This is a genomic window from Shewanella sp. SG44-6 (assembly GCF_014164185.1).
In the GTDB taxonomy this organism is placed as follows: Bacteria; Pseudomonadota; Gammaproteobacteria; order Enterobacterales; family Shewanellaceae; genus Shewanella; species Shewanella vesiculosa.
The window spans coordinates 1-57,671 of the sequence record NZ_JACJER010000011.1; the positions used below are offsets into that span (position 1 = coordinate 1).

Below are 57,671 nucleotides of genomic sequence, written 5' to 3' on the forward strand. Positions count from 1 at the left end.
TGTAGCAACCATTGGTAGGCCTCTTGATGACGACCATGGCACACTACCACCACTTGTTTGGCAAGACTGCCAACATCAGAGCCAAACATCGGATGTAGACCGACTACAGGACCACTATGGGCTGCTAACATTGCTGCTACGGGCTCTTCTTTAATTGAAGTAAGATCAGCTAAAATACAATTGTCAGGTAACTGAGTTAATTTTTCGCGAATAACCTCGCAAGTCACATTTATAGGCACTGTAACAATCACCAGTCCAGCCCCAGAGAAAATAGCTGCGGCCTCTTGCCAATCATTTTTATCGATACTTTTAACTTCATAACCAGAAAGAACTAACATCTGGCTAAATAGCTGTCCAAGTTTGCCCTGACCACCGACTATCACCACATGACCCAGATCTTGTTTAACCTGCTTGAAACCAACATCTTTCTCATTTAAATAAGATTCACGCATAAGCCGGCGTAATATATCTTCAATTAACTGTGGTGAAATGTTCATGCTTTGCGCTTCATTTCGCCGCTTTGCTAACATGGAGGCTTCACGTTGTGGAGCATAAATAGGCACACCAGCGGCATGTTTTACTGCGCCAACTTGTGCAACTAAATCAAGGCGTTTACGTAATAAATGCAGTAATTGTTGATCAACGCCATCAATTAAATCACGAAGATGCTCTAGGCCTGCTGTGGTTTTTTCATTCATCTGTTTATCCATTAACCGTTGACGACCTGCAGCGAATCAAAACGTGTTGGTAACACTACAGACAACTGGTTAGCGCCTTGTCTTAAAATAGTTTCAGTGGTTTCCCAGTCAATGCAGGCGTCAGTAACAGAAACACCATATTTTAGCTCTGCTAAGGGTTTATCTGAACTCTGATTACCTTGATTGAGGTTACTTTCAAGCATAACACCGATGATAGATTTATTACCTGCTTCAATTTGATTAAATACATCTTCACAAACGTTTTTTTGACGTAAATGATCTTTTGATGAATTACCGTGACTACAGTCAATAACTAACCGAGCACTGAGCTTGGCTTTATGAATTTGAGCCTCACTTTCAGCAACACTGTGCGCGTCATAATTAGGTGATAAGCCACCACGTAAAATAATATGACCATCAGGGTTACCAGCAGTTTGTAGTAATGACACTTGGCCCTCTTGGTTAATCCCCATAAAGCGATGACTACTAGCAGCAGATTTAAGTGCATTAATAGCCACCTCCAATTTGCCATCGGTACCATTTTTAAAACCAACAGGCATTGATAGACCTGAAGCCATTTCACGATGAGTCTGAGATTCAGTGGTTCTTGCGCCAATAGCAGACCAAGTAACTAACTCAGACATATACTGCGGGCTTATTGGATCAAGTGCCTCAGTAGCAATGGGTAGTTCAAGCTCAGCAAGCCAAATCATCAGCTCACGAGCCATTCTAAGACCTTTCTCTACATCAAATGACTCATCCATGTCAGGATCGTTAATCAAGCCCTTCCAGCCCACTGTTGTACGAGGCTTTTCGAAATAAACTCGCATTAAAATGTAAAAGTCATCGCTGAGCTCATCATGTAACTTTTTAAGTTTTAATGCATACTCTTTTGCTGCTGCAATATCATGAATAGAACAAGGTCCAGTGACCACAAGCACGCGATTATCCCGTTTATGAACAATATCTGATACTTGCTTGCGTGCATTAAGGATATATTGATAAGCATGAGTTGATAATGGTAGTTCTTGCTTTAACTCGGCAGGAGTGACTAGCACTTGCTCTGAACTAATGTGCACATTATTAATGGTATCTTGTTGCATACTTATCACTCTCTTTTGACGACAGACCTAAGGTCACTAATAGATTAATATTCTAGATATCTGATGGCTAAACTCAGTAACACTGTAACGCTACACCATTACAAGTTAAAAGCAACTATGCCTGTGCCATGGCATTAGGGCAAGGGTTATTTATACAAAAAGTTAAAAATCATTTAATCGATGATTTTTTATACAAAACGATACATCTAAACGACATTAATTACGGGATCCGCTTATATCTTATTATGGTTAGGTCACTCTTATCGCTAACCCGGAACTGTTTTTGATCTTTACTTTTTTAAAGCGCTACAAACAAAAACCCGCCTTTCGGCGGGTTGTTGTGCGAACACTGCATCTTTATTCTGTATCGGTAACTATTACTTAGTTGCCAATTTTTCACGGATACGTGCAGACTTACCTGAACGCTCACGTAAATAGTACAGTTTAGCACGACGTACACGACCGCGACGCTTAACTTCGATGCTAGCAATTAACGGGCTATGCGTCTGGAAAGCACGCTCAACACCTTCACCATTAGAGATTTTACGTACTGTGAATGCTGAATGCAGACCACGGTTACGCTTAGCGATGACCAAACCTTCAAAAGCCTGAAGACGCTCTTTTTCACCTTCTTTAACACGTACTTGAACTACTACTGTATCACCAGCACCAAAATCAGGTACATCTGTTTTCATTTGCTCATCGTTGAGCATTTTAATGATGTTGTTCATAATTACTCCATCCTAGTAATAACTGAGCGTTGACTATGCGGACTTGTCCGTTTCATTCACGAACTGCGCTAATAAAGTCGATTGTTCGTCAGTCAGAGCTAGATTTTCAAATAATTCTGGCCGTCTCAAAAAAGTTCTTCCGATACTTTGTTGTAAACGCCAGAGTCTAATTTTTTCGTGGTCACCGCTTAACAGCACTGCGGGTACGTCAAGACCATCCAATTGTTCAGGGCGAGTATAATGAGGACAATCCAGTAGGCCATCAGAGAAAGAATCTTGCTCTGCTGACGCTTGCTTGCCAAGTACACCAGGTACTAAACGAGCCACTGAATCGATTAATGTCATTGCCGGTAACTCGCCACCCGAAAGTACGTAATCACCGATAGACCATTCTTCATCTACTTCAGTTTGAATAATGCGCTCATCAACACCTTCGTATCGACCACACACTAAAATCAAACTCTCTGATTTAGCTAACTCAGTAACGCCTTGCTGATCCAGCTTGCGTCCCTGAGGAGACAGATAAATCACTTTTGCCCTATCATCTGCAGCAGCTTTTGCCGCATGGATAGCATCACGCAAAGGTTGCACCATCATCAACATACCTGGTCCACCACCATAAGGGCGATCGTCTACAGTATTGTGTTTATCATGGGTGAAATCACGAGGATTCCACGTTTGCAACTCAAGCAGGCCGTTTTTCACGGCTCGACCCGTAACCCCAAAGTCTGTAACAGCACGAAACATCTCTGGAAACAGGGTTATTACCCCTAACCACATATGTTGTACCTCGACTTAGAAGTCAGGATCCCAATCCACTAAAATCTGTTTCCCTTGCAAATCCACCTGTTTGATGAACTGCTCAGGGACAAAGGGGATCATACGTTCCGCTTTGCCGAAGGCATCTTTGGCATTAGCTTTAACTAGTAGTACATCGTTTGATCCTGTTTCCACGATCTGTTCAACAATACCCATGTTATAGCCGTTTATATTGGTCACTTCGCAGCCGATAAGATCACGATGATAGAATTCACTGTCATCCAATTCTTTCATTTGCTCAGACTTGATAGCAATCTCACAATTTGTGAGCATTTGCGCATCTTCTCTGGTAGCAACACCCTCAAGTTCAGCCACAACAGCTTTACCTTGAAAACGCCACTGAGCAACCTTAACTTCACGCCAAACGCCTTGTTCTTTTATAAGCCAAGGCGAATAATCGAAAATACCTTCAACAGAATCGGTATAGGAAGTGATTTTTAGCCAACCTTTAATACCATGACTGGAGCCTAACTTTCCCAGTACAACTAGCTCTTGGTTACTACTCATCTATCTATACCTTATACGCAATTAAGCAACAGCTTTACGCGCGTCTTTGATCAGTTTTGCAACACGGTCAGATGTTGCAGCGCCAGTAGCAACCCAGTGCTCAACACGATCAAGATCTAAACGTAATGTTTCTTCTTGGCCACGAGCCAATGGATTGAAAAAACCTACACGTTCGATGAAACGACCGTCACGAGCATTGCGGCTATCAGCAACAACGATATTGTAAAATGGACGCTTTTTTGCGCCGCCACGAGCTAAACGAATGGTAACCATGCGTTTTATTCCTCTAATGATTTGCTAGAAGCAAAAATAAAAACTGGAACTCCGTGTTCGCAAAGAGTCCCAGAAAGAAAGCCGGAAGATTTTACCTGACTTTTGAACTAATGCAACCAAAACTGATGATTTTTAGCTCACCCGTTTTGTTGTAATAAAGTCAAAAATATAACCTAACCAACTGATTGAATTTAAAATTAACTAATTTAGCACTCGAAAGATGCTTATATTATCGGCCCGGAAACTTCATTCCAGGCGGTAACATTCCACCCATTCCACGCATCATCTTCTTCATTCCACCTTTTGCAGACATCTTTTTCATCATTTTCTGCATTTGGGTAAATTGCTTTAATAAGCGGTTTACATCTTGAATTTGAGTCCCCGAACCGCCAGCGATTCTACGTTTACGCGACCCTTTAATCAAATCTGGGTTTTTACGCTCTTTGGCGGTCATCGAATTTATGATGGCTTCCATTTGTCCAGTCATCTTACCGTCTTGAACCTGAGCTAATGCTTCTGGTGGCAATTGACCCACACCAGGAAGCTTCTCAAGCATGTTCATCATTCCCCCCATGTTTTTCATTTGCTGTAATTGCTCACGAAAATCTTCTAGGTCGAAACTGCCACCTGATTTTACTTTTGAAGCCAGTTTCATCGCTTTGTCTTTATCGACACCGCGTTCAACTTCTTCAATTAATGACAATACGTCACCCATACCGAGAATACGCGAAGCAATTCGGTCTGGGTGGAAAGGCTCTAATGCATCGGTTTTTTCACCAACACCTAAAAACTTAATCGGCTTACCGGTAATACTGCGGATAGATAAAGCAGCACCACCGCGAGCATCACCGTCAACTTTGGTTAAGATAACCCCCGTTAAAGGCAAAGCTTCATTAAATGCTTTAGCCGTGTTGGCCGCATCTTGCCCTGTCATGGCATCGACGACAAATAATGTCTCGATTGGGTTTACAGTAGCATGCAGCTGCTTGATTTCATCCATCATGGCTTCATCAACATGCAGACGACCTGCTGTATCGACAATGACCACATCAATGAATTTTAATTTTGCATAAGTGATTGCTGCTTTAGCAATATCAACTGGCTTTTGGCTCACATCAGACGGAAAGAATTCAACGTCGACTTCAGTCGCTAATGTTTCAAGTTGTTTGATTGCCGCAGGACGATAAACATCTGCACTGACCACAAGTACCGATTTTTTATGGCGTGTGCGTAAAAACTTACCTAATTTGGCAACCGAGGTCGTTTTACCTGCGCCTTGAAGACCCGCCATCATGATTACAGCTGGAGGAATGGCCGCGAGATCGAGGGCTTCATTCGCCTCGCCCATGGCTTTTTCAAGTTCGTTTTGAACAATTTTGATAAAAGCTTGCCCTGGGCTTAAGCTTTTTGACACCTCTTGACCCACAGCGCGTTCTTTTACGCTGTTAACGAAGTCTCTAACAACAGGTAAAGCGACATCCGCCTCAAGCAGCGCCATACGCACTTCACGCAGAGTTTCTTTAATGTTGTCTTCTGTTAAGCGACCACGGCCACTAATATTTTTTAGTGTGCGTGACAGTCTGTCAGATAAATTCTCAAACATTGAACGGCTCTTTTAAGCATAACAATAATTGCGCCCATTATACCCAAGCCACTCTAAATTACGATACTTGCAACGAGAAGAACTCAAACACTAGCCAATTTTGTACAAAATAATTATCGAAAACGCGATGAAACTGTTAAATTTTGGGTCTTAGGTCACTGCCATGTTAGGCCGTGATCATGTTAATCTAATACAAATAATGAAAAGGTCATGCTTTAATAGTATTGTTCATTACTCAGGCGCAGTTTTTTCAGCATTAACGACTAAGATAGGTTGATTCTAAATGGTTATTTTTTCCGCGGCAGCCATGCTTTTTTATTGTTTAGCATTGGTTTTAGTAACGAGCCGACTTTTTCATGTTGAAGGGCCTAATCGTAAGGCCGTTATGGTGGCTTCTGGTATTGCCGTCATCATGCACGGGTTTGCGCTTTCGAATGCAGTGTTTACCGTCGATGGACAAAACTTTAGTTTAACTAATGTGATCTCCTTGGTTAACTGGATTATTGCATTGACGTTCACTATCACAATGCCTCGGCTTAAAGTCATCATTGTTGTACCCGTTGTGTATGCCTGTTCAATTATCTCTGTAGCACTTCTATGGTTAGTGCCACCGCAGTTTATTACTCACTTTGAAATACACCCGGAGCTCCTAGCGCATGTAGTATTATCATTAATGGCCTACAGCGCATTGATGATAGCGGCTATGTACGCCATTCAACTGTTATTCATCCAGAATAAACTGAAGAAAAAACAGATGATGATGAGCCCTGCTATGCCGCCATTAATGACGGTAGAAAAACAGCTTTATCATCTAATCATTATTGGATTTATTTTACTGAGTTTATCGCTGGTAACCGGCTTTATCTTTTTAGAAGATATGTTCGGTGACGGTAAAGGGCACAAGGCCATATTATCAATAATCGCTTGGGTGGTTTACGCTGTTATGTTGTGGCAACAATATACTGTCGGCTGTAGGATCCGCACCGCAGTGATTTACAGCTTATCTGGCGCGAGTTTACTTTCACTTGCATATTTTGGTGCAAGGATTGTTAAGGAATTGATATTAAACTAATTTTAATTATTTTTAACGTGTATAGCCTAATCTATACAATTTAAAAATAACCGAGATAACTTGACTCTAACGGCCAATAATAAATAATGGCCGTTAAATTAATGACAATTTGGCCTTTAGGCCAATTTCACACTACTTCATGGGGCCCCTTTTTTGGACGCTATATCTACCAGCGCACTCCTTATTTTCCTTTTGGTTTTAATCGTGATTTCTGCTTATTTTTCGGGTTCAGAAACCGCAATGATGAGCCTCAACCGATACCGCTTACGACACCTTGCATCCAATGACCATAAAGGCGCTATACGAGCCTTAAAGTTACTCGATCGCCCTGATAGGCTTATTGGGCTTATCCTAATCGGTAATAACCTGGTCAACATCCTTGCCTCAGCCATTGCCACTATTATTGGTATGCGCTTGTTTGGTGATATGGGTGTTGCGATTGCTACAGGTGTACTCACCATTGTGGTGTTAGTGTTTGCTGAAGTTACTCCTAAAACATTTGCCGCCTTACATCCTGAGCGCATTGCCTTCCCATCTAGTATTTTATTAGGTTGGCTATTAATTTTATTGTCGCCTTTTGTTAAAGCAATCAATTTAATTACGTCACTGTTTTTACGCTTGATGGGCATCAAAACCGTCAAAACAAGTGATGCATTAAGCCAAGAAGAGCTGCGCACTGTTGTTCATGAAGCGGGAGCCTTAATCCCACAGCGTCACCAAGAGATGTTACTGTCAATTTTGGATTTAGAAAAAGTCACAGTCGAAGACATCATGATTTCACGTTCAGATATTTACGCAATTAACGTTAATGATGATTTCAGATTAATTAATAAGCTCGTGGTTCAAAGTCCTCATACTAGAGTATTGGTGTATCGCGATAATATTGATGATGCCGTTGGCTTCATTCATTTGCGTGATGCATTACGCTTGCAATCAAAACAGCAATTCAGTAAATCATCATTATTACGCGCAGTAAAAGAGTTGTACTTCATTCCAGAGGGCACCCCACTAAACGTCCAGTTGACTAATTTCCAACAAAATAAAGAGCGTATTGGCTTAGTTGTTGATGAGTATGGTGATATTCAGGGATTAGTGACATTAGAAGATATTCTGGAAGAGATTGTTGGCGATTTCACCACCTCAATGATGACCACTGCCAGTGAAGACATTAATATTCAGCAAGATGGTAGTTTCTTAATTGATGCCACGATTAACATTCGAGACCTGAATAAAGAAATGAAATGGAACCTACCCATAGATGGTCCTAAAACATTAAACGGTTTAATCATTGAGTTTCTTGAAGATATCCCTGCTGTAAACACCAGTTTGCGTATCGTTGATTACCAAATAGAAGTCATCGATGTGGCGGATAACATGATTAAGACTGTCAGAGTGTTACCGACTAATTTAGAGTTAATTGAAGATACTGAGTAAACTCCAATCGATAAAAAAGGCGCTATTAGCGCCTTTTTTATGACCATTAATTCATCCACATTAGTTGGAAAGTTTAGCTTCTAATGCTCGGCGCTTTTCACGTGCAATGGGAGTGATTTGTGCCGCTAAGTCTTTTTCTAAACCCATCATAAAATATAGCTCTGCCATTAAAAAAAATGGCCCTATCAGAAGTTGATTAAGATCATCCATAAAAGCAGGCTTAGCTTTTTCATAATGATGACCAATAAACTGCATCACCCAGCCGATAACAAAAATACTGATGGCAATAATAAACGGGTGTGAAGTATGAACAACCTGCTCACTGGTGTATAGCACAGGCAGAATAAATAACACTAAACCAAGCGCCAGTCGCATGTGAAGCGCCATGTAATAGCCCAACACCAACACTGTTAATATCATCGCTACACTGATTTGATAATCTTGCCAGTCAAAACGAATGGTCCCCAGCATTAAAAATGCTGACCAAATAATCATCGGAACGCCAATAAAGTGGGTTTTAATATTTTGCGGATTTAAATGCACACTTTTGTAAGTTGAAAGTTGTTCTACTGCAGATTTCATTTTAAGTCTCTTTAATTGTTGTTATCTTGTTAATTTACTCCAATTAGGCCGATTTTAAAAGACCACAAAAAAAGGCGCTAATGCGCCTTTGATAAATCATTTAATGTTGTGACATCAACTTTCTAATACCACAGTGGCTACTGCATAATGTTGTTCATCGGCAATACTGATAAACCCACAGCGACCGCTTAACTGTTCTAGTCTTGCTAATGCACCATCAGTAAAGCGGATTAGAGGCGCACCGTTAGCATCATTATCGATATGAATATGTTGAAACGACACTCCTCTGCCTATTCCGGTACCTAACGCTTTGGCAGCGGCTTCTTTGGCTGCAAAACGTTTAGCTAGAAATCGCTCAGGCTGCTTTGATTGCAAGTAAGTCGCAAGCTCAGACTCTGTAAGCACTCTTTTGGCTAATCTATCACCAAGGCGCTGTCGTTGCTCACCGATGCGGGCAATCTCAACAATATCTGTGCCGATACCAACAATTGCCATTACTCGCCTCTGCGGCCTGCAAGCATGAGTTGCTTCATATCTCTAACGGCAGTATCTAAACCATCAATAGCGGCTCTGGCAATCACAGCATGACCAATATTAAGCTCATAAAGCTCAGGAATAGCCGCGATGGCCTTAACATTGTGATAATGCAAACCGTGTCCCGCATTAACCACTAAACCTTTACTGTGAGCATATTGTGCCATTTCAGTAATACGCGCTAACTCGTCAGCCTGCTCAGCATCAGTGATCGCATCAGCATAACAACCGGTATGGATCTCAATGTAAGGTGCGCCGGATAAAACTGCTGCATCAATTTGCGTTTTGTCGGCATCAATAAACAATGACACTTTAATACCTTCTGCAGCCAAACGAGTGACGGCTGAGCGGATCTTCTCTAACTGACCAGCAACATCAAGGCCACCTTCAGTTGTGAGCTCTTCGCGTTTCTCTGGGACTAAACAGGCATAAGCTGGTTTTATATCACAAGCGATGGCAATCATTTCTTCAGTGACGGCAAACTCGAAGTTCATTCTGGTCTTCAATGTTTTTGCCAATAAATACACATCGCGGTCTTGAATATGGCGACGATCTTCACGTAAATGTATGGTGATCCCATCGGCGCCAGCATGTTCTGCTACTGCCGCTGCGTGAACAGGATCGGGGTAATGAGTACCGCGAGCTTGGCGCAATGTCGCGATATGATCGATGTTAATGCCTAATAGTATTCCGCTCACATCGAGCTCCTTAACGTAATAAATAACACAATAATGACTTATGCTTACCAAGCTTTATATACGGTTCAGACCGTGCTTGGTTCACGTATTAAATCTAAAAAAACATTATACTAATCCGTTTTTTTAGTGAATAACTGTCTGCTTAATAACGGTTTATTACCCAATAATGGCGTAAGTAAATAACGCATTAATCCTTTGGCTTGATTAAACTGTTCAGGTTGTAACTCTTGCGATGCCAATGCTAGCAACATGGCCCCCGATAAACTGCCTTTGCCATGAGTAAAATGACTCTCTTGGCTTGTTAAAATAGGTATAAAGCCACTCTGGGCAATAAATCGATAGTGACAATTATTATCGAGTAAATCACCTTGTGTATCATAGGCAAGAGAAGGCAGCGCACCTAACTCTAATAACAGTGCCATTTCGAAATAACGCAGGTGACTTGAGCAAAACTGTTTAGCTAATGCGAGTAATGCGCGGTGGTAATCTAAAAATATCCCTTCAGCTTGGTGCTCCACGGACAATAGACGAACTAATAATTCATTTAAATAGAAACCTGAATAAAGACTATTACCGCTTAAGGGCATCGCGGGAGCTGCAGACTCAATTTGGGTAATGTTTTTTAACCCTAAATTTTTGGACTCAGATTTGGTGCTAAACTGGATTATGAGTGGTTGAAAAGGTTGTAATATGCTTTTAATCGACCGTTTACCCGAGCCAACTCGAGTGATGGCATCAACGCGCCCTTCGCCCTCAATCAGCAAATTAACAATCACGCTCGATTCGCGAAATTGTCGATGATGAAGCACATAGCCACGTTTCATAGTGGCCATTTCTATACACTAATAATCAATAACGCTAAAGTCGATTTAGTTATCGCCATAGCCTAAACTTCTCAATGCACGTTCATCATCAGCCCAACCTGATTTGACTTTTACCCATACTTCAAGGAAAACTTTATTCTCAAATAGGGTTTCCATATCTAATCTGGCTTGAGTCGCAATCGTCCGAATACGTTCGACTTTATTACCAATAACCATGCGTTTTTGGCCTTCACGTTCGACTAAAATTAACGCATTAATTTGGTAAACACCATTCTCCATCATTTTAAACTGTTCAATTTCTACAGTCGCATCATATGGAAGCTCGTCGCCTAAAAAGCGCATCAGCTTTTCGCGAACAATTTCAGATGCCATAAAACGTTGTGAGCGATCTGTCACATAATCTTCAGGGAAGTAAAATGGTGCTTCAGGTAACGACTCGCGCGCCATATCCAAAATGCGTTGTACATTAGTACCTTTACTGGCCGATATTGGCAAAATCTCATCAAAATCAAATTTTTGTGCTAATTGATTGAGGTAAGGAAATAATGCTTCTTTATCTTTAATATTATCGACTTTATTGATAGCCAAGATGATTTTACGAGCATCATTACGATGTTGTAGCTTTTGTAATACCATCTCATCATCAGCAGTCCATGTCATACCATCAACCACAAAAATAACCATAGCAACATCAGCTAAAGAACTGGCAGCTGCACGATTCATTAGGCGGTTAATCGCACGTTTTTCTTCAATGTGCAGACCTGGGGTATCAATAAATATAATTTGGCTTGGGCCATCGGTATGAATACCCATGATCCGGTGACGAGTCGTTTGCGGTTTCTTTGAGGTAATACTCACCTTTTGACCAAGTAACTTGTTCAAAAGTGTTGATTTACCCACATTTGGGCGACCAACAATAGCCACCATGCCACAATAAGTCACATCGTATTTGGCAGTGGCGACAGGCGCTGCTTGGTTCATCCTTGCTAGCAGTTCATCTAAGCTAGGTTCTTGATTATCACCTGCTGGCAAGTCTGTTTTCTTGGTCATTTATTCAGTAACTCCAATACCTGAGCAGCGGCAAGCTGTTCAGCTTTTCTTCTTGAACTTGCCACACCGGTGACAACTTTATCTAATTCACTAATGCTACATTCTACAGTAAAGGTTTGATCATGCGCTTCGCCTTCTACCGCGACAACTTGGTAATCGGGCAATGGCTTTTTAAAACCTTGCAAATATTCTTGTAAAATAGTCTTGGGATCTTTTTGATTAATGCCCGGCTTTATCTCAGCTAAACGCTCTCGATACCATGATAATAATAGCTTACGGCACACTTCAATGTCGGCATCGAGGTAGACAGCACCAATAATAGCTTCTACTGCATCGGCTAAAATCGATTCGCGTCTAAATCCACCGCTTTTAAGTTCTCCAGGGCCGAGATATAAATAATCCCCTAATTTGAATTCTTTGGCGATGATAGTCAGCGTATCGCCTTTGACTAAGGTCGCACGCATACGACTTAAATCGCCTTCAGTTGCCTTTGGAAACTGATGATATAAGGCATCTGAAATGACTATCGATAAAATCGAATCACCTAAAAACTCTAAACGCTCATTATGTTTATTTGCTGCGCTACGATGAGTTAATGCCTGGATAAGTAATTCAATATTATTAAATTCATAACCTAAAGTACGGCACAAACGCGGCAAATTTTTAATGGGTTCCATCAATGTATTCCACCTACTCTATCAAAACGTACACCGGTTGGTACCCATGTAGGTAACATATCACTCGGCTGACGATCAAATTCAAAACTAATCCAAATTGCTACGGCTTTACCTACAAGATTCTCTTCCGGTACAAAGCCCCAAAAACGGCTGTCGGTACTGTTATCACGATTATCGCCCATGGCAAAATACATTCCCTTAGGCACAACAAACTCACCGGCAGGAAGGCCTGCTTGAGGATAAAAGTGCTGTCTAAAATCAGGTCGTGACGGATCGATTAATATATCGTGTTTAACATCGCCAAGTTGTTCAGTCGAACGAATTAATGGCACGCCATTATGGCTAAACTCTCCACGATTAATTTCGACATGTTCAATCGTTTTAGCCGCAGGACAGTCAACTTGGCTATCACATGCCTCTTGGATCATAAGCTGCTTATTTCGATAGAAAATTTTGTCTCCTGGCAGGCCAACTACACGCTTTATGTAGTCAATCTTTGGATTTTCAGGATATTTGAATACAAATACATCACCACGTTCAGGCTCACCAGTTTCAACCAACTTACTGCGCCATACCGGATCACGTAATCCGTAACTAAACTTTTCAACCAAAATAAAGTCACCGACCAAGAGTGTCGGCATCATAGAGCCAGAAGGAATTTGAAATGGCTCATAAATAAATGAGCGCAGAATCATGACAAAGGCGATGACAGGAAAAATAGAATGCGCCGTTTCAACTAGCACAGGCTCACGAATGATTTTATCGATAGCGTCTGCGCTTAACTGGGTTGAGTTAGCTTGTGCTGCTAATAAGTTTTCACGGCGTTTAGGCGCGAAAAAAACCACATCAATTAACCAAATAAGACCGCTGACCAAGGTTACGAGCACTAAAATAAGCGAAAAATAGGCTGCCATTACTGATTTATCTCCTGCTGGGTGTGTTGGATCCATATGGCTTGAGCAAAGCTCAGAATAACTCAATCCAGTATGGTGATTAACGAATAAACATTCACCCAGTTGAGTGTTACAAAATATATAGTAAAAATAACGATAACGCCGCAATATGCGGCGTTATTCTGCACATAAACTCGATTAATTATTATTAATCGTTTAGCTTCAGTACCGCTAAAAATGCCTCTTGTGGCACCTCAACGTTACCCACTTGCTTCATGCGTTTTTTACCTTCTTTCTGCTTGTTAAGCAGTTTCTTCTTACGTGAAACGTCACCACCATAACACTTAGCGGTCACATCTTTACGTAATGCTTTAATGCTTGAACGAGCAATAATCTGACTGCCAACAGCAGCCTGAATCGCAATATCGAACATCTGGCGAGGGATTAATTCTTTCATCTTCTCAACCAAAGCCAAGCCGCGATGACGAATGTTACTGCGGTGAATAATCATCGCAAGTGCATCAACTCTGTCGCCATTGATTAATATGTCTAGGCGTACCATGTCCGCTGGATCGAAGCGAATAAAGTTATACTCTAATGAAGCATAACCCCGGCTCGTAGACTTAAGACGGTCAAAGAAGTCCATTACCACTTCAGCCATAGGCAAATGATAGGTCACGGCCACTTGATTACCGTGATACACCATGTTGGTTTGCGAACCACGCTTTTCAATACACAAGGTAATCACGTTACCTAGGTATTCTTTAGGCACTAAAATATTGGCTTCAACAATCGGTTCACGAATTTCCTGGATGTTATTCAGCGCAGGTAATCCTGATGGATTATCAACATAAATAGTATCACCGTTATTCATGATAACTTCGTAAACCACTGTCGGCGCTGTAGTGATCAAATCGAGATTATATTCACGCTCTAAGCGCTCCTGAACAATCTCCATGTGCAGTAAACCGAGGTAACCAATGCGGAAACCAAAGCCTAACGCTGAAGATGTTTCAGGTTCAAAAAACAGTGATGCATCATTTAAGCTAAGCTTGTTCAATGCATCGCGGAAGCTTTCATACTCATCAGTCGAAATCGGGAATACACCAGCATAAACCTGGGGCTTAACTCGCTTAAAACCGGGTAATGGTTTGTCTGCGCCATGCTTTGCATGAGTTAACGTATCGCCAACTGGTGCACCATGAATTTCTTTAATACCAGAAATAACATAACCCACTTCACCGGCTCGAAGCTCTGCTTTGTCTTTTTCTTTTGGAGTAAAAATACCAACACGATCAGCGTTATAGTTTTGTCCGGTGGACATCACTTTGAATTTTTCGCCTTTTTTAAGAATGCCATTCTTAATACGAACTAACGACACCACACCAAGGTAAGCGTCAAACCATGAGTCAATAATCAAGGCTTGTAAAGGCGCAGATTCATCACCCACTGGAGGAGGAATTTTTGCAATAATTTCTTCAAGGACTAAATCAACACCGATACCTGTCTTTGCAGAACAGCGCACCGCATCCATGGCATCAATACCAACGATGTCTTCAATCTCTGCAGCGACACGATCGGGCTCAGCCTGAGGCAAGTCAATTTTGTTGAGTACTGGGACAACGTCCAAATTCATTTCTAGTGCAGTATAACAGTTTGCTAATGTCTGAGCTTCTACGCCTTGACCTGCATCAACCACTAATAATGCACCTTCACATGCTGCCAAAGAACGTGAAACTTCATAAGAAAAGTCTACGTGTCCTGGGGTATCAATGAAGTTGAGTAAATAAGTGTTACCATCTTTTGCATGGTAATCTAAGGTGACACTTTGGGCTTTAATCGTAATGCCACGCTCACGTTCTAGATCCATTGAATCTAAAACCTGTGCAGCCATTTCACGGTCAGTTAAGCCGCCACATACCTGGATCAGGCGATCGGATAAAGTTGATTTACCATGGTCGATATGGGCAATAATCGAGAAGTTTCTAATGTGTTTCATTATGCTGCAATGACTACTACTAAATATGATGAAAATCGAGGTGGCAAATTGTACCTGATTAGGGGGTTAATACCAATCAGATTAAACAATAGTATCTATTTTGGTGTAATTGTTGGCCATAAGATGCTGTTTTCAAGCATTGGCTAATGAGTTTACGGACTCAATCAGTCAGTACAAGATGCACCACAGGCTAATAAGTTATCCTTAATAATAACTAGTGGCTCGCACTAATAATGCCCACTTCTTGCCCCAAATAGGCAATGATAACGGGTGTAGCTTGTGCTTCAAGTTGCGCGGCGAAGTGTTTACCAATAAACCAAGCAACCAATGCTCCTAATGCACCAAAAACCATAGCAAAACCATTAGTACTCAATCCTAGGCCAGCGGCTAACATTTGCCCCACTAATGCAGATAGAAACAATCCTAGTAACGGCAATAAATACACTAATGCAGCCGCTTTAATGATAACGCTTTCAGGTAAGCCTATTTTAAGTAAATCACCCTTATGGCAAGGTTTATCACTTGGCAATGAAAAACGTTGCGTTTGAACAGAAAAAGCTTTTGCAATGGTTGATGTGCCACAATTCTCACTGCTAGCGCAATGATTACAGGCACTTTTCAACTCAACTTCAACTGTTGCCCAACCTTGTTGATAATCAACCACTCGGGCAATTTCTTCCATCATAGTCGGTGCCGTTGATTCGGATATTTTACTCGTCATTTTACACACTCAACCGATAAATAATGGAGTAATTTTAGCACAATGCGGCGCAATGACTAAGCAAGTTTACCACTAAGCTATATCATTGATAACGCTCTGCTGGCCCTGAAAACACATAAGCCGTGATACAAGAAGCTCTTGTCACGGCTTATGGTTCAATAAAGCATAAGGGTTACTTTAATACTAAACTATTAGCAATTTTATCTAAGGTTTCTGAAGGCACCTTACCAATAGCCACGACCTCAAGAGTACCTACTTTTACCACTACCATTGATAAGCCATTACGAATAAGTAATTCATTAGGCATAGGGTTTTCTCCTGCACGGGCAACATACACTGAAATATTAGCTAAACCATCAGTTAATGCAATATATTCAACAGGTTCATGAATACCAATTAAACGATGATGATCGCGAACAACCACGTCAAAACCTTCAGGTAACCAAGTAAATTGCCAATTTTTGCCATCAGTGCGTTCAGCTTGATTCATCACTGCTGGCCACTCTTGCTTGGCGGCTTCAATTAAAATATTTGCTGGTTCAGTTAACTCAATAAGTTCAATAACCATGGTTTGTTCAAGCAATTGTTTGTCTTTATTGAGGGTGTCAAAACGTAATGGCAGGTAGGTATCCATATCGATCCACACTTGCGCATCATAACGGTTATCGTCATTAGCCAATAAACGGATCATCTGCCCTGGACGTCCAGCTATACGAGCGCGACCGCCAATAACAAATTGATAGCCTTTTTCGAGTTGATTTAAATCTCCCGCCAACGCCGCAGGCCAAATACCCTGTATGCGAGGAGCCAAAACACTGTAAGCCGGCTGGTCATGTTCTATAAACGTAACTCGATTATCAACTCGTACAGCATTTTTAGGTGAGCCATTGAGGTACTCAAGTAAAGCAACTTCTTTGTTGTCGACAATGCCATGAATATAGACGAGCGGACGAATATGGTCAGCTTGTAGCTGAATAATTGAGGTTTTATATTGTTTATCGTGCATCGCTTGGCTCATGTTATTAAGCCAAGCTTTAGCAGATAAATCTTCTTCAGCGTGTGTTGGAAAGGTTAACGCTAATAGTGCTAGCAGGATAAGGCGCAAGCTAACTCCTAACAAAGTAAGACGTAAGATAAGGTTTATTCCAATTTATTATGGATTTACCGTAGCATCTTGCACGCTATTGTTATCAACAGCAACACCTGGATTTAAGCGTTGTTGCAACATGTGATCTTGAATATAAGCATTAATCCGGCGACGCTGTTCAATCACTTGCTCGTTGGAATAGCTTTGCTGATTTTGTGCTGCACCAGTCTGATAACTTACCGGAGATACACTACCCACTAAAGGACGTGTCATTAACACTGGTAATGGCGATTCTGCATCATTGCTTTGGTTATAATTTTGCACACCAACAATCGCCACCATAGCGACAGTTGCAGCAATAGCATATTGGCCAAACTGCTTGAAAAATGGCACTACATTGGAAGCAGTAGTTCGCTGTTGGTCAACTTCAGTTGATTTGGCTTGAGGCGCGATAATTGTTGGCTCAAGCTCAATCGCTGCAGTGATGCTGGCAAAAAGGTCTAAGTCAATGGTCGCAGGCAGTTCGCCGCGCATTGCATCGCCTATCATATGATAGCGTTGCCATTCATCATGTGAATCAACATCAGCAGAAAGCTGTGCCAATGTTTTATCATCGACTTCACCATCAACTGCTGCAGATACCCATTCTTGACTTGATTTAAGCATTATTCACCTATCTAAGGTTAAGGCTGTTACTTTTCCAGCAAAGGCTGGAGCTGTTTGTCGATTGCTTCTCGAGCACGAAAGATACGCGATCTAACTGTGCCTACTGGGCAATCCATTATATTGGCAATATCTTCATAACTCATGCCGTCTAGCTCTCTGAGCGATATGGCCATTTTTAATTCTTCAGGCAGAGTGTCGAGCGTGTTAAAGATCACTTTACTCATTTGATCTTTCATTAATAATTGCTCTGGTGATGCAAACTCTTTAAGTGCATCACTGCCTTCATAATATTCTGCATCTTCTATATCAACATCGTTTGCAGGTGCTCTGCGCCCTTGCGATGTAAGATGGTTTTTTGCGGTGTTTACCGCAATACGGTACAACCAAGTATAAAATGCACTTTCACCACGAAAGTTTGCTAAAGCTCTGTAAGCTTTAATAAAGGCTTCTTGTGTCACGTCCGCCACGTCCGCTTGATTGCGAACATACCTGGAAATCAAACTCATCACTTTATTTTGATACTTTAGCACTAACAGGTTAAATGCGTTTTTATCGCCTTGCTGTACTCGTTCAACTAATTGTTGATCACTATATTGTCCACTCATCCGAGCCGACTACTCCTAATCTGTAATACTGATTTCTCAGTCGCTCGAATCCTGTTCATATAAGTAGACCTACCAATATGAAGAAAGTTCGATTTTGAATTAAAAAAAGTTAATTTATTTCACTTATCAATAAAATATCTAAGCAAAATCACAATAAAACCCGCTGTAAAAGTACCCTACTTAGGTTATTTGATTTACTATAATAAAACCACTAAGCCACACCATGATACCTGATGAAACAAGCAGTTGAACACCAATGTGACATTTTGATCATCGGCAGCGGAGCTGCTGGACTAACTTTAGCGCTACATCTTGCTGAAAAATCAAAAGTAATTCTTCTTTCTAAAGGCCCGTTATCAGAAGGGTCCACGCTATATGCTCAAGGTGGAATAGCCTCCGTTTTTGATGAAGGCGACACAATTGAGTCACATGTCAACGATACGTTAATCGCTGGTGCCGGATTATGCGATAAATCGGTTGTGACATACACCGCAGAAAACGCCAAAAGCGCAATGCAATGGTTAATAAATTGTGGGGTGGCATTTGATAAAGAAGAAACTTTAGCAGGAGTCGATAATAGCGCGGCACCTTATCACCTTACCCGTGAGGGCGGGCATAGCCATAGACGAATTCTACACTCAGCTGATGCAACCGGTAAAGCAGTACAAACCACATTACAAGAACGAGCCATGGCTCACCCAAACATACAAGTATTAGAACGTTACAATGCGATCGACTTAATCACCACTCGTAAATTACATCGACCGGGTAACCGTGTACTTGGCGCTTATGTGTGGAATCGAGATGAGGAGCATGTTGAAACCGTTAAGGCAAAATTTGTGGCCTTAGCAACCGGCGGCAGTTCTAAAGTTTATCAATACACTTCCAACCCTGATATTGCCAGTGGCGATGGTATTGCTATGGCTTGGCGTGCGGGTTGCCGCATCGCAAACATGGAATTTAATCAATTTCACCCAACGTGTTTATTTCACCCTAACGCGCGAAATTTCTTATTAACCGAAGCATTACGTGGTGAAGGGGCATATTTACGCCGCCCAGACGGTAGCCGCTTTATGCCTGACTTCGATGAACGCGGAGAGCTTGCCCCTCGTGATATTGTCGCCCGCGCAATCGATTATGAAATGAAACGCTTAGGCGCAGACTGTGTTTATCTAGACATCAGCCATAAACCTGCTGATTTTATCATTAAGCATTTCCCCACCATTTATCAACGTTGCCTAGAATTAGGTATTGATATTACTCAAGATCCGATCCCTGCAGTGCCTGCAGCACATTATACCTGCGGTGGTGTGATGACGGATCTTCATGGTCAAACTGACATTAATGGCTTATACGCTATTGGCGAAGTGGCTTACACTGGCTTACACGGCGCTAACCGATTGGCGAGTAATTCGTTACTTGAGTGTTTAGTCTTTGCGCGGGCAGCATCACAGGATATAGAGGGACTGTTACATAAAATTCCAATGCCTTGTCCATTGCCTGTGTGGGATGAAAGTCAAGTCAGTAACTCAGATGAAGAAGTGGTCATTGCCCACAACTGGCATGAACTGCGGTTATTTATGTGGGATTACGTCGGTATTGTGAGAACTGATAAACGATTGGAGCGAGCGCTCAGAAGATGTTTAATGCTGCAACAAGAAATTGAAGAGTATTATTCAAATTTCCGTGTCAGCAACAATTTGTTAGAGTTGCGTAACTTAGTCCAGGTTGCAGAGTTGATTATTCGATGCGCGATGGAGCGAAAAGAGAGTCGAGGACTTCACTATAATATTGATTATCCTGAACAAGTCGACAATCCTAAACCTACTATCTTACAACCTAATCGTTAATCATTATCGGACGATTTACGCTTAAATAAGCTCATTGATGGCTCAATAATAGACGGCACAGATCACGATACGCTGTGTCGTCTAACATATCACTCCACACCAGTAATAACCGCTGCTCTCCAGATTTACTCACCTGTAAAAAAATAATGCACACTAGTGGGCAAATGAACGCTTTTTTGCTTAGGTTGATATTACTCGCTTGTACACCAGTACCGTATAATAGAGTACCAGCCCTCTTATTTCCCAAAGAAAATAAACAACGCCAATGAGACAATCTGCGCCATTCAACAACAAAAATAAGCATTACTACAATAAAAAGTAATGTTTGGATAATGTGGTATATCAGGGAGGAATAACTGGGCCAAGCCAAAAAGCTACTTAAAATAACGGCAAAAAATACTGTTAACCCAGCACGCTGTAAAAACGAAGCACTCAACGCAAATTGCTGCATATGAGTGCTAGTATTAGACGACGAAACGGCTATTGAATTAAGGTGCTGGTCTTCCACGGACTTTTATTATCATATCGGCTAACAATGGATCTTGGCATTGTTCATGCCCCATAAACCAAGCAAATAACTCTGGGTCTTCACACTCTAATAGACGAATAAAGGTATTTTTATCATCATCGGTCATTGCTTCATATTGAGTTTCGACAAAAGGTTGAAACAAGATATCTAATTCTAACATTCCGCGACGACATGCCCAGCGGACACGAGCTATATTCATTAATTCCAACACAAATCTCCTGATGTCTGTATCACAAGTTAGCTTATACGGTTCTCAAAATCTTGTACTTGTTTATCTCGTCCAGCAAATAATTCTCCAAAATCCGTTGCTAATAATGATTTTACCGCGGGATGTTGGATCATTCGCTCAGCGAACATCACATGGTATTCTTCTTTGATGTCAGTTGTTTCACCAAGCAATACCATACCTTGTGACAGTATATCATGACGATAAATAGACGGTGCGACAAAAATACCGCGATTAAAGTAACCAAATGCTTTCATCATTTCGGCATCGTCAAATTCTCCCAAAATACTGACATTAAGATTTTTTTCTGCAAACCAACCGTGTAACTGTTGTCCTAATGAGGTTCGTTTACCTGGGATTAATAATTTACTCTGCTCAAGACAAGCAGGAAAAGGCGTAGAGATAGACTCCGCAGAAAAAAAGCTCACACCACACTCGCCTAACTTTTTCGACAAAATCTCAGGATACTTCAACGAGCCTCCGGCACAATCCGATACAATGATATCCAGCTTATGCTCACGTAAACGTTCAATAAGGCTATCGTGAGTTGACTCATAACAGGCTAAATGTACAGACCCATCGGCAGGAATAACGGTTAATAACACACGGCTCACGAGGGCTTTAGATAATGCATCCGCCACTCCGACCTCGAACAACAAGGAGTCATCTTTTTGATAATTTAAGATATCAAGCATTTCATAGCTAAGACTAAACATCTTATCAGCATAACGAAAGACCAGTTCTCCTAACTCAGTAGCCTCTAAATTGCGCCCTACACGTTTAAACACAGCGCCCTTTAACCTTTCCTCCAATGAACGGATCTGCCCGGTAATGGTTTGAGGTGCAAGACATAATACTTGAGCGGCTTTGGTTACAGAGCCTTTCTTTTGTACCATCCAAAAATAATATAAATGATTATAATTTAAATGCTGCATATCAATTACTAACCCTACAAAAATCACTACAGCTACTATAGCAAATAAACACTTAACTGCGCTGTTGATTAATTGATAGTAGCTGGGCTGTATATCTTAGGTGGTTAACGTGGGTTAGAGAAAACGCGTTAGTGGTTTATTTAACTTAAACTAAGGATAAGATATGACAATACAATAATAAAAATCATAGTCTTAGCTACCATCAAACTTGTCACTCGTTTTCCTACAAGCGAATTGATGCTTCCAATAGCAAATTTATTACTCGTTAATTCAACGCAATGAGCAAGGCAAAGGGCTATTTTAGCGTGGTTTGCCATCTCAAATTCAGGTGATTTAACCCTGCAGTCTAAATCTTAAAAACACAGGATCTAAAAAGCTAATCCGCCATAACAAACGGTTGCTACATTCATCATCAAAAATCAACAGTTCCTGAACCACTAGATTAATTCATCTGAATGATTAGCCAAAAATCAAGCATAAAAAACGCAGCCCAAGGGCTGCGTTAATCTATTGACCAAATTACTGACTGCGGCGACAATCCATTAAACTCGTGATCACTGATTCCAGCTCATCACTGTTACTGACATTGTTTAACGACACCTGCTCAGTAAGTGCTGAGACAACTTCAGATTTTACGATTATGTGGCTAGAGCAATAATTCACATTCGCTGTTTGATAACGTTTCCCCGCTCGGTATTTCAATGCTCTTGATTCATAATCATTGGGATCAATTCGTTTCTTAGCCAGTTCATCTTGAAACATTAATGCTCCATCCACAACGCCTTCCAAATAACTTTGGCAAGTGGGTGAGTCAGATGATTCAAGACAAACATTAAATGATTCCGCCGATACAGGAATAGCTAGACTGCTCACGAGTATTCCCAAGGTTAATGTATTGAATTTCATGATTTCCCTCCATTTTTAGGCAGTACCTTGGCTAACCAAAAATAACCAATCACAGCCGCAAATAACGATCCAGTTAAAATACCGAGCCTTGCATAATCACCAAACGCAGCGGGTGAATTCTCAAATGCCAGTGAAGCAATAAACACCGACATGGTAAATCCAATACCACACATAACCGCAACAGGGATGATATGCCTCCAGCCAATGCCTGGTGGTAACTCAGCTAATTTAAGTTTTACTGCTAAATAACTAAATAGCAGCACTCCAATAGGCTTACCTAACAACAGACCCATGATGATACCTAGGGTGATAGGTTCAGCAAATGTATCCAATGACATATTGGTTAATGATAAACCAGCATTAGCAAAAGCAAACACCGGCAAAATCATAAAGGTGCTCCATGGGTGTAACTTGTGCTCTAAATGCTCAGACGGTGAAGAGCCATCTTTAGCACGTAAAGGGATACAAAATGCGATAATCACACCGGCCAAAGTCGCATGCACGCCAGATTTCAATACCGCAACCCACAAAATAAAGCCCAGTAATCCATAAGGTAGAATCGAACTGACCCCTTTTCTATTCAACGCGACCATTAGCACGATTGATATCGCCGCAATCACTAAACTAAGCATTGATAAATCGGTACTGTAGAACAGCGCAATAATCACAATCACGCCAAGATCATCAATAATCGCTAACGCCAGCAAAAATACCTTTAAGGCCACCGGAACCCGACTACCCAGCAGTGCCATAATGCCTAGCGCAAAGGCAATGTCAGTTGCCGCAGGGATGGCCCAGCCAACCTGAGTTTCAGGGTTAGAGTAGTTAAATGCTAAGTAAAATAACGCAGGAAAAACCATGCCACCAATAGCAGCAAAGCTGGGTAAGGATGCTTTTGCGACACTAGACAATGCTCCTTCCAGTAATTCACGCTTCACTTCTAAGCCGATTAATAAAAAGAACAATGCCATCAAACCATCATTAATCCACAGTAAAAGTGGCTTATCGATATTAAGATCACCTACCCTAAACTGGACTTCAGTGGCTAAGAAATCTTGATATATCCCAGCTAATGGTGAATTGGCAAGAATCATCGCCAAAGCCACGGCGATCATCAGTAAAATCCCACCGGCAGACTCTTGGCTTAAAAAGTTTTTAATTGCACGTTCCATATAACACTCCAAAAAAAACAATAAGATAAGTCTATCTGAATCATTGAAACTATAATAATCGCTTGTTTCTTGATATTAACTCGGTATTTCCGAGGTATCAAGCGGTAACAAGTCTGCTTTATACTTTATTCGAGTTATGCTGACACTGTGAAGCATAGCGTAGATTGGGTCTTTTTCTACAGATTAGAACGTGTTAATTAACCTTGGTTTGGGTATAATCTCGAAAAGGAAAAAGGATTAAACAGATGAAACAATATCTAGATTTGTGCCAGCGTATTGTCGATGAAGGCGAATGGGTCAATAATGCTCGCACTAACAAAAAATGCCTCACCGTCATTAATGCCGATCTTGTTTATGACGTTGCAAATAATCAATTTCCATTAGTGACTACACGTAAAAGTTTCTGGAAATCGGCCATTGCAGAAATCCTTGGCTATTTACGCGGTTATCAAAATGCTGCTGATTTTAGATCATTAGGCACCAAAACATGGGATGCCAATGCCAATGAAAACCAAGCTTGGTTAGATAACCCAAACCGTAAAGGTCACGACGATATGGGGCTGATTTATGGAGCCTTGGGGCGTGCTTTTCCAAAAGCGGGTGGTGGCCAAGTCGATTTACTGCAACAAATTGTTGATGACTTAACTAACGGTATCGATAATCGCGGTGAGATTTTAACCTTCTATCATCCAGGCGCATTTGACTTAGGTTGCTTACGTCCATGTATGTACGAGCATCACTTTTCATTACTTGGTGATACCTTATATCTCAATAGCACCCAAAGAAGTTGTGATGTTCCATTAGGATTGAACTTCAATATGGTACAGGTTTACGTATTGCTGGCATTAATGGCACAAATAACGGGCCACAAACCTGGTAAGGCGTACCATAAAATTGTCAACGCTCATATATACGAAGATCAGCTTGAACCCATGCGCGATATTCAGCTAAAACGTGAGCCTTTTGCCTCACCTAAATTAATCATTAATCCACAGATTAAAACCTTAAAAGACATTGAAACTTGGGTGACCTTGGATGATTTTAGTGTAGAAGATTATCAGCATCACGACGCGATTAAATATCCTTTCGCCGTATAATCTGCTTTCGCTCATAACAAAAATGGCGTTGTTCAAGTATTTGAACAACGCCATTTTTGTTATTGTTTAGGCTTAACTCGTTAGTAGTTTCAATCCTACAACAACAAGCAAGCAAGCAAAGATTTTTTTCAACACTGGCGTGGGCCAAGAGCTTGCCGCTTTTACACCGATAGGCGCGCACAACATTGAGCTAATAATAATCCCGATTAATGCGGGTAGATAGATGTATCCCACCGAGCCCTCGGGTAAATTCGGTACATCAAATCCCGCGATGATATAACCAATGGTACCGGATACAGCAATAAGCATTCCGGTGGCCGATGAAAACCCAACAGCTTGGCGCATTTGTAAACCGCAATAACTCAAAAATGGAACTAGCAGTACTCCACCACCAATTCCCATTAGCCCAGCGGTTAGCGCTATCAAAATTGAGATGATAAATAGCACGGCAAAATTAGGCAGACTACTTCCCGTTTTCACTTTAAACGGAAACGCCATTTGTACAGCCATTAACACGACAAAAATGGCGAAGGCCTGCTGTAAATCATCCGATGCAATTTGCTCAGACACAAATGCTGACGCTAAAGAACCAATCACAATGCCGGGTAAAATAGGTTTAAATAACGCCCAAGGAATATTACCGCGTTTATGATGGGCAGCAGCTGAAGACATAGACGTTAAAATAATCGACGCCAGTGATGTAGCGATAGCGACGTGAGTGAGTTGAACCGAGCTAATGCCCACTGAGGGTAAGATATACAACAGAGCAGGCACAATAATTAATCCCCCTCCAATACCTAGAAGGCCGGCTAAAAAACCCACAACGGATCCCAGCAAAAGACATATTAAAAAGACCTGCAGTAAACTATCCACGATGACATCCTTAAGAGCGACACTTGGCAATATTATCAAAAACCACAACAGCGAGTTATCAAGCCGATTAAATCAAACGACTAATCCATATTAATTAAGTCTGCTAAATCATGCTGTTGTAAAAAATGAGCGAGTAAGCCTCGGACTTGATTACCATTTGATTGCTGTAAAATAGACTCCAGCAATTCAGATAACTGTTGTTTTGAGACACGTCTAAGTAAAAAATTAATCCTCGCTAAGCTGCCTTGGTTCATACTGAGTTTGTTATACCCCATAGCAACTAAAAGCAATGCGCCGTAGGGTTCTCCAGCAAGTTCACCACACACACTCACATCTAAATTATACAGTTTACACTCATCGACCGCGCGTTTAAGGGCTCTAAGAATACCTGGGTGATAACTGTCAAATAGCGAACTCACACTCGGGTTATTACGATCGACAGCCAGCAAATATTGCGTTAAATCATTACTACCGACAGAAACAAAATCAACTCGCTTCGCCACATCTTGTAACTGGTATAATAATGCTGGTACTTCAAGCATTACACCAACTTTTGGCCTAACCAAAATAGTATTTAACTCTTGGCTTAATTCAATAAATGCTTGATCCAAATATTTTAAGGTTTGATCTATTTCATCTAAATTACTGACCATTGGCAGTAATATTTGCAATTGATTACCGTGACTTGCCGCTTGTAGCATCGCCCGTAATTGCACTAAAAATAATTCAGGATGATCCAGTGATAACCGAATGCCGCGCCAGCCTAAAAATGGGTTATCTTCTTTAATCGGAAAATACGGTAGTGGTTTGTCACCACCCACATCCAATGTACGCATCACCACAGGTCTATCACCTGCAGCATCTAATACTTGGCGATAGACATTGATTTGCTCACTTTCACTCGGAAAGCGTTGATGCAACATAAATAGGATTTCAGTTCGATACAACCCAATACCATCGGCACATTCTGCTATTTCAGATGCGATACCACTGAGTAACCCTGCATTGAGATACAAATGGATCCGCTCACCATCGGTGGTAATAGAGGGTAAACCCAACTCGGCAGAAAATTGCTTTTGTTTTTCAACATCAGCATCAATCAGTAATTGGTACTCTTCTATCACAGCGGGTGAAGGCGATACCAATAGCTGACCACGATTAGCATTTAATACTAATAGCTTTTGATCAATATCGATGGATAAGACTTCATCAACGCCAACAATGGCTGGTACACCTAGCGCACGCGCTAAAATAGCGGCATGAGCATTTACCCCACCACGCTCGGTGACAATCCCAGCTAACTTTTGCCGCGGAAACTCTGCCAGTAAAGTGGCATCCACTTCTTTTGCGACTAATATAACCGGTTTATCCGGTTCTAATTCCAGTCGGCCAGGCTCTATCAGTTGTCGAAGCAACTTCTGCCCGAGCTCTCGAATATCACTGGCGCGCTCTTTGAGGTAAGGATCTTCCATCGCCAAGAACTGCTCAATATAGCGAATAGACACCCGACTGACAGCAGACTCAGCTTGCCAGCCTAATGCGACTTCACGGGCATACTCGCCACCGAGACTCGAATCATCGAGCAGTAATTGAAATGCAGTAAATATAGAGGCAACATCAGCAGATTTTTCGCGTTCAAAACGTTGCGATATTGACGTCAGCATGTCTTTACAACGCTGTACGGCTAACTTTAAGCGCAGAATTTCAACATCAACATCAGTACATCGGATCTCGGCCTGTTCCAGTGAAATCAAACCACCCAACACTAGACCATGAGCAATCGCAATACCGCTTGACGCTGTTTCACCACTGAAAACAACTTGTTGCTGCACATTGGTAATGGCCGCCTTGTGCTTTAAGCTTCGCACAACGACAGCAAGTTGCGCTGCCAAGGTCATTAAAAATGCTTCTTCGTTTTCACTGAACTGACGCGCTTCGGGCTGTTGCACCACAATAACGCCGACAACCTGTTTTTGAAAAATGATCGGTACAGCTAAAAATGCCCGATATTCTTCTTCTGCAGCTTCTGGGAATAATTTAAAGCGAGGGTGAATACGGGCATCAGCAAGGTTAATAGCTTCTTCACGTTCGGCAACTAAGCCAACTAACCCTTCAGATAGTGGCATACTGACGCGGCCAACAGCAGATTTTTCTAGCCCTTCGGTGGCCGATAACACAAGATGTTGTTGTTCAAGGATATAGATAGAACAGCAATGGGTAGCCATCGCTAATCGAGTTTGTGACACTAATATGGTTAATGCACTTTCAAGGCTGTTGGCTCTCGCAACAGCTTGAGTAATATCCCTGAGCATATTTAACACTGTTCCAATCCTCTTTGAAATCAGTTAACTCCGTTGTTTGCTTCGTTTTTTACTAAATTCGCGCGTTTGTAGCGCTAATGTCGTCGATGCGAACTCTTTCATTACCTTTCTATATACGTCGCGTTTAAAAGACACTACCTGACGAACAGGATACCAATAACTGACCCAACGCCAATCATCAAACTCTGGATGACCTGAAGAATTCAAGTTAATGGTATTATCGTGACCTTTCAATTGTAGTAAAAACCATTTCTGTTTTTGGCCAATGCAAACAGGTTTGCTTTCTTGGCGTACCAAACGCTTAGGTAAACGGTAACGTAACCAAGAGCGCGTGGACGTTAAAATTTGAACATGTTCAGGTCTTAGCCCCACTTCTTCGTAAAGTTCTCGATACATGGCTTCTTCTGCAGACTCGCCATCATCCAACCCACCTTGTGGAAACTGCCATGAATGTTGGCCAAAACGTCTGGCCCACATAACTTGTCCAAATTTATTACAGATAATGATGCCCACATTTGCGCGAAAGCCGTCGCTATCAATCACATGGACTCCGAAAATAACAAATTTTATATCGTTTGATTGTTTCACAAAGCATGCCTATCGGCAAACCTCTATTTACTGTGGATAATTGAATAACAATGTGAATAAATCAAAATTATCAACAATTATACAAAACCACTTTGTGGATTATCCACAAAATCTGTGGATATCTCTGTTCGAAACTTTGGTAAACCTTAATAACAGGCTAAAAACCAACTAATATCCTTTTGAATAAAACTGCTGAGAATTATATTATAATTCTATATAAACAGTAACTTAAAATTTTAAATAAATTCAAAAAATGCTAGATCGCCGCAATGGTACAAAAAACACACAAGCCTAATTGAGATAGCTAATCACTCATTTAGCAACTTAAGTTATACACAAATAACAAGGCTTATTTTAAATTAAACCCGTAAAAAAGCCATTTTATTACGTTGACTTGGGGTTTTTAATCAGTTAAAGAGCCATAAACTTGTACTTATCCATTAAATCTGTGGATAAGTATGTGTGAAATGTAGGGGAAAAACGAGTGTAACTTGGGACAAGTATATTATAAAAACAGTCATAGTTAAAAAATTCATTTTAAAACAGCATTCTACAGAAGATTTTAAGCGAATAACTTTACCCAAACAAAATGCGGTTATTTTTCAACCAACCCAGGTACAACTAACTAAACTTGTTATCAATCAATATTACTTGATAGCATAGCGTGTCAGTATTAATCGCCAGCGCCCCCCACGTTCTCAAAGGTAAATTATCATCAAATGGCTAAATCATCGCCCTTAAACCTCAATGAATTAATGCAAAGAGCCCACAATATGGCAGGCATTTGTTTAGCGGATATTGCCAGAGATAATCAAATAGAAGTACCGGTGGATTTGCGAAGAGATAAAGGCTGGGTAGGTCAACTTATTGAATCTGAATTAGGTGCGCTTGCGGGCTCAAAACCTGAACAAGACTTTCTGCATTTAGGCGTTGAGCTGAAAACGATCCCGATTGATCATAACGGCAAACCACTAGAAACGACTTATGTTACTGTGGCCCCACTGACGAATATTCAAGGCATGACTTGGGAGAATAGTCTGGTTTATCATAAATTGCAGAGAGTGTTATGGGTTCCTGTTGAAGGTGAACGGAGTATTCCTGTTGGACAAAGACGCATAGGCACACCCATACTGTGGCAACCAAACAGAGATCAAGCCAGACAGTTACAACAAGATTGGGAAGAGATAATGGAGCTTATTGCCTTAGGCAAGGTGGATAAAATTAGCGCCCGTCATGGAGAGGTACTGCAATTACGACCAAAAGCGGCTAATAGCAAAGCACTCACAGAAAGCATCGCCGAAGATGGCAGTATACAATTATCCAATCCTCGAGGGTTTTACCTTAAAATTAACTTTACGCAACAGATCTTAGCTAATGCATTCTCATAATCTGCCACAATCACAACCCTGACTATGATTATTAATATCGAAAAAACTTGTACTCTGCAGCAGTTTCTTCACTTCTATTGATCTAAATCAGAAATAAAATATCACAAGTAAGCAAAATTTCTATAGACTACCCCTCTTATATACTAAGTCATTTAGGCAACCACATTCTCCGTGAAAGCACGCCGTCAAACACAAAAATTATTGTTCGCTATTTTTGCCTGGTGTGTAGCAATGGCTTCTTTCGTTTTTTTTCGTTACTCACAATCATCGCAACTACCTGAGTGGGCAGTTGGAAGTGCCGATTTAGCCACACTTGCTGTGATGATGGGCATTGTATTTGGCTGTTTGCATTGGATGTCGAACCTGATTGCTGACTTTAGCGCCATCAGTCGTTTACCTTATTTATTTTCAGTCGTATTTAAAGGCTTGTTTCTATTACTCGGGGCGACGACCTTAGCGTATGTGACACAATTTTTAAACATGTGGGCCATAGAGAATCACATGGTGACATTGCGGCAAATGCTTACGGTGCAAATTATTTACAGCCCATCATTCCAGGCATTAGTGGTTTACCTTGTTGTGGTGCGGGTCAGCTTAGCTTTTATTGAACAAATGTCGCTGTTGGTAGGCCCAAAAGTATTACTGAATATTGGCATGGGTAAATATCACAAGCCACGTTATGAGCAACAATTGTTCTTGTTTATCGATATGGTGTCATCAACCGCTCATGCAGAAACGTTAGGTGACTATCGCTTTAGCCGCTTGATTCAAGACAGCTTTAGTATGCTTGCAGATACGGTGACCGATAATGAAGCGGAAATTTATCGCTATATGGGTGATGCAGTATTGATCCACTGGCCGTTAGAACAAGGCATTAAACATGACCGTTGCATGAATATCTATTTTGAGTTTTGTCAGCAACTTCAGTGGCAGAGAAAATACTTTGAACAGCAATATGGTTTTGTGCCCAAATTCAAAGCAGCAGCCCACTGTGGCCAAGTTGTCGCCGCAGTTGTTGGTGTTCATAAGCAAGAAATTAGTTTCTTTAGTGATGTATTAAACACTCTGGCTCGACTACAAGATCAATGTAACCCACTCGGTCAAAGAATGTTGCTCTCAGGGGATGTGGTGCATCGACTTGAACAGCAAAATAGCCAGTATCAACTGACTGACTTAGGGCCTATTATGCTAAAGGGTAAAAAGCATCCAACTGAAGTGTACGGTGTTGCTCCAATAAAATAGTTCCCTCTACTAGTTGAAGTCAGTTAATAACAAAAATGGCAAGTATTACGACTTGCCATTTATTGAGGCTTCAACATTCTCCAAATGAGTATCTAACCGATCTTATTCGGTAACACTTGTGCTAACAGCTTTTTCTGAATGGCCAAACCTAAGGTTCTGAACGTTGAAATACGACTGGTAGTTTGACGCCAAACTAAACCGATATCACGGTAAGGGGCTTCGCCAGGTGGATCGATAGCAACCAGATCGGTATCCGTTAAAATCCCTGTATCAATAGCCATTTGGGGTAAAAATGTAGTACCAAGTTTACTGTTTACCATCTGTACTAAAGTATGCAGACTCGTGGCAGCAAAGGGATTAATCTTGGCACTATCACCCAATTGGCATGCTGTTATTGCGTGTCCGGTAATACAATGTTCAGCTTGGAGTAAAAAAATACTTTCATCAGGCATTTTTTGGTAGTCGATAGGTTGCACTAATTGTTGCGATACCTCTTTATGCATTACCATTTTAAACGGATCAATACCGACTTTCATACTATGAAAACCACTCGTGTCCACGGGTAACACCAATATCAATAGATCTAACTCTCCTTTGGCTAACGCATCCAACAAACGCTCAGTGGTATCTTCTTTTAATAACAAGCTGAGTTTGGGATAATCTTGCTGGCATAATTTAACCACTCGACTGAGTAAGAATGGCGCTATGGTCGGAATACACCCTAAGCGGATCTCTCCAGTCATGGGTTCGCCTTGATTTTTAACTAACTCAACTAAGTCATCGACATCGGTTAAAATATTGCGAGCTCGCTCAACCACTTCTTCGCCAATAGCAGTAAACATAAAGGATTTATGATCGCGTTCAATTAACTGGTAACCCAGTTGCTCTTCAAGATTTTGAATCCCACTTGATAATGTTGATTGGCTCACAAAGCATATCTTGGCAGCGCGATTAAAATTTTGTTCTTGATGTAAATGAACTAAATAATAAAGGTTTTTAAGGCTAGGAAGATTTTTCATATAAACGATTACCCTTATCTATGTTAATTCAAATAGTGAATTAAATAAGCCAAAAAAACAAGACTCAATGGGCTAATCGAAACAAAAGTCCATAAAAAATGCCCCTTAAATAAGAGGCACTTAAACAGCATGACTTTCAGCACTCGTCTAGGTATTTATCTAAACAGATAGTGACTAGCATAATGGAAATTACGCTTTTGCTTCCAAGTATACTTTCAACTGTTGTAAATCTTTGGCAGCATGCTCAACGATTGCAGCAAGCCATACCTTGTGTTCGGTTTCCCATTTAGCTTCTTCACCGTGTTGTAATAACTGTGAAAATTGCTGAATGCGTTTCAGGCCAACAGACCCTGCTGCACCTTTAAATTTATGAGCTTCTGCACATAAGGTGTCTTTATCATTTGCATCACCCGCTTTCACTAGGCTGCTGATATATTCAGGCATTAGCTGCTCGAATAACACGACGCTTTTCAATAACGTTCCAGCTCCAATGGCACTGATATATTGCTCAAGCGTATTGAGATCCAATATTGAGTCTAACTGCGTTGTGGCCATTAAGGCACCTCTATCAAATATAACGCTATAAAGTTATAAATATGATACCGAGTAAAATACCCTATGCAAGGCTTGCTAATATTTAACCGCTATTTAATGACAAAATATCACATTTTTTCAACATAACTACTCAACTGGTATTACCAATGTTTAAAAATACCTCACATTGATAATTTTTCAGCCAAATTTTTAGTGATAATAGTTATCACTCCTATATAACATCACAAAAATCGACCTAAATGTTGAACCTATTTGATTGCCAATAATCGACCCGCAGCGATCACTCGCCCCAGGAGGTTTTAGGTTGGCTAGCGATTAATGCACTGCCTTGCCCACCAAATTCACGTAACTCGTTTACGATCGCAACCAAGCCATCCCAACGAAAAGCACACCAATCTGGGGCGAGTAAGATTGGTTTTTTGGCATAGGCAGTTACCCGATGAAAGATAATATTTTTTGGAGTATATCGAATAAGTTTTGCAGCTTCAGCGGCATACTCTTCAAGGGTCAATAATGGCATAGCATTATAACGCCATTGCTTCGCCATCGTGCTGCCTTCAACAACATGTAAAGGATGTAATTTAAGTCCATCTACACCAATGCCTAATACAGTTTGTAAGCTATTAAAATAGTCAATCGACGTTTCGCCTGGGAGCCCTAATATCAAATGAGTACACACTTTAATGCCTCTAGCGCGGGCATTTTTTACCGTCCGACGATATTCGCATAACAGATGGCCACGATTAATCCGCTTTAAAGTATGATCATTGGCGGTTTGTAAGCCTAATTCTAGCCATACTTCTATCCCTCGTTGTTGATACTCAACCAGTAAATCAATTACTTGATCAGGAACACAATCAGGACGAGTACCAATATGTAACCCTACAATATCGCTATCCTCCAGCGCTTGATCATATTTTTGCTTAAGCACTTCATACTCATCATAAGTACTAGTGTAAGCTTGAAAATAAGCAATATATTTAGCTGTGGGTGCAGTATTTGTATTCACCGAAGAGGTACATTTTTTTGCCGATTGCGCACGTACTTTGCCTTCAGTTAATTGTATCGCTATCGGTTGTTCTCTACCTCGTTCACCACTGAATGAGGCAACGTTGCAAAAAGTACACCCTCCCACCCCTAAGGTGCCATCACGATTAGGACAAGTAAATTGGGCATCAATGGTTAATTTTTTTACCCTTTGTCCATATAGACGTTTGCAATACACGCCAAACGTATTTACGTAGTCATCTAAACCCAAAATACAGTCTCATTATTACGCCAAAGTTCGCCAGTGTAGTCAGTCGATAAACACCTGTCTTGGTGCTAAATCAATAAAACCGTCTATTAACTCAAGCGAGTTATAAACTTATGTACAAACTAAATAACGTTTAAAACAATTTAGTTTATTTACATCGACAAAAAAGTGAATATTTACTCATTTATAATAATTTTTTACCCAAAGACTGTGTTTGAAATAAAATTCATTATTTTTGTTTCAAAAACAATTAACCGCCATTGTTATAAAAAGGTAATCAGTAATTTAATTTTTTTCTAAAATTCTTTTTATTCATAACGTTATAGCGCTAAAAACACAGTTTACGTTAACGTAAACTTGACAGCTTATTACCTTTTTCTAGTAATTATATTTCAGTTTGTTGCATTTTTTTGGTTTGACCTTTATGCATTCTCGGTTTAATTTGGATGGTTCGGGTGCATATCTATGGATATTCTTCAAATTTACCCCGAGTCGTATCTAGTAGAGGTTTAGGGGGTTTTTTGTATGAGCTTGTATCATCCCAGTTTTGAGCGTGACAATTGCGGATTTGGTTTGATTGCACAAATGGACGGAGACGCGAGTCACCGTATTGTGCGTACCGCGATTCATGGTCTCGATCGAATGAAGCATCGTGGTGGTATTGCAGCTGACGGACGCACAGGTGATGGCTGTGGTTTATTAATGCAAATGCCTACAGATTTTTTTGAAGCTATTGCGGCTGAAAATGATTGGCATTTAAGCCGCAAATTTGCGGTGGGTATGCTATTTCTTAGCCAAGATGAGCAACGCGCTGATGAAGCGAAGTTCATTTTAGAAAAAGAATTACAAAGAGAAACGTTAAGTGTCGCTGGCTGGCGTAAAGTTCCGATCAATCCAGATGTTCTGGGGGAGATCGGCCGGAAAAGCTTGCCACAAATCTATCAAGTATTGATTAACGCGCCAGTGGGATGGCGTGAGAAAGATCTTGAACGTCGCTTATATATGGCTCGTCGCCGTCTTGAGCAACAAATAACAGACGATAAAGATTTTTATGTTGCTAGTCTTTCTGGGCAAGTCATAGTCTATAAAGGATTAATGATGCCAGCAGACCTGCCATCATTTTATACAGACTTAGCAGATATTCGTTTAAAAAGTGCGATTTGCTTATTTCACCAGCGCTTCTCAACGAATACATCGCCAAAATGGCCATTAGCACAACCGTTTCGTTATCTCGCTCATAATGGTGAGATCAATACCATAACCGGCAACCGTCAATGGGCAAGAGCGCGTGCTTATAAATTCAACTCGCCTTTATTACCCGATTTACAACAAGCGGCCCCTTTTGTTAACGAAACCGGTTCAGACTCGTCTTCTTTAGATAACATGCTCGAAATGCTGTTATCCGGTGGCATGGATTTATACCGTGCAATGCGTTTGCTTATTCCACCAGCATGGCAATCTAATCCTGAAATGGATGACGAGTTAAAAGCTTTTTATGATTTTAACTCAATGCACATGGAGCCGTGGGACGGCCCTGCAGGCATTGTAATGACCAATGGTCGCCATGCTGCCTGTGCAGTTGATCGTAACGGCCTACGCCCTTCTCGCTACGTTATAACCAAGGATCGTATCCTCACCTTAGCGTCTGAAGTGGGTATTTGGGATTATTCCGCCGATGAAGTGATTGAAAAAGGCCGTGTTGGGCCAGGCGAGTTATTAGTCTTAGACACCTTAAATGGTCGCTTGTATCACTCATTTGAAATTGATAATGACCTAAAGCGTCGTCATCCTTACAAAGAGTGGATGGCTAAAAACAGTCAGACATTGATCCCTGCAGAGCAAATTGCGCCGACAAAACAAGGTTCAAGTGGCTTCGATGCCAAAACACTGCTGCAATATCAAAAACAGTTTGGTTTTACTCGTGAAGAATTAGAGCAAGTTATTTGGGTACTAGCCAGCAAAGGCGAAGAAGCCATTGGCTCAATGGGCGATGATACACCTATGGCTGTATTGTCGAAAAAGTCACGCTCCTTGTATGACTATTTCCGTCAAAAATTTGCTCAGGTGACTAACCCACCGATTGACCCTTTGCGTGAAAAACACGTAATGTCGCTCGCGACCTGTGTAGGACGTGAACAAAATCTTTTTAGCGAAACCACAGGTAATGCTTACCGAGTGATGTTTAATTCGCCAATTTTATTATTCAGCGATTTTAACCAATTACTTGGACTCGATAGCACTAACTATCGCGCCAATACAGTTGACTTGAACTACGATGCTCAAGAAACCTTAGAGCAGGCTATTCGTCGTATAACAGACGAAGCAGAACGCTTAGCGCGCAGTGGCACAACATTATTAGTCTTGTCTGATCGCGCTGTTGCAAAAAATGCTCAAGTGATCCCAGCCGCAATGGCTGTCGGAGCTGTGCAGCGACGTTTAGTCGATAAAAGTTTACGTTGCGACACTAACATTATTGTTGAAACCGCATCGGCTCGTGACCCACATCATTTTGCGGTACTAATCGGCTTTGGCGCGACAGCTATTTACCCTTACCTAGCATACGAATCTATTTCTGCGATGGCTAAATTGCATCAGATAGATGATGTGACCCCATTAATGCTTAACTTCCGTTATGGCATTGAAAAAGGTTTGCGTAAAATCATGTCAAAAATGGGCATTAGTACCGTCGGATCATACCGTTGTAGCCAACAGTTTGAAGCCGTCGGTTTAGCCAGTGATGTGATTGAATTGTGCTTTAAAGGCGTAATAAGCCGTATTGAAGGGGTTAGCTTTAACCATATCGCCGATGACCAAAAAATACTCCATACTGCGGCCTATCGCGCCCATGTACCGCTACCACAAGGTGGCTTGCTTAAGTATGTTGAAGGCGGCGAATATCACTGCTTTAACCCAGATGTTGTCAATACCTTGCAAGCGTCGCTAAAAGACAAAAACTACGCTGAGTATAAAAAGTTTACTCGCTTGGTTGATGATCGCCCAGTGGCAACACTGCGCGATTTAATTGGCATTAAAGGCCAGCTTGACGCAGTTGAGCAAGAGACTGTTGAAGGCGCTGAAACACTTTACTCACGCTTTGACAGTGCTGCCATGAGTATTGGCGCATTAAGCCCTGAAGCCCATGAAGCATTAGCGGTTGCGATGAATCGTCTTGGCGGTCGCTCAAACTCAGGTGAAGGCGGAGAAGACGCGCGTCGTTTCAATAGCGAACGTAACTCAGCCATTAAGCAAATTGCATCTGGTCGATTTGGAGTGACAGCTCACTATCTGGTTAACGCAGATGTGCTGCAAATTAAAGTGGCACAAGGGGCAAAACCCGGTGAAGGTGGCCAGTTACCTGGTCATAAAGTGAGTGTGGAAATTGCCGGATTACGTCATGCACGTCCTGGTGTGACCCTCATTTCACCGCCACCACATCATGATATATATTCTATTGAAGATTTGGCTCAGCTGATTTTTGATTTAAAACAAATCAATCCAAAAGCCTTGGTGTCGGTCAAGCTGGTTTCAGAACCAGGCGTGGGCACTATTGCAACGGGTGTCGCCAAAGCCTATGCCGATATGATCACCATATCGGGTTACGATGGCGGTACTGGTGCAAGCCCAATCACCTCAGTGAAATATGCTGGTTCTCCTTGGGAACTCGGTTTAGCGGAAGTGCATCAGTCACTGGTAGAAAATGGCTTACGTCATAAAATTCGCTTACAAGTGGATGGCGGTTTAAAAACCGGTACTGATGTGATTAAAGCTGCATTACTCGGGGCTGAAAGCTTTGGATTTGGCACTGTGCCTATGATTGCGCTTGGGTGTAAATACTTACGTATTTGTCATCTTAATAACTGTGCCACAGGTGTTGCGACTCAAGATAAAAACTTACGTGATAATCACTATCACGGCTTACCAGAACGTGTCATGACCTACTTTGAGTTTGTTGCTCAAGAAGTGCGTGAATGGATGGCAGCATTAGGTGTCACCAAGTTCGAAGATTTAGTTGGACGCAGCGACTGGTTGTATGCGATTGAAGGTCAAACAGACAAGCAACGTGGCTTAGATTTAGCGCCGATTTTATACAAGCCTAAAGTGCAGCCAAATACGTCACTGACATGGAAAGAAATCAATCCGCCATCCGATGTGGGTCAGTTAAACCAAACCTTGTTAGCTGATTGTCGTACGGCAGTTGATCTCGGTGAACCGTTTACTTATCAATATCAAATTAATAATACCGATCGCTCTGTTGGCGCAACACTGTCAGGCTATATTGCCACTAAAGTCGGGGTCGCGGGCGCAAAACAACCGTTAACCCTTGGTTTTAGCGGTAGCGCAGGACAAAGTTTTGGGGTTTGGAATAGCCCAGGCCTTGAACTTAGGCTTTGCGGCGACGCCAATGATTATGTTGGTAAAGGGATGTCAGGCGGTAAAATCGTTATTCATCCGCCTATTGGTAGCCCGTTCCAGAGTGAACGCAGTGCCATTATGGGTAACACCTGTTTGTATGGCGCAACGGGCGGTAAATTATTTGCCGCAGGCCAAGCGGGTGAGCGTTTTGCTGTGCGTAACTCTGGCGCCATCGCTGTCGTTGAAGGCAGTGGCGATAATTGTTGCGAATACATGACCAGTGGTATCGTGGTTATCCTAGGTAAAACTGGAGTTAACTTCGGTGCAGGTATGACAGGCGGATTTGCTTATGTGTTTGACCAATTTGGGCGTTTTAATCGTCGGGTAAACACCGAAATGGTCGACACCCATAAAGTAGAATCAAAAATCCACCAGCAGCACTTAAAAGGTCTTATTGAAACTCATTATGAAGAAACAGGCAGTGAGCATGCCAAAATGATATTGAGTGATTTTGAAAACTGGTTGGATTGTTTCGTATTAGTTAAACCAACGAATATTGCCGTTGCTGACCTGCTAAAAATTGAGCAGAAGAGTCCGGAATTAGTGGTAAAAGCAGGGTAATTATTATGAGCAATGACTTTCAATTTATCGAAGTGGGTCGAGTAGACCCGGTTAAACATGAAGCCAAGAAACGTGCCACACAATTTATTGAAATTTATCAGCCGTTTACACAACCAGAAGTCAAGCAGCAAGCCGATCGTTGTCTGGACTGTGGTAACCCGTATTGCGAATGGAAATGCCCACTGCATAACTACATTCCAAACTGGTTAAAACTGGCAGAAGAAGGCCGGATTATGGAGGCGGCAGACTTGGTGCATGAAACCAATACGCTGCCAGAAATTTGTGGCCGAGTGTGCCCACAAGACCGCTTATGTGAAGGTGCCTGTACCTTAAACGATGACTTTGGTGCCGTGACTATTGGTAGTGTTGAAAAATACATTACCGATACTGCAATATCACAAGGTTGGCGCCCAAACATGACTCAAGTGACTCCTCGTAAAGAGCGTGTTGCCATCATTGGAGCGGGTCCTGCAGGTCTTGGTTGTGCTGATATTCTGGCACGCAATGGTGTGCAAACAGTAGTGTATGACAAGTATCCACAAATTGGTGGTTTGCTCACTTACGGCATACCGTCATTTAAGCTTGATAAAGAGGTCATGGCGACACGTCGCTCAGTGCTTGAAGGTATGGGCATCAAATTCAAAATGGGTGTCACTGTCGGAAAAGATGTGAGCTTCCAAAGCCTGTTAGACGAATACGATTCTGTATTCTTGGGTATGGGTACTTACACCGCCATGAAAGCAAAACTGCCTAATGAAGATGCCCAAGGCGTGATCCAAGCCCTGCCGTATCTTATTGGTAATACTCATCACATTATGGGTACTCAAGACGAAGCGACACCGTATCTAAGCCTCGAAGGTAAAGATGTCGTGGTGCTAGGCGGCGGTGATACTGCAATGGACTGTTTACGAACAGCTGTTCGTCAAGGTGCTAAAAGCGTGACATGTGCTTATCGCCGTGACGAAGCCAACATGCCGGGTTCACGTCGTGAAGTACAAAATGCTCGCGAGGAAGGCGTTAATTTCTTATTTAATCGTCAACCTGTGGCCATTAAAGCTGAAAACGGTCAAGTGGTCGGGATTGAGTGCGTTGAAACCCGAATGGGCGAAGCTGATGCCAGCGGACGTCAACGCGCTGAAATCATTCCAGGTAGTGAGCAAGTGTTAGCAACTGATGCGCTGATTATTGCCTTTGGTTTCCAAGCTAGCCCTGCCGCATGGTTTAGTGATTTTGGTATCGAAACCAATGAATGGGGCCTAGTGAAAGCCAATAAAACAGATGACAACCCGTTTCAAACCACCAATCCAAAAGTGTTTGCTGGCGGAGATATGGTGCGAGGCTCTGACTTAGTCGTGACAGCGATTGCAGAAGGTCGAGATGCGGCATTAGGGATTTTAAACTATTTAGATTAATAGCTTGCTAGCCTAACAGGATAGACATTCTAGGTTAGCTTGATAATAACAAGCTGTTATAACGTGTTTGCTTGTGAATTTTTGCGCATCTTATGATGCGCTTTTTTTAGTTTATTTTTACTATGACTCACTGTTAATTATGAGTGTCGAGTCGAATTAACTAAAAAATAGCTGAAGATATTGTCTTTTAATAACGAATTATCATCTGAAAATTTGATCCCCACGTGTAATAGCCCTTGAACATTTTTAACTTTTACCGCACTGCCAGATAAAATGCCAGAAAGTTCAGTATTGATCGAAATAGACACGTGTATTTGCTCGCCTTCGGCAAAACTTACCGCGTTGGCATCTAAGGTCAGCAAACACCCCGAAAATGAAAAATCAACCATTTTGGTGCTCACTTTAGCGTCATTGTGAATAACAAATACATCTTGTTCAATATTAACTCTGAGCTGATCGCGTAACTTTTTCTTAATGATGATTTTCGGAACACTGAGACATAACATCTTAATAGGTTGATTAACGATAGATAAAATAGATGACTTAAACGCAATGATGTCTTTAAAGCCGCTATTGGTCATGGCTCTTACAACAATTTCAGCATTCACTAGCATATGCTGATAAGCCTCAGAAAGACCTTTGTTTGGATACTCAATTAAGATAAAACGCCCAAGTTGATAACCAATCATACTCGAACGTGATTGGACGGTTTTGCCATTGGCAAAATGAATTTCAATAAATAAATCCATGCCTATGTCGATCAAACTAAGATCACCATAAATTGGAGCGCTTGCTGGGGTAGTCATTGACTACCTGCTCTTATATAACTCGTCATTATCGGCCTGTGTGTTATCAAAACATCTCGTCAGAATAGCTATAATAAACAGAATAATCTTATTTTGCTCATTATAGCTAACCCGAGCCAGATTCAAATCGGATAAATGGCCAGATAACGCAGACGGCAAGATAAAGGACGATTGCCACACCGTTTATTATCTTAAATGAATGTGACTTATACCAAACAGTAATAATTAATACTGCACAGCAACTAATCATAACTCAATGTTTTAGTGACTATAATAATAAATAATTTATTGCAGAATCATTTCCTCCCCCTGAAATCAGATCATACTTGCGCAAATAAACTGGATTAATACTCACCAGCCTCACCAACAAGCTTTCACAGTGATTGATAAGCTACTAACAAATAAGTAGAATACAAATCATTATCATTTACTTGGTTTATTTTAGAGAATAATTCTTTTATTCCTATTGGGGCAATACCTTGAATACTTTCTTAAACAGCTTGACGTTAAGACGGCAATGGCTCAACTCATCCTTCTTCAATCGATGCCTATTGCTTGCTATTAGTGCGATTTTTTCAACGACGCTATGGGCGCAGAGCCCGGCAATGACATCTGACGATATTGTCAAACAAACACGACAAATTCTCCAGTTAGCTGAATATATTGGGGTGGACTACTCAGAAGCGGTTACAGCAGGTAATATTACTAATCCTGATGAATTTGCTGAAATGCAGCAATTTGCCAGCATTATTATTGAAAAAACCAACCTGCTCGCGAATGATATGCAAAATTCAGTAATGACAGATGCATTGCAATTACAACAAGCCATTGAAGACAAAGCGCCACTGGCTGTTATTCAAGGATTTAGCCAACAAATCCGCCAACAGTTATTAAGCCAGTCTCCGGCCTTAATACTGCCATCACAGCTATTAACCAAAGATCATGTTCAGCAATTGTTTATCGAAAATTGCTCAAGCTGTCACGGTGATTTAGGCCAAGGCAATGGGCCATTAGCCAAATCATTAGCACCTGAACCAACCAATTTCACCGATCAAGAACGTGCGTTAAATCGTTCGTTACTGGGACTGTATGACGCAATTTCTGATGGTTTAGATGGCAGCGCGATGCGGGCTTTTAGTGAGTTAAATGATCAACAACGTTGGTCACTGGCTTTCTATGTTGGCAGCTTAGCATTTGAGCCAACGGCCACGGCAACTGAACATAGCAAACATGATACTAATGTTGAATTACAACAATGGGTCAATAACAATCCAATACAATTACTTCAGCAAGATGTCGGCATTGATCGTAGCCAACTTGAGTTATTACGCTCACAACCTGAATTACTGTTTCAACACGCCGAGTCGCCGATTTCAACTGCACGCACAAACTTGCAAGCTGCAGTAGAGGCTTATCACGCCAATGAGTTAGCGCAAGCACAAACCTTGGCGGTAAGTGCATACTTAGATGGATTTGAGTTAATTGAAAATACCTTAGATGCTCATGACAGTAGTTTACGAAAATCGATCGAGAGCCAACTGCTTAACTTTAGAAACTTACTGAAAGTACCAGGCCAAACCACACAGATTAATCAAGAGTTTGCCAGTATAATGACTCAGCTTAATCAAGCTGACACTGTATTAACAGGCCAATCGTTATCAAATAATGCCATGTTTTCGGCGGCATTAATTATTCTGTTGCGCGAAGGTTTAGAAGCACTGTTGGTGATCATTGCCTTAATGACAGTGTTAATTAAAACCGAGCGCCATGATGCGATTAAATTTGTTCATTTTGGTTGGATATCGGCACTCGCTGCGGGAGTATTAACCTGGTGGGCGGCAGATAATCTGATTAGCATTAGCGGCGCATCGAGGGAGTTAATGGAAGGCGGCGCCGCATTAATGGCTGCTCTGGTGTTGTTCTATGTCGGTTATTGGATGCACAGTAAAACCCAGGGTTCCAAATGGCAAAGTTACATTAAAAATAATGTTGATCGTCATTTAAACACTGGTACCTTGTGGGGTCTCACAGGGCTTGCGTTTATTTCGGTCTATCGTGAAGTCTTTGAAACCATTTTGTTCTATCAGTCATTACTGACTCAAGCCATAGGCTCTGATAGCAGTAATGAACAAGTCAGTTACCTAGTTTACGGCTTGCTAGCCGGTATGGCTATTTTAGCTGTGATTGCTTGGTTAATGATGCGCTACTCAGTTAAATTGCCATTAGCCCGCTTCTTTGCGGTGAGTTCATACTTCATGCTGGTGCTAGCGTTTATCTTGGCAGGCAAAGGTATTTCAGCATTACAAGAAGCTGCGGTAATTAGCCTTACGCCCTTCCCTTTAGATGTATCGATTAGCTGGTTAGGTATAGCGTCGACATGGCAAGGCTTAAGTACGCAAATGGTAATTGTGGTGTTATTTAGCTTTTTGGTTATTCGTAATCGTTACGCCAAATAATACCCAAAATTGACAGCATGACCTTGAGTGCTTAACCCTCAAGTTTGGTGTTTTGTATTCGAGTTTAACATTGAGCAGCCAATAAAAAGGCCGGCTAAATATATTTAGCCGGCCTTTTTGTTCCTAAAAGCGGTGAGTCATTTATTGCACAGTAAACTTAGTATCTTCATCTCTTAACATGTACAGCGCAAAACACGCGGCCCACATTGGCCATGCAGCAAAAAACAATAAGTTATTAAACGCATCAAAATATTGATTAAATGCCGACAAGGTTGAAGCGCCGTGCATGAGAAAGATAATCCCGTAAGTAATACGCTTTTTAAACCCCAATACAAACGCAAACACTAAGGTTAATTGCAGTGCGCCCATAATATAGGCGGCAACTTCATTCATGCCGCTAATGCCATAAAACTTTTCAAATATCTTCATGCTATGGCCAGGATTAACAAACTTATCCAATGTCCACACTAGCATCACCAAAAATACGCCTAAACGTAAAGCCAGTAATGACCATTGCAATTTGCGTTGAACATCGCCGCTAAGTGTTGTTTGCATCATCATTCCTTAAAAAATAATAATAAAGTGGTATCTATCTAAAACTAATGAGCTTTTAATAGGCTAAACTGACTTTTTAAGCAAAAATCGCATTTGCCACTAATTGACCGAGTAACGCGCAACTATGTTGCACTGTCATCTATGCCATTTAGACCTAAGCCTATAAAAATAGGCATAACATGGTTGAAACAAAAAAGTTAATTAGAAGGTCTCTTTAACCATGTTCATCACAGCAGAAAATATTATGCCTACTCATCGCCATCAAAATCGTTCACTTATCGGGCTAGCGGTTAGCCTAGCCTTGTATTCATCTTTGACAACTGCAGCTGAAGACACTTCCACTATCGAAGTGATTCAAGTATCAGGTAAAGCGATTAACGATAAAGGCATGTCACCTAAAAACACTAAGATCAACGGCCCCTTTGGGGATGGCATAGCATTAAAAGATATCGCCCGCTCGGTCACGCCTATCACCAGTGAAATGATTGAACAGCTTAATATCACTGATTTATCAGACATTCAAAAAGTCAGCCCTAACAGTTATTCAGCCAGCGGCTTCGGTGCATCGAGTTTGCCAACCATTCGTGGTCAATTAGGTGAACTGTACCAAGATGGTGTTCGTCGCCAGGCCGGTAATAACGGCTTTGGGATTCCCATATCATTTAATGCAGTAGAGCAAATTGATGTAGTCAAAGGTGCACCACCAGTGCTACTCGGTACCAGTCAACGTAACGGTGGTTTTGTTAATTTACATTCGAAAACTGCGCCAACTGACAGTAAATTTGGCAAGATCACGGCATCGGGCGGCAGTTGGGACCATTATCGCGCTCAATTAGATGTCGCCACAGACATAGTCGCCAACCAAAGTGGCATACGTTTAAGCGCTGAACACATAGATAACGGCAGCTATTACGATTACTCAGGCTTTAAAAGTGACAGTATTTTTGTGGCATTTCGATTACTGCCCGACGATGTCAGTACTTGGGATATTAACGTCGAATACTATGATGTTGAATTTACCGACAACGCGGGGATTAATCGCCCTACTCAAGCATTAATCGACAACGGTTTATATATTACTGGTCAAGGTGTTCAACCTAATGGCAGTACTATTGCTGGAGCCAATGCCATCGTATCGCCAACCGGCTTAGTTGAGATAGATCGCAGCCAAGTATTAACCGATCCCTATAACACTAACGACGCACAAACCTTTTTGCTGCACAGCACCTATGTGCGCCAACTTAGTGATAATGCAACCCTTAAAAACATTACTTATTATCAGCATTTAGAACGTGAAGAAATCGCTCAAAACAGTTTTGTTGAAATCATTGATGGTGCTGACACAGCCCAAAACCGCCTTGAATTAGCCTATCAATGGAATGACAGCCAAAGTACCATTACCGCGGTGGATCTTCGCTACAACAAAGTGTTAGGTTACAGCCAATTTACCACCGAAGCTGACTTACCTATCGACTTGACGGGTCCAATTGAAAACCGCCGTATTCCACTGACTGCTGAGCAGCAAGCAAGGCTAGTTGAGCTGCGCCCAGGTGTGTTTGTGTCACCCGGGGCCCAATACGATACCAACGGCGATGGCAGTGGCAACTTTTCATTGTCTGACACCACAGACTCCAGCAGTTGGCAAACCGGCTTGGCGATCCAACACAACAGTCAATGGACCGATAAGTTTTCGACCAGCATAGGTTATCGAGCTGATTTTTATGATGTCCAGGCACGCGATCCTATTGCGCCACAAGGTCAAATTGCGGCCAGCGATTCTATTCATGAAATGCTAGAGTCTGGACAAATTAGTCTCAGCTATAAACTCACCGATGCTATCACTACCTATGCCAGCGCTAGCTATAATGAATCAACCTCAAACAGCATGGGTGGTGGTAATACCTTAGGTGCAAACAACCAAATTAGTCGTCAAAACTTTGCCACTGAAAATACCCTTAATGAAGTCGGTATAAAATACTCACCAACAGACAGCGCTTGGTATGTCGATGCCGCTGTGTTTGATCAAAAACGCAGCCTGCGTAATCGAGATGGCAGCAATACCGGCATTCGCACCAAGGGATTTGAGGCACAAGCCTTTTTTGATGCCGATCCATATTGGTTTAGCGCAGGTTACAGCTATTTAGACGCTCGCTATGATGACTCAGCAAGTAGCCAAGACACAGTGCAAGTGGCCGACAGCTTTGACAACTCGCGCCCGGATATCATCCAAGGCACTGGAATTGGAGCGCCAAACTTTGCCTCATTTGCACCATCAAATCGTCGAGTTCAAGGTTTGCCTGAGCAGACATTGACAATTAATGGTGGTATTGCCATTACAGAAAAATGGCAAGCAGGTTTCTCCGGTCTATATACCAAGAGTTACCCATTAGATTTTTTAGCGACTGTGTACATCCGCGATCAATACACGCTTAATATCAACACTCGCTATGACTTTACACCGCAAACAAGCTTAAGGCTGGACGTGAATAATGTGACCAATCAAAACAACTGGCGCCCTGTATTTGAAGGCGGTTATTTTGGCTCAACCTTGGTTTTCCCTGAGCTACCTGTTAACGCCACGCTTACCTTGCAACATTCATTTTAAGGCGACTGTTTATGATTAAAAAAATTATCCTATTACTCATTGCTACATTATTAGTAGTACTGTTTTTCTACTTCGACTTGCATCATTTACTGACCTTAGAAGGCTTAAAAGCCTCGATGAATGATTTCCACCAATGGCGCGAGCAATCGCCATTATTAGTTATTGGCGGATTCTTTATACTGTATGTAACGGTGACAGCATTGTCTCTTCCCGGCGCAGCCATTCTCACCATTGCCTCTGGAGCACTATTTGGTATTGTTGAAGGGTTGATTATTGCTTCGTTTGCTTCAAGTATTGGCGCATTATTGGCCTTTTTAGTCTCACGCTACTTATTGCGCGACTCAATCAAAAAGCGCTTCCCTGAACGTTTAGCGGCGATTGATAAAGGCATTGAAACAGAGGGGGGCTTTTATTTATTCACCTTACGCTTAGTGCCCATATTCCCATTTTTCATGATTAATTTATTGATGGGCGTCACTTCATTTAAATCGTGGACCTTTTACTGGGTTAGCCAGATTGGTATGTTTTTGGGCACCTTTGTATACGTTAATGCCGGTACTCAGCTGGCGCAAATTGACAGCTTAACGAACATTTTATCGTTTAATCTGATTATATCATTTGCACTATTAGGCTTATTCCCTCTTATTGCTAAAGCGATAGTCAATACCATTAAAAAACGCCGCGTATACAGTCAATGGACTAAACCCGCTAAGTTTGATCGCAACTTAATTGTAATTGGTGCAGGTGCCGGAGGCCTAGTCACTAGCTATATTGCTGCCGCAGTAAAAGCCAAAGTAACCTTAATTGAAGCCGGAGAAATGGGCGGCGACTGCTTAAACTATGGCTGTGTGCCCAGTAAAGCGATTATTAAAAGCGCTAAAATTGCTCAGCAAATAAGAAACGCCCATCATTACGGCCTAGAAGACACGACACCTGAGTTTTCTTTTAAAAAAGTCATGGCGCGCGTGCATCAAGTGGTGGCCGATATTGCTCCCCACGACAGCATTGAGCGTTACACCAATTTAGGTGTCGACGTCGTCAAAGGCTACGGAAAATTAGTCGACCCATGGACAGTAGAAATTAGCCACCCTGACGGTAACACTAGCCGCTTAACCGCGCGCAGTATTGTCATCGCAACAGGTGCTAGCCCGTTTGTGCCACCGTTACCAGGCATAGAAGAAGTCGGCTATGTCACCAGTGATACCTTGTGGGACGAATTTGCCAAACTCGACACTGCGCCGCAAAAATTGGTGGTATTAGGTGGCGGCCCTATTGGTTCTGAACTGGCGCAAAGCTTTGCCCGTTTAGGATCGAAAGTCACTCAAGTTGAAATGGCTGAGCGCATCATGATCAAAGAAGATCGTGAAGTGTCAGAGTTTGCCACCCAAGCCTTACAAAAAAGTGGTGTGAATATTTTAACCTCTCATCAAGCACTGCGCTGTGAACTACGCGATGGTAAAAAGTACCTTATCGTTGAGCATCAACAGCAAGAATTAGCGTTAGAGTACGACCAGCTATTATGTGCCGTCGGTCGCAGTGCCCGCTTAAGCGGTTACGGTTTGGAAGAGCTAGGCATTGAGACAAAGCGCACTATCGTCACCAATGAATACTTAGAAACCTTATACCCAAATATCTATGCGGCAGGCGATATTGTTGGCCCGTATCAATTTACTCACGTGGCAGCGCATCAAGGCTGGTATGCGGCAGTCAATGGACTGTTTGGTCATTTGAAAAAATTCAAAGTCGATTATCGCGTGATCCCGTGGACCACCTTTATCGATCCAGAAGTGGCTCGAGTGGGTATAAATGAATACGAAGCCCAGCAGCAAGGCATTGATTACGAAGTAACTCGCTTTGATTTTGCTGAACTTGATCGTGCCATTACCGACAGTGCCACCCAAGGGTTTATTAAAGTGATTACCCCTAAAGGTAAAGATAAAATCTTAGGCGTGACCGTAGTATCAGAACACGCTGGCGATTTAATTGCAGAATTTGTGTTGGCAATGAAACACGGCTTGGGACTGAATAAGATTTTAGGCACAATTCACAGCTACCCAACATGGGCCGAAGGCAACAAGTACGCCGCTGGTGAATGGAAGCGTAACCATGCTCCAGCAACTGTGCTGCGCTGGTTAGAAAAATACCACACTTGGCGTCGTGGCTAACCCTACTGAGTGAGCACTTGGGTTTATGAAAATGGGCCTTAGGTTATAGGCCTTAACTAATCGTTCTGATGATGATTCTTAGAACATAACTCTCGATAATGGCTGTTATAAAGTGACTCTATATAACAAGAATAGGTCTCAGATAATGAAAAGATTAACGCGATATGCTCAATCGTTTATGCTGACTGTCGGTTTATTGCTGAGTTTGCTTGCTAGTCATGCGGCTATTGCGGCAGTGGATCAGTCTGACGTTATTTCTGCTATAAAGAGTCCGGCTATTAGTCAGGCGCTCAACAACCAAGCTACTGATAACAATACACTAGATAACCAGATCATGGCGCTACACGATAACTGGAATACATTACTCAGCCGTCATGTTAAGCCGATAAACCAAGGTCACAGTAGCGCGGTAGACTACGCCGCCATGCAGCAAGACCGAGCGATATTGACCCTGTATCTCAAACAACTCGGTCAAATTACTCAAACTCAATTTGATGCTTGGGATAAGCCGGCACAACTGGCGATGCTCATCAATGCTTACAACGCCTGGACAGTTGAACTAATCTTAACCAAGTACCCTGATATCGACTCAATCAAAGACTTAGGTGGATTTTTCAGCTCACCATGGGACAAGAGTTTTATCCCATTACTGGGTAAAACCCGCAGTCTCGATGATATTGAGCATAAACTGATCCGCGGCAGCGATCGTTACAATGATCCTAGAATTCATTTTGCGGTAAATTGTGCCAGCATTGGTTGCCCTGCACTACGCGAAGAAGCTTACACTGGCGCTAAACTCGACATGCAACTCGATGCGCAAACCCAACGTTTCCTTGCCGATAGCAGCCGCAACTACGCCAAAGGCGACACAGTCTATTTGTCTGCAATTTTTAAATGGTATGGCGACGATTTTACCAAAGGCTTTAATGGAGCTGATTCTGTTGATGCATTTTTATTACTGTATCCTAGTGGGCTAAAACTCAGTCCGGCACTTCAAACCGCGGCAGAAAAACAGCAATTGAATATCGATTTTTTAGATTATGACTGGTCATTAAATGCGGTTCGCTAAGTGGATGTTATTCAGCAAAACACCTAAACCTAAAGTGCATATCATTGCCATAACGGCGTTAATTATCAGTGTATGCGCCTGTCTTTGGACTGGTGAAGCTGATGCCAAAACTACTGGTTCAGCAACATGGTCAGATATTGAAGCTCGTGGAATAAACCAAGACGTATACTTTCATGCTTGGGGAGGCGATCCACAAATCAATCGTTATATTCAGTGGGTTGCCAAGCAAGTTAAGCAGCAGTATCAGATCAATTTACACCATGTAAAACTCACCGACACCAGCGAAGCGGTCAGTCGAGTATTAGCAGAAAAGTCAGCAGGTAATAACACTCAAGGCCAAGTCGATTTAGTGTGGATTAACGGTGAAAACTTTGCCGCCATGGCCAAGCATCAACTCCTTGCGCCAAACTGGGTCGCACAATTACCCAACTTTAGCTTAACTGACCCAGACAACAACCCAGCAATGACTCGCGACTTTGGCGTACCAACACAAGGCATGGAAGCGCCATGGGGTAAAGCTGCGCTGACTTTTTATTACGACAGCCTAGCGACACAATCACCACCGCAAACCTTGCAACAATTAAGCGAATGGGTCAAACAACATCCAGGCAGGTTCACCTACCCTAAGCCACCAGACTTTTTGGCCACCAGCTTTTTAAAGTATGCCCTGATTGTACTGAATAACGCTCAACCTGAGGCAATCAAAAATCGACTTTATCAACCTGCCACGGCACAAAGCCAAGCTCTGTTATTGCCGGTGTTGTGGCAATATTTAGATGAGTTACACCCGTATTTATGGCGCAAAGGCCGCCACTTTATGTCCAGCGGCATGGAATTACGTCGTTTAATCGGCGATGGCGAACTTGCCCTAGCATTTACCTTTTCAGCCGCTGAAATTCCGGCGGCAGTGGCGCGTTTTGAATTACCCGACAGTAGCCGCAGCTATCGTATGCAAGATGGCAGCTTGAGTAATATCCACTTTATCGCCATTCCCTATAATGCTGCTCACGCTAATAGCGCTAAACTGCTCGTCAATTTTTTACTTAGCCCACGAGCACAAGCAAAAAAACAACAACCCAGTGTATGGGGCGACATCAGCGTGTTGGCAACATCTAAGCTGACTGCCGAGCAACAAGCCTGGTTTAATCCATCCGCTCAGTCACATCCCAGTGCAACTATCGCTAACCAAGCAATCAGCCCAGCGTTAAGCGAGCCCGATCCAAGCTGGAGTAAAGTGATTGCAAAGCTATGGTTAGAACGCTATGGAGTGATGCAATGAGCACGGTAGCCAGGTTGTTTAATCCTATTGTACGCATCAGTCCATACATCATGATGGCATTGTTAGTTATTCCGGTAATGGGTGGCTTAATTGGCGTAATGTTGCCTGCATTTGGTTGGATCCCAGCATTAGATCAAACCTCATTGAGCTTGAATGGTTTTAGCCAATTATGGCAAACACCGGGTATTGGTCACATGGCGTTATTGAGCATCGGCACCAGCTTTGTCAGCACCTTATTAGCCTTTTTAATCACGATACTTATCCTAGCAAGTTACTTTACCAGTCCTTGGCTGGGTTATATTCAACGGCTTTTAGGGCCAATCCTTGTTATCCCTCATGCCGCGGCGGCCATTGCTATTGGATTTCTTATCACCCCGTCGGGCATGATATCGCGCTTAGTCTCACCTTGGTTAAGTGGTTGGAATGCACCTCCCGATTGGTTATACCCACACGATGCGATGGGGCTGAGTATTATTCTTGGCCTAACATTAAAAGAGCTGCCTTTTTTATTACTGATGGCGCTGGGCGTATTAGCACAACCCGACCTTGGGCAAACACTACGGGCGCAACATAAAGTGGCATTGAGCTTAGGTTATTGCCCAATAACCGCATTTTTTAAAGTGGTGTTGCCAAGTCTCTATCCTCACTTACGCTTACCAATATTGGCAGTAATGGCCTACGCCAGTGCTAGCGTCGAAATTCCCTTAATTTTAGGCCCTAACAACCCACCGACATTGGCTGTAGCGATTATGCAGTGGTTTCATGATGTGGATTTAAGCCTAAGAATTAAAGCATCAGCAGGGGCAATATTACAAATTCAACTCACCTTATTCGTATTAGCCTGCTGGTGGCTACTAGAAGGCTTAGTGTGTCAATTCGCTAACTCGATGTTAACCAATGGCCGGCGCGATTACGGCGGCGCCATCATCCAAAAGATAACCCATGTGATCACCGCCTTAATGATGGCCATCATAGGTTTGGCATTAGTGGGAATGCTACTATGGTCTTTTGCTGGTTTCTGGCATTTCCCTGATGCCTTGCCGCAACAAGTTGTCATGCTGCATTGGCAAACAGCATTACAACAAATGCACACGCCGCTTATCGACACGGTGCTGATTGCCCTTTGCGCCACTGCCCTAGCCATAAGCTTAACCTTACTCACCTTAGAAGCGGAGCAGCACAGCGGAAAATCGCTATCGCTACTGGGAAGTGTATTAATTTATCTGCCTTTGCTTATTCCAAGCATCGCGTTTTTATTTGGTCTGGTGTGGTTACTTGAGCAAGTCAACAGTCAGCATACCTTTATCAATGTGGTACTGGCCCATTTGTTGTTTGTATTACCTTATGTGTTTTTATCACTGGCTAGCAGCTATCGACGTTTAGACCCACGCTTTAGTATTGTTGCCGCCAGTCTTGGTGCGACCAAAGCGAAAATCTTTTTTAGGATTAAACTGCCCATGTTAATTGGGCCAATATTCATTGCTTGCGCGCTTGGTTTAGCCATTAGCTTTAGTCAATACTTACCCACTTTGCTCACCGGTGGCGGGCGAATTAACACCATTACCACCGAAGCGGTTGCACTCGCCAATGGAGGAAGCCGCAGGATCAGTGCCGTATATGCCTTAATGCAAATGATCCTCCCCGCTTTAGGTTTTTTATTAGCTTGGTTATTGCCAAAAATGATTACCAAAATGTTAATCAAGCGCCACCAACAAGGATAATAATGCAAACATTCGCCAGTACAGCCAAAAGCTCAAGTACAAATACAGCATCAGTTCTCACCATTGATGGGCTGATCTTGCGTCGTCAGCAACAAGACTTATTATCATTAAGTTCAACCATTCGTGGCGGTGAAATACTGACGATTATGGGACCATCTGGTAGCGGAAAATCGACGTTATTAAACTGGTTAACTGGCATGTTACCAGCGGGTTTTAGTGCTGAAGGACAATTGCATTTAAACGGCCAAAATATCACTACGACAGCCAGTCATTTACGCCATATTGGTTTGCTCTATCAAGACCCATTATTGTTTCCGCATTTATCTGTGGCAGGAAACATCGGCTTTGCCATGCCGCCGAGCCCTAAAGCACAGCGACAAACCGCAATTAGTGAGGCATTAACCCAAGTCGGTCTGGGCGGATTAGAGCAGCGTAATCCACAAAGTTTATCTGGCGGCCAGCAAGCTAGAGTAGCATTGCTGCGGGTATTGCTTAGCCAACCTAAAGCCATTTTATTAGACGAACCCTTTAGTAAGCTCGACAGTCAATTACGCCAAGAAATCAGGCAACTCGTTTTTGATCAAATACGCCAGCACCAGCTACCCGCCATTATGGTGACTCACGATCAAACTGATGCCGACGCAGCCCAAGGCGAAGTCATTTCACTTTGAGAAATGATACTGTAATCAGCAGTACTGATATGGGTAGAACAGTTATAGATATAGATAAGCCGTGACGTAACAAAATCGCGACGTTAAAGAATTGAACGATAATCAATAGATTAATTGGAATGACATCATGCTAGATAGATTTATCACCCCAGTAATAAAGCCACTGTTAGCGCCTGCGGTGCTGTTACTCGATAAAAAAAATGTCCACCCTGATCAGCTCACCTTAGTAGGTTTCGGTTTAGGCATGTTGGCCGTCCCCTTGTTGGCATTACAATTTTGGTATGGCGCCTTGTTCTTTATCGCACTTAATCGAATTATCGATGGCCTTGATGGCGCGCTTGCTCGCCACCAAAAACACACCAGTGCCGCGGGTGGCTATTTGGATATTTGCCTCGATTTTTTATTTTATGCCGCCATTCCGCTAGGGTTCGCCTTGGCCAACCCTAATGAAAACGCCTTAGCCGCAGCGGTGTTGTTAAGCGTATTCATCGGCACAGGCTCAAGCTTTTTAGCCTTTGCCATACCGGCTGAAAAGCTGAATTTGCCTCGACCACAATTTGCCAATAAGAGCTTTTATTTTTTAAATGGCTTAACCGAAGGCACCGAAACCATCGCCTTCTTTGTGGCATTTTGTTTATGGCCAACTTATTTTCCACAACTTGCCTATAGTTTTGCCTTTTTAGGGGCCATTACCATTTTTACTCGCATTCATGGCGGCTACTACACACTTAAAAATCAGCTTGTCAAAGGAGCAAAGACTCAGAAATCAGCCGTTAAGGAGCCAACAACATGATAGATGAGATGGTAGCGATACGCTTAGGTGTGTTTTTAACGATTCTGGCATTGATGATGAGTCTAGAATGCCTATTCCCCGCAAGGAAACTAACCAAAACACCACAAACAGCCTCTATAGTCACTCGTTGGTTTGGCAATTTTGGCTTATTAATAATTGCTTCTGTGGTAGCAAGATTACTATTACCACTGGGTTTAGCTGGGTTTGCCTTGTACACCACACAACAACAATGGGGCATATTGCACTGGGTTAATCTGCCCCATTGGGTCAATATTATAAGCAGTCTGTTGTTACTGGACATGCTTATTTACTGGCAACATAGGTTATTTCATCGCATACCGTTATTGTGGCGTTTACATAAAGTGCACCACGCAGATCGCCATGTCGACAGCAGTACGGCTTTGCGCTTTCACCCCTTAGAAATCATCGCCAGTCTTGGGATTAAAGCGCTAGCGATTATCATATTAGGTATACCTGCTGAGGCGGTGATACTGTTTGAGATCTTGCTTAATGGATTTGCCATTTTTAACCACGCTAACATTCGCTTACCTAATAAAATCGAACATATTGCCCGATATGTGGTGGTAACCCAAATACTGCACCGCATACATCACAGCCAAGTGATGGCCGAAAGTAACACTAACTTTGGTTTTAGTATTGTGTGGTGGGATCGGTTATTTGGTAGCTATTCTGCTAATGCCAGTAAAGCAGACGAGGATATCGACATAGGATTAATCGAATACCCAAACGCGAAACAAAATGCATGGTTAACAGGCTTGTTATGGATGCCGTTTACCCAGAAAAAGAAGTGATGCGTAAAACTAAAGCGAGAACATTCGCATAATTAGCGCCATTAAATAACTGCCCCTATCCTTTAGGGTAAATACACATCTAGGTCGCAACATATGGCGGATATGGGCTGCAAAGAATTTCAAGGGTTTTATTTTTCAAAACCCATGACGCCTGAACAATTTTTTGCACATGCCAGTAAGAAAGGACTGAAGTTTGAGCATCAGGACAGTTTAATAAAAGCGTAAACATTTATACCAATCTATAAAGGAGGTTTGGTGTGAGTCGCTTGTTGCTCGAAACTAGATCCCAGTCAACATAACAGCATGCAATAAACGTGTCTTGCTGGGTTTAGTATTAACGCTCGATGCTGAAAATCCAAGTAACGCTTTAATCTTTTCAATCTTATCTGCTGGGATTTTTTACTGGCATTAAAGGCTTTAACGCCTTGGCGCGGTTTGCATAGTAAGTCATATCATGTTGCAGGATTTTGCCTCTAAATAGTAGCTATGACGCTTTAATCGGCAATCCTGAGACAGGCTGTCTTAAATTGACGTTATTGTGGCGTAATTAATTAAGGTGTAAAAAAGCTGTTACCTCTAATAACCATGAATTAAATCACTCATAATAAAATAGTTTTAACTCGAGGCCCTGGTGCAAATAGCCAACCCATTGATCAATAAAATCACTGTCAGCTTGCACACATTTATCGTGCTCGTGATATATTAGCAGCCATTCAAATTTGCTTATTCAGTTAAGGTTCACTCATGAAAATCGGTATTATTGGCGCAATGGAGCCAGAAGTTGTTCATTTAATTCAAGCCATCATTGAGCCTGTGCATAGTACTATTGCCGGAATCGAATTTATTAGCGGTAGCATTGCAGGCAAAGATGTCGTCGTCACTCGCTCGGGGATCGGTAAAGTGGCAGCCAGTATCGCGACCACATTATTAATCGAAAAATTTGCCGTAACCCATGTGATTAACACAGGATCTGCAGGCGGTTTTGTGGATTCTCTCGCTATCGGCGATATTGTGATTTCATCAGAAGTACGTCACCACGACGTAGATGTCACTGCATTTGGTTACGAAATAGGCCAAATGGCCCAGCAACCAGCAGCATTTATGCCTGATATCAACCTAGTGAATGCGGCCAAACAAGCTGTAGCATCATTAGGTGAAGTAAACGCAATAGAAGGATTAATTTGTACTGGCGACAGCTTTATTTGCGACCCGGTACGGACAAAAGTGATGCGTGAAAACTTTCCGACTATGGCAGCCTGTGAAATGGAAGGGGCAGCTATAGCCCAAGTTTGTCACCAGTTTACAGTACCTTTTGTGGTTATCCGGTCTCTATCAGACAATGCCAACAATGACTCACCGGTTGATTTTGACTCTTATATTATTAAAGCAGGCCTGCATTCTGCCATGATGGTGATCGCACTGTTACAACAGCTATAAACCTTCTAGAATCAGTACAGAGACAATAACCTCATAGTCTCTGTACTTAGCAACCCTAAGGTTAACAACAGCCTAACTATTGAGTGTCTATGGTCAATCAATTATTTAATCCTCAATTACTTAGCCAAGATGGCGGGTTACTGCAAAGCTGTTGTATTTTATTTTGTGCCTTAATTTTGGCTCGATTTGCGCCCATTCCTAGAGATCTACAGCCATTATTATGGTTCAACCGCTTAGCCACCTTGATAGCCATCAAAGTAAATCATCCAGAGCGAGCGGTGAGCCAGCAACTTATTGCAGGGATTTTAGCGACACTCATTTTAATTGTGCCTAGCGGGATTATCGTGAGCTTTTTACTCAGCCTTGCTGCATACCCTTGGTTTT

General features: G+C 42.0%; 52 protein-coding genes (1 of these 52 running past the window's edge). 20 read left to right on the plus strand and 32 right to left on the minus strand.

Annotation, left to right across the window (positions count from 1 at the left end):
• The 7 genes from tyrA to ffh form a co-directional block, all read right to left on the minus strand.
• The coding region (gene tyrA, locus H5185_RS03480) for a bifunctional chorismate mutase/prephenate dehydrogenase (protein WP_182741364.1) at positions 1-698 on the minus strand (698 nt) is incomplete at its 3' end.
• A gap of 11 nt (positions 699-709) precedes the next feature.
• Positions 710-1,801, minus strand: coding sequence for a 3-deoxy-7-phosphoheptulonate synthase (locus H5185_RS03485; protein WP_124017122.1), 1,092 nt, complete (start codon positions 1,799-1,801; stop codon positions 710-712).
• Between the two features lie 377 nt (positions 1,802-2,178).
• Entirely contained in the window at positions 2,179-2,532 is a 354-nt protein-coding gene (gene rplS / locus H5185_RS03490) for a 50S ribosomal protein L19 (protein WP_011638365.1), read from the minus strand.
• Between the two features lie 33 nt (positions 2,533-2,565).
• Positions 2,566-3,312 (minus strand): tRNA (guanosine(37)-N1)-methyltransferase TrmD, encoded by a 747-nt coding sequence (gene trmD, locus H5185_RS03495; protein ID WP_182741365.1) that lies wholly within the window; start codon positions 3,310-3,312, stop codon positions 2,566-2,568.
• A gap of 15 nt (positions 3,313-3,327) precedes the next feature.
• On the minus strand, positions 3,328-3,858 hold the full coding sequence (gene rimM, locus H5185_RS03500) for a ribosome maturation factor RimM (RefSeq protein ID WP_124017120.1): 531 nt from the start codon (positions 3,856-3,858) through the stop codon (positions 3,328-3,330).
• A gap of 21 nt (positions 3,859-3,879) precedes the next feature.
• The gene (gene rpsP, locus H5185_RS03505) at positions 3,880-4,131 is read right to left on the minus strand and encodes a 30S ribosomal protein S16 (protein WP_124017119.1); all 252 of its coding nucleotides are present in this window, start codon (positions 4,129-4,131) and stop codon (positions 3,880-3,882) included.
• A gap of 229 nt (positions 4,132-4,360) precedes the next feature.
• Positions 4,361-5,734 (minus strand): signal recognition particle protein, encoded by a 1,374-nt coding sequence (ffh, locus tag H5185_RS03510; protein ID WP_124017118.1) that lies wholly within the window; start codon positions 5,732-5,734, stop codon positions 4,361-4,363.
• Between the two features lie 283 nt (positions 5,735-6,017).
• Between ffh and H5185_RS03515 the strand changes: the two genes are divergently transcribed.
• The gene (locus H5185_RS03515; RefSeq protein WP_124017117.1) at positions 6,018-6,806 is read left to right on the plus strand and encodes an inner membrane protein YpjD; all 789 of its coding nucleotides are present in this window, start codon (positions 6,018-6,020) and stop codon (positions 6,804-6,806) included.
• A gap of 153 nt (positions 6,807-6,959) precedes the next feature.
• On the plus strand, positions 6,960-8,240 hold the full coding sequence (locus H5185_RS03520; RefSeq protein ID WP_124017116.1) for an HlyC/CorC family transporter: 1,281 nt from the start codon (positions 6,960-6,962) through the stop codon (positions 8,238-8,240).
• 60 nt (positions 8,241-8,300) lie between these two features.
• Here the strand turns inward: H5185_RS03520 and H5185_RS03525 are convergent, their stop codons facing one another.
• From H5185_RS03525 to rpoE, 12 genes are all read right to left on the minus strand, one after another.
• Positions 8,301-8,822 (minus strand): DUF962 domain-containing protein, encoded by a 522-nt coding sequence (locus tag H5185_RS03525; RefSeq protein WP_182722527.1) that lies wholly within the window; start codon positions 8,820-8,822, stop codon positions 8,301-8,303.
• 114 nt (positions 8,823-8,936) lie between these two features.
• On the minus strand, positions 8,937-9,317 hold the full coding sequence (gene acpS, locus H5185_RS03530; RefSeq protein WP_124017114.1) for a holo-ACP synthase: 381 nt from the start codon (positions 9,315-9,317) through the stop codon (positions 8,937-8,939).
• Positions 9,317-10,054 carry a pyridoxine 5'-phosphate synthase gene (gene pdxJ, locus H5185_RS03535; protein WP_124017113.1) on the minus strand — a complete coding sequence of 246 codons (738 nt, stop codon included), beginning with the start codon at positions 10,052-10,054 and terminating at the stop codon, positions 9,317-9,319. The genes acpS and pdxJ overlap by 1 nt, the downstream gene beginning before the upstream one ends.
• A gap of 110 nt (positions 10,055-10,164) precedes the next feature.
• A complete protein-coding gene (gene recO, locus H5185_RS03540) occupies positions 10,165-10,878 on the minus strand; it encodes a DNA repair protein RecO (protein WP_165870134.1) in 714 nt (237 codons plus the stop codon).
• Between the two features lie 45 nt (positions 10,879-10,923).
• Positions 10,924-11,928, minus strand: coding sequence for a GTPase Era (gene era, locus H5185_RS03545; RefSeq protein WP_182741366.1), 1,005 nt, complete (start codon positions 11,926-11,928; stop codon positions 10,924-10,926).
• Positions 11,925-12,605, minus strand: coding sequence for a ribonuclease III (rnc, locus tag H5185_RS03550; RefSeq protein ID WP_124017110.1), 681 nt, complete (start codon positions 12,603-12,605; stop codon positions 11,925-11,927). Before rnc ends, era begins: the two co-directional genes overlap by 4 nt.
• On the minus strand, positions 12,605-13,519 hold the full coding sequence (gene lepB, locus H5185_RS03555; RefSeq protein ID WP_182722525.1) for a signal peptidase I: 915 nt from the start codon (positions 13,517-13,519) through the stop codon (positions 12,605-12,607). The genes rnc and lepB overlap by 1 nt, the downstream gene beginning before the upstream one ends.
• Positions 13,520-13,706: 187 nt before the next feature.
• On the minus strand, positions 13,707-15,497 hold the full coding sequence (gene lepA / locus H5185_RS03560) for a translation elongation factor 4 (RefSeq protein WP_124017108.1): 1,791 nt from the start codon (positions 15,495-15,497) through the stop codon (positions 13,707-13,709).
• 214 nt (positions 15,498-15,711) lie between these two features.
• Positions 15,712-16,182 (minus strand): SoxR reducing system RseC family protein, encoded by a 471-nt coding sequence (locus tag H5185_RS03565; protein WP_165870133.1) that lies wholly within the window; start codon positions 16,180-16,182, stop codon positions 15,712-15,714.
• Between the two features lie 208 nt (positions 16,183-16,390).
• On the minus strand, positions 16,391-17,323 hold the full coding sequence (locus tag H5185_RS03570; protein ID WP_124017106.1) for a MucB/RseB C-terminal domain-containing protein: 933 nt from the start codon (positions 17,321-17,323) through the stop codon (positions 16,391-16,393).
• A gap of 48 nt (positions 17,324-17,371) precedes the next feature.
• Entirely contained in the window at positions 17,372-17,971 is a 600-nt protein-coding gene (locus tag H5185_RS03575) for a sigma-E factor negative regulatory protein (RefSeq protein ID WP_124017105.1), read from the minus strand.
• A 26-nt stretch (positions 17,972-17,997) separates the two neighbouring features.
• Positions 17,998-18,576, minus strand: coding sequence for an RNA polymerase sigma factor RpoE (gene rpoE / locus H5185_RS03580; protein WP_124017104.1), 579 nt, complete (start codon positions 18,574-18,576; stop codon positions 17,998-18,000).
• Between the two features lie 233 nt (positions 18,577-18,809).
• Here rpoE and nadB point away from each other — a divergent pair, with 233 nt between their 5' ends.
• On the plus strand, positions 18,810-20,426 hold the full coding sequence (nadB, locus tag H5185_RS03585; protein ID WP_182698329.1) for an L-aspartate oxidase: 1,617 nt from the start codon (positions 18,810-18,812) through the stop codon (positions 20,424-20,426).
• A gap of 31 nt (positions 20,427-20,457) precedes the next feature.
• Here the strand turns inward: nadB and H5185_RS03590 are convergent, their stop codons facing one another.
• The 5 genes from H5185_RS03590 to nhaA form a co-directional block, all read right to left on the minus strand.
• Entirely contained in the window at positions 20,458-20,877 is a 420-nt protein-coding gene (locus H5185_RS03590) for a protein YgfX (protein WP_182741367.1), read from the minus strand.
• A gap of 37 nt (positions 20,878-20,914) precedes the next feature.
• Positions 20,915-21,163, minus strand: coding sequence for a succinate dehydrogenase assembly factor 2 (locus H5185_RS03595; RefSeq protein WP_124017101.1), 249 nt, complete (start codon positions 21,161-21,163; stop codon positions 20,915-20,917).
• 29 nt (positions 21,164-21,192) lie between these two features.
• On the minus strand, positions 21,193-22,116 hold the full coding sequence (gene nhaR, locus H5185_RS03600) for a transcriptional activator NhaR (RefSeq protein WP_182698327.1): 924 nt from the start codon (positions 22,114-22,116) through the stop codon (positions 21,193-21,195).
• 519 nt (positions 22,117-22,635) lie between these two features.
• A complete protein-coding gene (locus tag H5185_RS03605; protein WP_124017099.1) occupies positions 22,636-23,022 on the minus strand; it encodes a hypothetical protein in 387 nt (128 codons plus the stop codon).
• The gene (gene nhaA, locus H5185_RS03610) at positions 23,019-24,194 is read right to left on the minus strand and encodes a Na+/H+ antiporter NhaA (protein ID WP_182741368.1); all 1,176 of its coding nucleotides are present in this window, start codon (positions 24,192-24,194) and stop codon (positions 23,019-23,021) included. Before nhaA ends, H5185_RS03605 begins: the two co-directional genes overlap by 4 nt.
• A gap of 245 nt (positions 24,195-24,439) precedes the next feature.
• On the opposite strand from nhaA, the gene H5185_RS03615 reads away from it, so the two are divergent.
• Entirely contained in the window at positions 24,440-25,291 is an 852-nt protein-coding gene (locus H5185_RS03615; RefSeq protein ID WP_124017097.1) for a thymidylate synthase, read from the plus strand.
• A 72-nt stretch (positions 25,292-25,363) separates the two neighbouring features.
• On the opposite strand, the gene H5185_RS03620 is transcribed toward H5185_RS03615, so the two are convergent.
• From H5185_RS03620 to rppH, 3 genes are all read right to left on the minus strand, one after another.
• Positions 25,364-26,164, minus strand: coding sequence for a sulfite exporter TauE/SafE family protein (locus tag H5185_RS03620; RefSeq protein WP_124017096.1), 801 nt, complete (start codon positions 26,162-26,164; stop codon positions 25,364-25,366).
• 80 nt (positions 26,165-26,244) lie between these two features.
• On the minus strand, positions 26,245-28,485 hold the full coding sequence (ptsP, locus tag H5185_RS03625) for a phosphoenolpyruvate--protein phosphotransferase (RefSeq protein ID WP_182741369.1): 2,241 nt from the start codon (positions 28,483-28,485) through the stop codon (positions 26,245-26,247).
• Between the two features lie 24 nt (positions 28,486-28,509).
• Complete coding sequence (rppH, locus tag H5185_RS03630; RefSeq protein WP_124017220.1) at positions 28,510-29,028, minus strand: RNA pyrophosphohydrolase; 519 nt, start codon at positions 29,026-29,028, stop codon at positions 28,510-28,512.
• Between the two features lie 764 nt (positions 29,029-29,792).
• Between rppH and mutH the strand changes: the two genes are divergently transcribed.
• Together mutH and H5185_RS03640 are read left to right on the plus strand one after the other, a co-directional pair.
• The gene (gene mutH / locus H5185_RS03635) at positions 29,793-30,461 is read left to right on the plus strand and encodes a DNA mismatch repair endonuclease MutH (RefSeq protein ID WP_182698323.1); all 669 of its coding nucleotides are present in this window, start codon (positions 29,793-29,795) and stop codon (positions 30,459-30,461) included.
• A gap of 231 nt (positions 30,462-30,692) precedes the next feature.
• Positions 30,693-31,703, plus strand: coding sequence for an adenylate/guanylate cyclase domain-containing protein (locus H5185_RS03640; RefSeq protein ID WP_220487645.1), 1,011 nt, complete (start codon positions 30,693-30,695; stop codon positions 31,701-31,703).
• 92 nt (positions 31,704-31,795) lie between these two features.
• Here H5185_RS03640 and oxyR read toward each other — a convergent pair whose 3' ends face one another.
• The 3 genes from oxyR to H5185_RS03655 form a co-directional block, all read right to left on the minus strand.
• Positions 31,796-32,722: a hydrogen peroxide-inducible genes transcriptional activator OxyR gene (gene oxyR, locus H5185_RS03645; protein ID WP_182741370.1), complete on the minus strand. Its 927-nt coding sequence runs from the start codon at positions 32,720-32,722 to the stop codon at positions 31,796-31,798.
• A 189-nt stretch (positions 32,723-32,911) separates the two neighbouring features.
• Positions 32,912-33,277: an Hpt domain-containing protein gene (locus H5185_RS03650; protein WP_124017091.1), complete on the minus strand. Its 366-nt coding sequence runs from the start codon at positions 33,275-33,277 to the stop codon at positions 32,912-32,914.
• A gap of 280 nt (positions 33,278-33,557) precedes the next feature.
• The gene (locus H5185_RS03655) at positions 33,558-34,535 is read right to left on the minus strand and encodes a TIGR01212 family radical SAM protein (RefSeq protein ID WP_182741371.1); all 978 of its coding nucleotides are present in this window, start codon (positions 34,533-34,535) and stop codon (positions 33,558-33,560) included.
• A 522-nt stretch (positions 34,536-35,057) separates the two neighbouring features.
• On the opposite strand from H5185_RS03655, the gene gltB reads away from it, so the two are divergent.
• Both gltB and H5185_RS03665 read left to right on the plus strand, forming a co-directional pair.
• The gene (gltB, locus tag H5185_RS03660; protein ID WP_182698321.1) at positions 35,058-39,506 is read left to right on the plus strand and encodes a glutamate synthase large subunit; all 4,449 of its coding nucleotides are present in this window, start codon (positions 35,058-35,060) and stop codon (positions 39,504-39,506) included.
• A gap of 5 nt (positions 39,507-39,511) precedes the next feature.
• Positions 39,512-40,918 (plus strand): FAD-dependent oxidoreductase, encoded by a 1,407-nt coding sequence (locus tag H5185_RS03665; protein WP_124017088.1) that lies wholly within the window; start codon positions 39,512-39,514, stop codon positions 40,916-40,918.
• 137 nt (positions 40,919-41,055) lie between these two features.
• On the opposite strand, the gene H5185_RS03670 is transcribed toward H5185_RS03665, so the two are convergent.
• Positions 41,056-41,724 carry a flagellar brake protein gene (locus H5185_RS03670; protein WP_182741372.1) on the minus strand — a complete coding sequence of 223 codons (669 nt, stop codon included), beginning with the start codon at positions 41,722-41,724 and terminating at the stop codon, positions 41,056-41,058.
• 605 nt (positions 41,725-42,329) lie between these two features.
• Here H5185_RS03670 and H5185_RS03675 point away from each other — a divergent pair.
• Entirely contained in the window at positions 42,330-44,180 is a 1,851-nt protein-coding gene (locus H5185_RS03675; RefSeq protein ID WP_124017086.1) for a cytochrome c/FTR1 family iron permease, read from the plus strand.
• 141 nt (positions 44,181-44,321) lie between these two features.
• Here H5185_RS03675 and H5185_RS03680 read toward each other — a convergent pair whose 3' ends face one another.
• Positions 44,322-44,735, minus strand: coding sequence for a hypothetical protein (locus tag H5185_RS03680; RefSeq protein WP_124017085.1), 414 nt, complete (start codon positions 44,733-44,735; stop codon positions 44,322-44,324).
• A 244-nt stretch (positions 44,736-44,979) separates the two neighbouring features.
• Here H5185_RS03680 and H5185_RS03685 point away from each other — a divergent pair, with 244 nt between their 5' ends.
• The 11 genes from H5185_RS03685 to H5185_RS03730 form a co-directional block, all read left to right on the plus strand.
• Positions 44,980-47,340, plus strand: a complete 2,361-nt coding sequence (locus tag H5185_RS03685) for a TonB-dependent siderophore receptor (protein ID WP_182741377.1) — start codon at positions 44,980-44,982, stop codon at positions 47,338-47,340.
• An 11-nt stretch (positions 47,341-47,351) separates the two neighbouring features.
• Positions 47,352-49,505, plus strand: a complete 2,154-nt coding sequence (locus H5185_RS03690; RefSeq protein WP_182741373.1) for an FAD-dependent oxidoreductase — start codon at positions 47,352-47,354, stop codon at positions 49,503-49,505.
• Positions 49,506-49,650: 145 nt separating this feature from the next.
• On the plus strand, positions 49,651-50,574 hold the full coding sequence (locus H5185_RS03695) for a DUF547 domain-containing protein (RefSeq protein ID WP_259396150.1): 924 nt from the start codon (positions 49,651-49,653) through the stop codon (positions 50,572-50,574).
• Positions 50,575-50,578: 4 nt separating this feature from the next.
• Complete coding sequence (locus H5185_RS03700; protein WP_182741379.1) at positions 50,579-51,853, plus strand: ABC transporter substrate-binding protein; 1,275 nt, start codon at positions 50,579-50,581, stop codon at positions 51,851-51,853.
• A complete protein-coding gene (locus tag H5185_RS03705; RefSeq protein WP_182741374.1) occupies positions 51,850-53,574 on the plus strand; it encodes an ABC transporter permease in 1,725 nt (574 codons plus the stop codon). Before H5185_RS03700 ends, H5185_RS03705 begins: the two co-directional genes overlap by 4 nt.
• 2 nt (positions 53,575-53,576) lie before the next feature.
• Complete coding sequence (locus H5185_RS03710; protein ID WP_259396152.1) at positions 53,577-54,245, plus strand: ATP-binding cassette domain-containing protein; 669 nt, start codon at positions 53,577-53,579, stop codon at positions 54,243-54,245.
• Positions 54,246-54,372: 127 nt separating this feature from the next.
• Positions 54,373-55,038, plus strand: a complete 666-nt coding sequence (locus tag H5185_RS03715; protein WP_182741375.1) for a CDP-alcohol phosphatidyltransferase family protein — start codon at positions 54,373-54,375, stop codon at positions 55,036-55,038.
• The gene (locus H5185_RS03720; RefSeq protein ID WP_182741376.1) at positions 55,035-55,850 is read left to right on the plus strand and encodes a sterol desaturase family protein; all 816 of its coding nucleotides are present in this window, start codon (positions 55,035-55,037) and stop codon (positions 55,848-55,850) included. Before H5185_RS03715 ends, H5185_RS03720 begins: the two co-directional genes overlap by 4 nt.
• A 93-nt stretch (positions 55,851-55,943) precedes the next feature.
• Entirely contained in the window at positions 55,944-56,075 is a 132-nt protein-coding gene (locus H5185_RS22855) for a hypothetical protein (protein ID WP_259396153.1), read from the plus strand.
• A 519-nt stretch (positions 56,076-56,594) separates the two neighbouring features.
• Positions 56,595-57,287 (plus strand): 5'-methylthioadenosine/adenosylhomocysteine nucleosidase, encoded by a 693-nt coding sequence (locus H5185_RS03725; protein WP_124017078.1) that lies wholly within the window; start codon positions 56,595-56,597, stop codon positions 57,285-57,287.
• An 89-nt stretch (positions 57,288-57,376) separates the two neighbouring features.
• Positions 57,377-57,671, plus strand: partial view of a cobalamin biosynthesis protein gene (locus H5185_RS03730; RefSeq protein ID WP_124017077.1) — the start only. 713 nt of this gene lie beyond the right edge of the window; only the first 295 of its 1,008 coding nucleotides appear in the window; its start codon is at positions 57,377-57,379; its stop codon lies off the right edge, out of view.

Coding starts and splice junctions, on each gene's coding strand:
- H5185_RS03485 (WP_124017122.1), bottom strand. CDS start 1,801: ATGCAACAAGATACCATTAATAATGTGCACATTAGTTCAGAGCAAGTG.
- rplS (WP_011638365.1), bottom strand. CDS start 2,532: ATGAACAACATCATTAAAATGCTCAACGATGAGCAAATGAAAACAGAT.
- trmD (WP_182741365.1), bottom strand. CDS start 3,312: ATGTGGTTAGGGGTAATAACCCTGTTTCCAGAGATGTTTCGTGCTGTT.
- rimM (WP_124017120.1), bottom strand. CDS start 3,858: ATGAGTAGTAACCAAGAGCTAGTTGTACTGGGAAAGTTAGGCTCCAGT.
- rpsP (WP_124017119.1), bottom strand. CDS start 4,131: ATGGTTACCATTCGTTTAGCTCGTGGCGGCGCAAAAAAGCGTCCATTT.
- ffh (WP_124017118.1), bottom strand. CDS start 5,734: ATGTTTGAGAATTTATCTGACAGACTGTCACGCACACTAAAAAATATT.
- H5185_RS03515 (WP_124017117.1), top strand. CDS start 6,018: ATGGTTATTTTTTCCGCGGCAGCCATGCTTTTTTATTGTTTAGCATTG.
- H5185_RS03525 (WP_182722527.1), bottom strand. CDS start 8,822: ATGAAATCTGCAGTAGAACAACTTTCAACTTACAAAAGTGTGCATTTA.
- acpS (WP_124017114.1), bottom strand. CDS start 9,317: ATGGCAATTGTTGGTATCGGCACAGATATTGTTGAGATTGCCCGCATC.
- recO (WP_165870134.1), bottom strand. CDS start 10,878: ATGAAACGTGGCTATGTGCTTCATCATCGACAATTTCGCGAATCGAGC.
- era (WP_182741366.1), bottom strand. CDS start 11,928: ATGACCAAGAAAACAGACTTGCCAGCAGGTGATAATCAAGAACCTAGC.
- rnc (WP_124017110.1), bottom strand. CDS start 12,605: ATGGAACCCATTAAAAATTTGCCGCGTTTGTGCCGTACTTTAGGTTAT.
- lepB (WP_182722525.1), bottom strand. CDS start 13,519: ATGGCAGCCTATTTTTCGCTTATTTTAGTGCTCGTAACCTTGGTCAGC.
- lepA (WP_124017108.1), bottom strand. CDS start 15,497: ATGAAACACATTAGAAACTTCTCGATTATTGCCCATATCGACCATGGT.
- H5185_RS03565 (WP_165870133.1), bottom strand. CDS start 16,182: ATGATGGAAGAAATTGCCCGAGTGGTTGATTATCAACAAGGTTGGGCA.
- H5185_RS03575 (WP_124017105.1), bottom strand. CDS start 17,971: ATGCTTAAATCAAGTCAAGAATGGGTATCTGCAGCAGTTGATGGTGAA.
- rpoE (WP_124017104.1), bottom strand. CDS start 18,576: ATGAGTGGACAATATAGTGATCAACAATTAGTTGAACGAGTACAGCAA.
- nadB (WP_182698329.1), top strand. CDS start 18,810: ATGAAACAAGCAGTTGAACACCAATGTGACATTTTGATCATCGGCAGC.
- H5185_RS03590 (WP_182741367.1), bottom strand. CDS start 20,877: ATGCAGCAATTTGCGTTGAGTGCTTCGTTTTTACAGCGTGCTGGGTTA.
- nhaR (WP_182698327.1), bottom strand. CDS start 22,116: ATGCAGCATTTAAATTATAATCATTTATATTATTTTTGGATGGTACAA.
- H5185_RS03605 (WP_124017099.1), bottom strand. CDS start 23,022: ATGAAATTCAATACATTAACCTTGGGAATACTCGTGAGCAGTCTAGCT.
- nhaA (WP_182741368.1), bottom strand. CDS start 24,194: ATGGAACGTGCAATTAAAAACTTTTTAAGCCAAGAGTCTGCCGGTGGG.
- H5185_RS03615 (WP_124017097.1), top strand. CDS start 24,440: ATGAAACAATATCTAGATTTGTGCCAGCGTATTGTCGATGAAGGCGAA.
- mutH (WP_182698323.1), top strand. CDS start 29,793: ATGGCTAAATCATCGCCCTTAAACCTCAATGAATTAATGCAAAGAGCC.
- H5185_RS03640 (WP_220487645.1), top strand. CDS start 30,693: ATGGCTTCTTTCGTTTTTTTTCGTTACTCACAATCATCGCAACTACCT.
- oxyR (WP_182741370.1), bottom strand. CDS start 32,722: ATGAAAAATCTTCCTAGCCTTAAAAACCTTTATTATTTAGTTCATTTA.
- H5185_RS03650 (WP_124017091.1), bottom strand. CDS start 33,277: ATGGCCACAACGCAGTTAGACTCAATATTGGATCTCAATACGCTTGAG.
- gltB (WP_182698321.1), top strand. CDS start 35,058: ATGAGCTTGTATCATCCCAGTTTTGAGCGTGACAATTGCGGATTTGGT.
- H5185_RS03665 (WP_124017088.1), top strand. CDS start 39,512: ATGAGCAATGACTTTCAATTTATCGAAGTGGGTCGAGTAGACCCGGTT.
- H5185_RS03670 (WP_182741372.1), bottom strand. CDS start 41,724: ATGACTACCCCAGCAAGCGCTCCAATTTATGGTGATCTTAGTTTGATC.
- H5185_RS03675 (WP_124017086.1), top strand. CDS start 42,330: ATGACATCTGACGATATTGTCAAACAAACACGACAAATTCTCCAGTTA.
- H5185_RS03680 (WP_124017085.1), bottom strand. CDS start 44,735: ATGCAAACAACACTTAGCGGCGATGTTCAACGCAAATTGCAATGGTCA.
- H5185_RS03685 (WP_182741377.1), top strand. CDS start 44,980: ATGCCTACTCATCGCCATCAAAATCGTTCACTTATCGGGCTAGCGGTT.
- H5185_RS03690 (WP_182741373.1), top strand. CDS start 47,352: ATGATTAAAAAAATTATCCTATTACTCATTGCTACATTATTAGTAGTA.
- H5185_RS03695 (WP_259396150.1), top strand. CDS start 49,651: ATGAAAAGATTAACGCGATATGCTCAATCGTTTATGCTGACTGTCGGT.
- H5185_RS03700 (WP_182741379.1), top strand. CDS start 50,579: ATGTTATTCAGCAAAACACCTAAACCTAAAGTGCATATCATTGCCATA.
- H5185_RS03705 (WP_182741374.1), top strand. CDS start 51,850: ATGAGCACGGTAGCCAGGTTGTTTAATCCTATTGTACGCATCAGTCCA.
- H5185_RS03710 (WP_259396152.1), top strand. CDS start 53,577: ATGCAAACATTCGCCAGTACAGCCAAAAGCTCAAGTACAAATACAGCA.
- H5185_RS03715 (WP_182741375.1), top strand. CDS start 54,373: ATGCTAGATAGATTTATCACCCCAGTAATAAAGCCACTGTTAGCGCCT.
- H5185_RS03720 (WP_182741376.1), top strand. CDS start 55,035: ATGATAGATGAGATGGTAGCGATACGCTTAGGTGTGTTTTTAACGATT.
- H5185_RS22855 (WP_259396153.1), top strand. CDS start 55,944: ATGGCGGATATGGGCTGCAAAGAATTTCAAGGGTTTTATTTTTCAAAA.
- H5185_RS03725 (WP_124017078.1), top strand. CDS start 56,595: ATGAAAATCGGTATTATTGGCGCAATGGAGCCAGAAGTTGTTCATTTA.